Genomic DNA, 54,967 nt, shown 5'->3' on the forward strand with positions numbered 1-54,967 from the left:
GGTGGCGATCACCCACCTCGCCCTCCCGTGGGCGGCGGTCGGCGTCGGGACACTCGCTGCCGTCGTCCTCTATGGCGTCCATCGGTACGCACTCCTTCGGCTCGGTCTCCTGGAGGGATCCTCGTGAGCGAAGCATCGACCGACACCGACGGCCCCGCTCAGGACGACCGAACGCTGGCCGCCGAACTCGAAGTCCTTCGCGAGGAGAACAGACGGCTTCGTCGCGAGTATTCCCGGGCGAGGCAGGCGGAATATACGCAGATGGCAGCGATACTCGCGGGGCTCGGTGTGGTCGGTTTCCTCGGCGGTGTGGTATATCCGTCCGCCCAGACGGTCCTGTTCGCCTTCGGCGGGACGGGGGTGTTTCTGGCGTCGTTGCTGTATTTTCTGACGCCGGAGCGGTTCGTCCCGGCGACGCTCGGGGCGGACATATACGCGACCCTGTCCCAGAGCGAAGCGGAGATCGTCGCCGGGCTCGGCCTGACTGACACCCGTGTCTACGTCCCGACCGACGACGACTCGGTTCGGCTGTTCGTTCCACAGCGAGCCGACTACCGGCTCCCGGACGAGACTCACCGGGGGGATCCTTTCGTCGTCACCGAGGAGCCGGCCGAACGCGGGATCACCTTCCCCGCAACCGGTGACCCGCTCTATGAAACCTATACCGATGTCTCTACAACAGGCGGGGCAGGGATCGAGACGACGGTCGAACGACTGGCCGATGCGCTCCTCGAGCAGTTCGAGCTCGTCGACACCGTGGAGACTGACGTCGCCGAGGGGCGAGCGTCCCTCGGCGTCACCGGAAGCCTCTATGGACGTCTCGACCGGGTCGACCATCCCGTGGTGTCGTTTCTTGCGGTCGGGATCGTCCGTGATCGCGATCGTCCCGTGACGGTCGCGGTCGAGACGCCCGACAACGACCGGGTCGAGTATCTCGTGACCTGCACCTGGCCAGCGGAGTGAGTCCCGGTTGCAGCCAGTAGGACGGACTCCGGATGGAGGGTGGCCGTCTCAATCGACGCTCGCCGCGGGTTCGTCCTCGACGACGAGCTCCCGGCTCGGTGGCTCGATCGAGTCGATGATCTCTTCGACGACTGCCCCGGTTTCGAGGTCGCTCAACTCCGCGTCGGTACTCAACACCAGCCGGTGAGAGAGGATCGGTTCGGCGAGGGACTTGACGTCGCTGGGGATCACGTACGCCCGATCCTGGATCGCGGCCCTGGCTTTGGCAGTGTTAAGAAACGCGATCGATGCCCGGGGCGAGGCCCCGTACTCGACGTGTGACGATGTCCGGGTTGCCTCGACCAGGTCCAGGATGTACTCCTGGACTGCTTGGGCGACGTAGGTGTCGGCCACCCGTTCCTGGGCCTCGCGGATCTCCTCGGCAGTCACGACGCGTTCAGCCCGGGACGGTCCGAGATCGGGGTCCGCGTCGAACCGCCGGAGGAGTTCCGTTTCGTCGTCACGGTCCGGGAGCCCGGCGATGAGCTTCATCTGGAATCGGTCACGCTGGGCTTCGGGGAGTTCGAACGTCCCCTCCATTTCGATCGGGTTCTGCGTGGCGACGACGATGAACGGATCCGGGAGTTCGAGGGTCTCCCCCTCTATCGTGACGTGGCGTTCCTGCATCGCTTCCAGCAACGCCGACTGCGTCTTCGGCGTCGCCCGGTTGATCTCGTCCGCGACGACCACGTTTGCGAACACCGGGCCACGCTGGAGTTCGAACTGGCCGGTCCCTTCCCGGTAGATCGAGGTCCCGGTGATGTCCGCGGGGAGGATGTCAGGCGTCATCTGGATGCGATTGGACTCCAGTCCAGTCGCCCGCGCGAAGAGGTCTGCAAGCGTCGTCTTCGCGACGCCAGGGACCCCTTCGAGTAGCACGTGGCCGTCGGTGAGCAGGGCGATCGTCAGCCGTTCGACGAGATCCTCGTTGCCGATGAGCACGGACCCGACTTCCGCCTGGACGGCGTCGTGGATCTCGGCGGGGTCACTCATTGCCTCTCCGTTGGCGTCGCCGTCGTATAATGGCTTTCGTCACACGTGAGACCTGCTCGTCGTCCCAGTCCGGATGGCGATCCCGGATGAACGCATCCAGGTCTTCCGCGTCGAGGTCGATCCGGGGCCGGTCTCGGTCGCCACGTCCGACGGATGCGAACAACCGCTCGCGCCAGAATGCCGGTGCGAACAGCCGCGGGAACTGGTACCACATCGAGAAGCCGCCGAACACCGCGAGGCCGACCACCACCTGAAGTAGCGGCGTCTGACGGAGCGAGAGCACGATCAACGGGACGACCGGGAGTGAACGACCCTGGGAGTAATCCAGGATGGCCCGGCCGCTGTCGTCGACGATCCCGCTCACCAACGCTTGATTATCCGTCCGCTCCAGCATGGCGTTCGTAAACATGCTCGCGTCCCCGGAGACGATCACGGTCCCGGCACCGACGGATTCGACCGTCGCGACCGGCCGTCGACCGAGCGTCTCGTCGTCGTCGAGCGTCCCGTTCCCGTTCGCATCGAGGTACGCTGTCGCCCGGGTCGACAGGAGTGGCTGGGCGGCGTTCGGCTCGACCGTCGCCGCGTGGTTGAGGGTCACCCTCTCGACGCCGTCGAGCAAACGGCCCGCTGCCGTCCGCACGTCGTCCGTCGCGTTGTCGTCGATCGTCGCCGGCACGACTACCGGCAGGGCGGACGACCGGTAGTTCGATTGCTCGTCCCGGAGGACGCGAGGGCCGAGTCGGGCGTCCGCATCGATCGACGCGAGAAGGGGGTTGGCCCGTGATCCGTTCTCCGCAGCGACGACCACCGTCCCCCCGTTGGCCAGGAACCGGTTCAGCCGTGCGGTATCGGCGGCTTCGTATGCCGAGATCGGAGCGAGTACGAAGCTGACTGCATCTTTCGCCGACCTGTCTTCGTACGGTGCGGTGTCCAGGGCGATCGACGTGTCGACGCCTTCCGCTTCGATCTGCGATCGGAGATCCGAGACGCCATCCCACCCCTGGTTGTACACCGAATACGGTGCTGCCGAGGTACTCATCGCGACCACGAGCCCGATGTTCGCCCCGAGCAGGACGACGACCAGCGTGAACCGCGGGCCCCAGACCAACACCGTCCGCCAGTTCATAGTCCGGCCCCCATAGCGAGAATCTCCGGGAGCACTCGCTCGACCAGTTCCGACGGCAGCAGTTCGATAGTTCGGCGCAACACGATCAGTCCAAAGACGACGGATCCACCGGCCATGAACCACTTCAGTCGACTGCGCCACGTCGGGGTCGTGGCAACTGGCGTCGTCAATCCGATGATTACGATCAATCCGAACCACGAGACCGAAACATACAGATCCAGCGACAGCGCTCCGAGTGCCGCCAGCGTGAGGAGGGCGCCGAGCATCCACAGCGCCTGGGCGTAGATAAACTGCTGTCGCCGACGCGTAGGCATCGCTACCGTCATTACCACGTAGTCCGGTTAGAATCTAACGACCTTTCGATCGTTCCCGTCTCTAGCGCGGCCACCTACTGTGACCGACGACGCTGGCGATACACTCCCGTGGATCGATGGCTGTTGTTTGCAGCACGGTCACGTCCGCTGGATCTGCGACCTATGGCATCAGATGGTACTCAATGGAACTCAGCGGCAAAGCTTATGTACCTGTAGGCTGTATGTATAGTTGACCGATGACAGACGAGGACGACGGCTTCCCATGGCCGCCGGCGATGTTCACGGAAGCGAGCGAGAAGGCGCTCGAGCAGCAACAGGAGTTCCTCCAGCAGATGACTGGTGGAGGGGCTGCCGGACTGGACATGAACCAGCTCGGGACGATGAGTCAGCTGGCGACGTTCAAGACCCGTGTTCAGAGCGGCGGTCGGCTGTCGATCCCGGACGCCGAGCGTGAGGCGCTGGACATCGAGGAAGGCGACATCGTCCAGGCCGTCGTCCTGCCGGTCAAACGCAACCGGAGTGACTAACCCATGACAGACTACACCACACCCGTCACGACCGCATTCGAAGCACAGCGCGCAACCATCGAGCAGAGTCAAAAGGCCGTCGAGCAGGGCGTCAAACTCCAGCAGCGGATGAACGATGCCGTCCTGGGCAGCCTCGAGAGCCAGGAGTCCGCCCAGCGTCGCGGCGTCGAGTTGAGCCAGACGGCGATCCACACGTACCTCGACACGCTCGAAACGAGCGTCCCCGGCGTCGAGCCGGCCGTCGAGGAGATCCGGTCCACCGTCGACGAGCAGTTCGAATTCCTGCTCGAGAACCACGCCGAAGCCTTCGACGCCGTCGAGGAGGAACTCGGCGAGGGCGTCGACGCCTACGACGAGATGACGGCCGACTCGCTGTCCGCGCTCGACGACCAGCTCTCGATGCTGATCGAGGCCCATGAGGATCTCGAAACCCAGTCGGTCGAAGCCGTCGAAGGCATGGCCGACCAGGTCGAGGACCTCCAGGAGCAGGTCGAGGAAGTCAGCGACCAGATCCAGGACGTGCAGGAACAGGCCGCTGAGGCCGTCGACGCCTGAGGTAGTACGTAGTTTTTTCTTTCAAGCGCACACGTGATAACTCATGAGCGATAAGAACGCGGACGTCGGGGCGGAGTACAGTGAGATGGTCGAGGAGATGAACGAGGCCCTCGCGGAGTCGGTCGAACAGAACATGCAGGCCCAGGCGGCGTTCGTCGAATCGTGGTCCGATGCCCTCTCGGATTCGGTGATGGAAGACGACGATTTCACCGACGGTATTGAGGGGTACAACCAGGCGACGGAAGTCTGGATGGACGCCGCCGAACGGATGTTCGAACGGTCGGCCGACGCCGCACAAGGCGAGGAGGTCGACCCCACCGAGTTCCGTGACATCTGGCTGTCCTCGGCCAACGAGGCCGCAAAGGAGATCATGGGCACGAGCGCGTTTGCTGCCGCCAACGGCCAGCTCATCCAGTCCATGCTGGACATGCGCCAGCAGGCCGACGACTTCAGCCAGGAGACCATCGCCGAGCTCGGTTTCCCCACTCGCGGGGATGTCGAAGAGATCGGTGAACGCCTGGTCGAACTCGAACGCCGCCAGCATGCGGTCGAGGAGAAACTCAACCGGATTCTCGAGGCCGTAGAGGAGTGATCCCCATGGCAGATCCACTCAGCGCCGCACTGGACGTCCAGCGCCGGGCGCTCGAGGAGATGCAGGAGGCCGGCGAGACCGCCGACGTTCTCGACGAGCGCCTCGAAACCATGGCCGACGTCGAAGTCGGGGGGACCCCCGCCGACGTCGTCTACGAGGAGAACAAACTCCAACTCCTCCACTATGATCCCGAAGCGGCGGGTATCGACATTCCCGAGGAGGAACGCGAGGACGTGCCGATCCTCGTCGTCTACGCGCTGATCAACAAACCCTACATTCTCGATCTGCAGCCCGATCGGTCCGTCGTCCGTCGCTTGCTGGAAGCGGGCCACGATGTCTACCTGATCGACTGGAACGAGCCCTCGCGGCTCGACCAGCACCTCACGCTTGAGGATTACGTCGACCGCTATATCGAAAACTGCGTCGACACTGTCCGGGAGCGCTCGGGCCAGGATGCGATCAACATCCTTGGATACTGCATGGGTGGCACGATGAGCGTGATGTACGCCGCGCTTCACCCGGCGAAGGTCAACGCCCTCGGGCTGATGGCGACCGGACTCTACTTCGAGAACTCCGGTGGCGTCCTCGAACAGTGGGGTGCCGAGGAGTACTACGACCCCGCGAAGGTGACCGAGACCTTCGGGAACGTCCCCTCGGAGTTCTTAGACGAAGGGTTCGCGCTGATGGACCCGATCGACAACTACGTCACCAAGTACGTCCGCTTCGTCGAGAACCTCGACAACGAGGACTTCGTGAAGAACTTCGCCCGGATGGAACAGTGGCTCGAAGAGGGCGTCGACGTCGCCGGCACGACCTACACGCAGTTCCTCGAGGACATCTACCAGGGCAACAAGCTCTACGAGAACGAACTGTACCTCGGCGACCAGCACGTCGACATCGACAACATCGACATGCCGATACTGCAGATCGTCGGCGAGTACGATCATCTCGTCCCGCCGGCGGCGAGCAAGCCGTTCAACGACGTGATCGCGAGCGACGACACCGACATCATCGAGTACTCGACGGGCCACGTCGGCATGGCCGTCTCCTCGAGTACCCACGAGGACGTCTGGCCCCAGGTCGCCGAGTGGTTCAGCGAGCGCTCGCAGCTCGACGAGGCGGAGTCAGCCGACGAGGAGTCCGAGGAAACTGAGGAACGCACCGAGGAGACCCCGGAGCCGGCCGAGGATGCCGAGGAGACCCCGGAGCAGGCAAAGGACACCGAAGCGTCCCCCGATGTCGAGACGATCGACGGGATCGGCCCGACCTACGCCGAGCGGCTCGAGGCGGCCGGATTCGAGACGGTCGACGATCTGGCCGAATCCGATCCCGAGACGGTTGCCGAGGCCGCCGAGGCACCGCTCGGCCGCGTCGAGGACTGGTTCGAAGCCATCGAGTGAGGCCATCTCCCCTTTTGAATATCGAGAGCTGACGGTCAGCACACCCCCAGCCGGCGGTCCGTGTTTCGACGGCCCATCCGACATGGCTGACGCCGATGACTGTCAGTGTGGAACGAACCCCTGAACCGTCAGTCACCGATTTCGGAAACGGTGCGTTCGAGTTCTACATCGGGGTGAAACAGGTCTTCGACGGGAACCTCGAAGAACGCTGCCAGTTTGAACACCAGTTCAACCGATGGGTCGTACCGGTTGCCTTCGACGGCATTGATCGTCTGTCGGGTGACCGCGACGTGTTCGGCGAGGGCCCGCTGGCTGAGCCCGGACGCCTCGCGATACTCCGTGAGTGAGTTGTCCACCGTGATCACCTCTGGCTACGGAGCACGACGAGGAACGCGCCGTAGATCAGATAGAGAACGGCGACGAACATGGCGATCGCGGTGCTCCAGGGCTGCCACTCGAATTTGTCCACCCCCCACGCGAAGGTGAGTGTGGGGAACACTAACATGGAGCTTATTCCCAACAGCGATAGCGTCCACTCGGCGGCCTCCCGGGAAATCTGCTCGTCGCGTTCGTCAAACACTGGCCGTTCCGTCCGGTACATAGCGACCATCACACCGGTTATAGCGAGGCCGAATACGGTGACGCCGACCAGTGGCCGTTCCAGCACGGTGAAGCCGGCGAGGGCAACCGCGCCGACGACCGTCAAGCCGGCGACCACACGTCGGATCCGAGACGGTCGTTCGAGGAATCCGCTCATCGTTCCTCCGCGCGGAACCACTCGATGAGTGGCCGAAACGACAGCAGGTTGTTCAGGGTACCCGCGCTAACACCGAACAACCGCCCAGCGCCCATCGATGCGTTCGAATCGTGCGTGTGTTGTGTCGTTGCCATTGTTTTGACCCGTCAAACACTCTTGTCGGAAAGAGTGTTTTACAGTAAAACGGTTTTGACGTAGTAAAATAAGTTTTACGGGTCGTGACTGAATGAAGTCAGTCACCCCGAACTGGATCGATTCGAGCGTTTCGTCGGACGAAACTGTCGTATCGAGGGAGCTGGTAAAATCGCCCTCGCGTCGCGCTGGTCGCTGGTGAGTACTTTCACCCCGGTTTGGGAACCTTCTTGAGGGAGTGCGCACAACAAATGCTACCATAATGGCTCGCGCGGAGAACACGGAGTTCATCGATCTCTTCGAGGAGTTCTATCGCGATTACTACCGCAACGAGATCGGCGAGCTCGCCCAGAAATACCCCAACGACCAGAAGTCGCTGTTCGTCGACTACCAGGACCTCTATCGGTTCGACCCCGACCTGGCGGAGGACTACCGCAACAAACCCGACCAGCTCCAGGAGTACGCCGAGGAAGCCCTCCGGCTGTTCGACCTGCCGATCGACGTGAAGCTCGGCCAGGCTCACGTCCGGATGACCAACCTCCCGGAGTCGACGGATATCCGGGATATTCGAGCCGACCACCGCGGCCAACTCGTCAGCATCCAGGGCATCATCCGGAAGGCCACCGAGGTCAGACCCAAGATCACCGACGCCGCCTTCGAATGCCAGCGCTGTGGCACGCTCACTCGCATCCCCCAATCGACCGGCGACTTCCAGGAACCACACGAGTGTCAGGGCTGTGAACGCCAGGGCCCCTTCCGGATCAACTTCGACCAGTCGGAGTTCATCGACGCCCAGAAGCTCCGGGTGCAGGAATCCCCGGAAGGGCTGCGTGGCGGGGAGACGCCACAGAACATCGACGTCAACATCGAGGACGACATCACCGGCCACGTCACCGCGGGCGATCACGTCCGGGTAACGGGCGTGCTCAAACTCGATCAGCGTGGCAACGACCGCGAGAAGTCGGCCATGTTCGACGTCTACATGAACGGCGTCAGCGTCGAGATCGAGGACGAGGAGTTCGAGGAGATGGACATCGACGAGGACGACAAGAAGGAGATCGTCGCCCTCTCGGAAGAGTCCGACATCTACGAGCAGATGACCGACTCCATCGCCCCCTCGATCTACGGCTACGACCAGGAGAAACTCGCGATCGCCCTCCAACTTTTCTCAGGAGTGACAAAACACTTGCCTGATGAATCGCGGATACGTGGGGATCTGCACGTGCTTCTAATCGGGGACCCTGGTACCGGGAAGTGCCTCGATGCCGACACGAACGTGCAACTCGCCGATGGGACCACGAGCGCGATCGGCGAACTCGTCGAGGCGAACCTCGACGATCCCAAGCCCGTCGACGACGGCGTCTGGGATCACGCGTCGATCCCGCTGCCGACGCTCGCACCCGACGGGTCGCTCACAACGGCCGAGGCGACTAAAGTTTGGAAGCGGGAGGCTCCTGAGCACCTGTATCGGATCCGGACCGAGAGCGGCAAGGAACTCGATGTGACGCCGTCCCATCCGCTGTTCGTCCAGCAGGACGGGACGCCGACGGCGATGGAAGCTGAGAATCTTGAAGAAGGTGAGTTCGTTGCTACGCCGCGATCAGTTCCGACGGCAGGGGACGATCGAATCGAGGCGGACCATCGCGAGTCTCAGTCGCCCAACGCCGTGCGGTTTTCGGCACCCGATACGTGGACACCCTCACTTGCTCGGCTCGTGGGGTACATCGTCGCGGAAGGCCACGTGGTCCATCGGGCGGACAACACTGCTGACCTGCGGATCACGAATGAGGACGAGCCAGTCTTGGAAGATGCCCGGGCGGCCTTCGAGGCGCTTGACTTGCCCTACTCCGAGGATGTGCGAGAAGAATCTGGTGTCACTCGTCTTCGCTGTCACTCAAGCGAATTTGTCAGCTTTCTCGAAGCTATCGAGCCGGCGATTCTCGAAAACTCCGCATACCAACGCGTCCCGGAAAGAATCAAACAAGCGAGCGATTCCATCCGTCGGGCGTTCCTGCGGGCGTATGTCGAAGGGGAAGGCCACGTGGCCGCGTCCGAACGTGAACTCACCGTCGCCTCGATGAGCGAAGCGCTACTCGAAGACGTGCGCTGCCTCCTCACCACGCTCGGTATCGACGCAAGCATCCACGAACGCGTCAACGGGAGCTACCGTCTCCGCATCAGTGGGGACGACTTCGGTCACTATGTTTCGGCAGTTGGCTTCGTCACCGACCGGAAACAGCTCGCTGCGGAGTCCTACGAAGGGACGGCCGGGAATACGAACCGCGATGTCGTTCCTGTCTCTGGAGACACGTTGCGTGAGGTCCGTGAAGCTCTCGCGCTCACACAAACAGATTGCGGCGTTCCAAGAACCACCTACCAGCATTACGAGCGCGGCGATCGAAACCCGAGTCGCGGATCGCTCCGCGCCGTCGTCGACGCGTTCGAGAAGCGACTCGCGTGGCTGAAAGACCAGCGGGAGGGGCTCGCCGCTGAGGACTGGGAGACGATCGTCGAACTGCGGGACGAACTCTCCATCTCACAGCAATCGCTCGCCGACGGGATGGACGTTACCCAGACGGCGATCAGCTACTACGAGCGTAACGAGGTCGCACCCGACGGCGGTGAGACGGTCGCTGCCAGCTCAGTCATCAATGACCGACTCGAAGAAGCGCTTGCCGTCGAATCCACTGTCGACCGATTGGACGACCTCGCCACGAACGACGTTCGCTGGGATCGCATCGCCTCGATCGAAGCGGTCGAACCCGACGACGAGTGGGTGTACGACCTCGAAGTCGAGGGCACTCACAGCTACGTTTCCAACGGTGTCGTCTCGCACAACTCCCAGATCCTCCAGTACATTCGCCACATCGCACCGCGGTCAGTTTTCACGTCGGGGAAGGGGTCCAGCTCGGCAGGGCTCACCGCTGCGGCTGTTAGAGATGACTTCGGCGACGGCCAGCAGTGGACGCTCGAGGCCGGCGCGCTGGTGTTGGCCGACCGCGGGATCGCCGCCGTAGACGAGTTAGACAAGATGCGGTGCGTTACTGGGGATACTCTCGTGCAGGCGGGTGACGGACGACGACGAATCCGCGAACTGGCCGGCGAAACTGCCGAAGCGGGATCAATCGAGGAACTCCCGAACGGGCGCACGATACGGGACGTCGATATCGACGTATGGACGATGACCGATGACGAGACGTTGACGCGACGCCCAGTGACGGCCATCCACGAGTACGACGCACCCGAGACACTCTACGAGGTGACGCTTTCGACCGGCGAAGAAGTGACTGTCACGCCGGATCATCCGTTCTTCATCGAACAGGCCAGCGGGAGAGTCGAGACACCTGCCGAAGACCTGCAACCGGGCGATCTCGTTTTCGTCCCGGAAGGCTCAGCGATGGCAACTGACGGTGGAATAGCCCAAATCGACACCTCATCCGATCGCCTTGGCCCGGCGGAATCCGGACTCGGCGATATCGGGCTTCGAACGATCGAAAACGTCGAGAGCGTCCCGGACCACGACTACGATTCAGTTTACGACCTGACTGTCGAAGGCACCCACAATTTCCTCGCCAACGGAATGGTCGTCCATAATTCCGAGGACCGCTCTGCCATGCATGAAGCCCTCGAACAACAAAGTATTAGCATCTCAAAGGCTGGAATAAACGCCACACTCAAATCCCGCTGTTCGTTGCTCGGGGCGGCAAACCCCAAGTACGGCCGCTTCGATCAGTACGAGCCCATCGGCGAGCAGATCGACCTCGAGCCGGCGTTGATCTCGCGGTTCGACCTCATCTTCACCGTCACCGACCAGCCCGACGAAGAGGAGGACGCCAAACTGGCCGAGCACATCCTCCGGACGAACTACGCGGGTGAACTCAACACCCACCGGGAGCAAAACAGTACCTCGGACTACAGCGCCGAGGAGGTCGCGAACGTCACCGACACGGTCGCCCCGGAGATCGACCCCGAACTCCTCCGGAAGTACGTCGCCTACGCCAAGCGGAGTTGCTTCCCGACGATGACCGAGGAAGCCAAGGCGGCCATTCGAGACTTCTACGTCGAGTTGCGGACGAAGGGCTCGGGCGAGGACGCGCCGGTGCCCGTGACTGCCCGGAAGCTCGAGGCGCTGGTTCGCCTTGCGGAGGCCAGCGCCCGCGTCCGGCTCTCCGATACCGTCGAGGAAGAAGACGCCGAACGCGTCATCGGGATCGTCCGCTCGTCGCTGGAGGACATCGGGATCGACCCCGAGACGGGCGAACTCGACGCCGACGTGGTCGAAACGGGGACCTCCAAATCACAGCGCGATCGGATCAAGAACATCCGCGGGATCATCGCCGACATCGAGGAGGAGTACGACGAGGGCGCACCGGTCGATGTCGTGATCGAGCGCGCCGAAGAAGTCGGGATGGAGGCTTCAAAGGCCGAACACGAGATCGAGAAACTCAAACAGCAGGGCGAGGTGTACGAACCCCGCACCGATCATCTCCGAACGACCTGAGCAACGCCACTGTCACCCTGGCGCGTGCGTTCCCTGTCCGTCCATCACCAGTCGCTTAGGCTTTGCTGTGCACGTCCTGATACGTCGACCTGAGCGTTGCAGGTGCCACCCCAGCGATGTCCGCAACCTCGCGTTGCGTGACATCGACCTTTCGCTCACGGGCCGCCGTATACAGACACGCTGCTGCCACCCCGCTCGGCGCGCGCCCGCCAGCCAGATTCTCCTCGGAGACGAACGCGGCGAGTTCGCGAGCGCGGCGCTCGACGTCCGTCCGGAGGTCCAGCCTGCTGGCGAATCGTGGCAGGTACTCCCGGGGATCGATCGGCCCGGTTTCCAGCCCCAGTTCGCGATTGACGGCAGCGTAGGCGACCGTCAACTCGTCCTCGCTCGCGTGGGCGACCGTCGCGACCTCTTCGACCGTCCGCGAGACGCCGGCGATCCGGCACACGGCGTAGACCGCGGCGGCGGCCATCCCCTCGATGGAGCGGCCGTGTAACAGTCCCTCCCCCTGGGCTGTTTCGAACAGGACGCAGGCGTCGTCACGGAAGCTTCGGGACAGTGACAGTCGACCGACGAGCCGGCGGATCTCCATGATGCCATACATCAGATTCCGCTCGGCTTTCGAAGCCGTCTGTGACCGTCGGTGTTGTCGGCGCAACCGCGCGATGCGTCGTCGGCGTCGCGGCGGTGCGCCACGGTCGCGACCGATCCGAGTCGACAGCCCGTGATCGTGGCGCGACCGCGAGACCGGTGGTCCGGTACGACGACGGTCACTTGTGTCGTCGTCGAACGACCGCCACTCCGGACCCCGGTCGATCCGTGCTTCGGAGACGACCAGCCCACAGTCGTGGCAGATCGTTTCGCGGCCGTCACGCAGCAGTTCCCCCGAACATTCCGGGCATTCCCCCGATGTGCCTGGAGCGTGCACAGCATACCAAACCAGACAACTATGCGTAATTAATCTACTGATTTCACGCTTGGAAGACACCAACTGTCGTCAGATATTGGCGGCGATGTCGGCCACGATCGACTCCCGTTCGGTGTCTCCAATCCGTGGCCGATCGGTGAACAGGGCGTGGACCGGTCCGGCACTGTCGTCCGGAAACCGCGGGATGACGTGGGCGTGGACGTGCGGAACTTCCTGGCCGGCGGGTTCGCCATTGTTGACGGCGACGGTCGTCGCGGGCGCGTCGACGGCCGCCTCGACGGCAGGGACAACCTCGTGAAGCGCAGCGTAGAACCCCTCGGCTTCCTCGGGCGGGACATCGCCGAGTCGCTCGTGGTGCGCTTTCGGAACCACGAGCGTGTGCCCCTTCGCGAGCGGGTTGGCGTCCAGAAACGCCAGCGCGTCATCAGTTTCGTGAACGGTGTCGCTCGGCACGTCGCCCTCGACGATCGCACAGAACACGCAGTCGGTCATACGCCACCGAACGACCGCCCGTATCAAAAACCGCCGGGTCTGGGGACGATCGGTGCCCCGGGAACGCCGCGGGTAGCTTTTTTAGCGCGCTGGCCGTACATCGGACCGATGACGTTCGAATGTGACCCCGCAATCCAGACGACGTGGTTCCACAGTCCGCTCGAGGACTTCGAGGAGGTCTCCGTCGAGACAGAGATCCGGGAGGATCCACTCACCGGCCGCCAGAGCCGGATCGTCTCGGAGAACTTCGTCCGGCCGGAGGGCGACCCCGACATCGAGGGCGTCGTCGGGGACAGCGAGGGCTGTTTCTTCTGTCCCGAGATGGTCACCGACGCGACGCCGACCTACCCAGATTGGGTGGGGTTCGAGCGCGGCGAGTGGGGCGAGGCGACGTCGTTCCCGAACCTCAACCCCTACGGCGATCACTCCAACGTCGTCGTGCTGACTGAGGATCACTACGTTCCGATCGACGAGTTCACCGTCGAGCAGTTCACCGACGGCCTCGCGGCCGCCCTGGAGTTCGTCGGTGCCGCCTTCGAGTCAGACGCCGCCGACGAGTACGCCTCGATCAACATGAACTTCCTGCGGCCGGCCGGCAGCAGCATCATCCATCCCCACATGCAGACGCTGATCGACGAGTGCGGGACGAACCTCCAGGCCGACCGCGCCCAAGCGGCCCGCGCCTACCGAGATGAACACGACGCCTCCTACTGGGAGGACGCGGTCTCGGAGACGACCGAGACCGACCGATACATCGGCTCGACCGGCGCCGTCGAGTGGGTCGCGCCGTACGCGCCCAAACACCACCGCCACGTCCGCGGCGTCGCACCGGGCGTGGACGTCCCCGACCCGACCGATCCGGTCGTCGAGGACCTGGCGGCCGGGATCGTCAACGTTCTCCGGTACTACGGGTCGGCCGGCCACAACAGTTTCAATCTCGCGATCACGTTCCAGGACGGTGACCTCTCGAACCCGCCGGTGATCGACCTGATCGCGCGGGCGGTCTTCGAGGAGTACTACTGGTCGGACTCACCGTTCTTCGCCACGCTCCACGACGAGAGCGTCGTCGACGTGCCGCCAGAGGACTACGCCGCGGAAGCGGCCGCGTTCTTCTGAGCTGGGCTGATTTTGTCTCAACCGTCGCCGTGAGCCAGGCAGCTACTCCGTCAGCGGGAGCACGATGCCGAACACGAGCGGCGCGATCAGACCGATCAACACGCCGAGGATCTCCAGGTCGAGCAGGAGCGTCGATACCCACCCCTCTAACTGACCGACGAGTGCTGGACCGACGATGTGGCCCAACGCGCCGATCGTCAGGAGGCCAACGCCGAGGAGAAAGCTGTTTTTCGTCCACGCTGCGTAGTCCATGTTCCGGGTCGGTGCCATCGATCTCGAATATCTCGGGCCAAAGTATAACGATTTCGTCACGCGTCTCGGAAACCTTCGGCGGCAGTCCACGGAGTTACGAACGTCAACGTTGGATCTCTCCCGGTGATCCACTCACTCGAAGACGAATGCTGCGCCAGCAGCACCGACGACGGCCGTCGTGGCGTCACCGGAGAGGGCCAGTGACGCCCCGAAACCCATTTCCGGTCTGTCATCGCCAGTCGTGAGTACCGTCTTTCGGCTCCAGGAGCTTCCCGACCGAGTGAAAGCCTCGACGGCATTCTTCCGCTCGCCACTCTCTCTGACGATGAGGGCGGTATCGCCGTCACCGGAGAGCGCGACATTCGCGTTACTCCAGGGGTCCTCCGTGGGGCTGGCTTCGAGTGTCGCCGATCGGGTCCACTCGCAGTCCGCCCACTCGAAGACGGCTGCCGGACCGCCGTAGTCCCCGGTGACCGCCGTCGTTCCGTCAGTCGATATGCCGATCACACCGTCGCGCCTCAGGAAGACGTCATCATCGATCGGGAGCGCCGATGCTTCGGTCCAGGATCCGTCAACGCGCTCGAACACGGAAACCGAACTGCGTCCCTGGGAGGCGACGAATGCTTTCGACCCATCAGCCGTGAGTGCGACGGCCGATCCCACGTGGCTCTGTCCCTGCCATTCGCCGGTGGCGAACTTCGCCGTCTGGTGCCACTCGCCGTCGGATCGCTCGAAGACGAACGCCGCCCCCGGTGCCGGGCCGATCGGGTTCCAGACGGACGCAACCAGGTTTTCGAAGTCCGACCCGCCCGACACCGGCGGCGCACCGCTGCTCCCACTGACAGCGTGGAACGGTGCGCCGGCCAGGACTGTCTCGCCGTCGGCCGAGACCGCGACGGATTCACCGAGTGCATCGGTATACGCTGCAGATCTGTCTGCAGGGTCGGCTGCCATGTCCTCGATCAATCTCGCCCGTTGAATCCACTCTCCGTCGACGCGTTCGAAGACGTACACCGCGCCGGATGGGCGTGTCTCGCGTCGCTCGTCGAACGCGCATCCGACGACAGCTGTCCTGCCGTCAGCCGACAGTGCCACACCGAATCCAAACATAGACTTTTCCTCTATCGTTTCGGGAACGAGCTTCCCGTTTTGGGTCCACGATCCGTCTGTTCGTTCGAAGACGTAGGCAGCGCCTGTTTCCGTCCCGTCGGGCGTGTCTGCTCGAGATGCGCCGACGAGTACTGTCGATCCGTCCGCCGATACCGCGACCTCGTGGCCGAAATTGTCGCCAGTGCCGCCGTCGTCAGCTGTGAGTCCCGTTCGGTCTTCGAAGGATTGGCCCGGAGCGGCGATCCCGCTGCAGCCGGCAACTGCCGTGATACTCGCCGAGCCGAGGAGTGCCAGGGCCCGCCGGCGGTAGATGTCCATATCGAAAATGCACAACGATAGAACAAAAATTATGCTGGTGACCGGCACCTGCCGACCCGTGGTTCCGGTCGATCCGGCGCAGTTGGTCCGAGCCCACCGTCGTCTCGACGCCGACGACGGAACGGAAAGAGTCATAATCGCCGGTTCTCGTAGATCCGTGTATGTTAGATGTTGTAGTCGAGCAACTCACTGGCGTCGCGATGGCACTTTTGGCCGGCGTGTTGACGCTCGTCGGATTTCTCGCAGAATCCGCAGGTTTCGAGAGTCTCGCCGCCGGCCAGCAGATGGTCGGCGTCTGGGAAATCGTCGTCGGCGCGCTCCTCTTGATCGCGGGTGCGAAACTGGTGCGGGACGAAGCCCTGCCGCGGATCATGGCCGTCACCGACGACTCGGCCTGACTCACTGCGCCAGCGGCAACGAATAGCTTTTCTCGCGCTCCCGGACGATATCCCAGGTTCGCTCACACTCACACTCGACCTGCGTGAACACGCTCGGGTCCTGCCGGAGGTTGAAGTCCTTGATCGCCGTCTGGACATGATCGTCACACTCTCCGCAGTTATGCGGTCCCCGGTCGCTACCGTGGCCGACGGGATCCGAGACGACGGTCACGTCTTCTTCGGCCGTTTCCCGGAGGACCTCGGCGACGCTCCAGAGCCATGGCGGGCGGTAGCCGCCGTCGAAGTAGAGCTGTTCGACCATCGTGTAGCGCTGGACGTTCGTCGGGTTCATCGAGACGGTGTGACAGCCCTCGACGGCCGCACATCGCTCGACCGAGGAGATCATGTCCTCGATCGCCTCGTTTTCGCTGAGGAACGGCGGCTTCATGAGGAGATAGGCCTTCACGCCGGCGTCGGCGGCGACCGCCTCCGTGCAGGCGTCCTCGAAGTCGGCGAAGTCGAAGTACTTGTTTACGCAGTCGTGGCGAACCCGATCGGTCGCCGTCTCCAGACCGATCGCCACGTCAGTTTCCAGACCCTGCTCGCGGAAGTCCGCGATCTTCTCCCGATCGACGAAATCGGGGAGCGATTCGACGACGATCCGATTCCGATCACCGAAGGCGTCGGCGATGGCTTGCTGGGTCTCGGCCGGGACCTCGCGCTCGTCGAGGAAGCTCCCAGACGTGTAGATCTTGACCTGCCGGCAGGTGCCGTCGTGGGTCTCGCGCTCCTGTTCGAGTGCGGCATCGATCTGGGCGAGGAGGTCCTCGTGGGCGACCGTCCCGCCGTCGACGCTCTCGGCCACGTAGCCACACATCGTACACCCGCCGGCCCGGGCCCACCGACACCCGCCGGTGTTGAGGACGATCGTCAGCGAATCGACGACGCCGTCGGGCGTGTTGTCCCTGTCGATCCAGACCCGGGTGGGCTCGTCGGGTTCGTAGGACGCGTCGTTGCGGGATCGGATCTCCCGCATCACTTTGTTGTGGGCGTCCATGCCCCGTCCCTGCTCGTAGACGTCCGGACTCGGCTGGCTCATTGGAAGCTGATAGCCGGTCAGTGCCTAAAGCCCCTGCGGGACGACCGGACCCTACTCTTTTCGCTCTTCTTCTGCCCACTCCCGACCTGCCTGTTCGACCCGTTCGCGCTGCTCCGCGGAGATGCCCGACTCGCGTGCCTCCTCCAGCTGGGACTCGATGAGCGAATTGAGTTGTGGGCCCCAGACGTCCGGTGGATTCTCCTGGATATAGGTGACCCATCGCTCGATCTCCGCGCGGCGCTGCTCGCGGTTGCGCTCGTGTTTCTCGGCCAGTGGCTCACTCGAGTCGGTCATACTCGTCCTCGACGCCGAGCGCGTCTACCCATCGTTCGAGTTCGGGTACATTGAACTTTTCTCGAATATCATCGGTATGTTTAGTTAGGCGATTCCCGGGTGGGAACAGCCAGAAAGCCCCGAGTGGCTCCGATCGAGGGTAGCGAGGGACCGTAGTACTACATACAAGAGATGAGTATTGGAGAGTGGGAAGCCCACGCCCGCTCGACTCGGGGGACTCGCTCACGGGTCGCTTGCTCACGGGTCACTTCGTTCCCCGTTCGCATTCGAGGCGCTCACGTCCGCTCGCGCCTCGCTCTCCCCGTTCGCGTTTTCGTGGCCTCGCCCTGCTCGGCCACGCACTCGTTGCGCTCCTCACTCACTTCGTTCGTTGCGGTGTCCGCTCACGGGCGCGAAGCGCCCGTTCGCGCGTGCCGAGGCGCTGCGCGCCTTGCGCCTTACTTCGTCCGCCGTCCCCGAGCGGGCACCCCCTTCCATTCCCGCCCGTTTCGGCCGCTCAGTGGGGCGGTTCGGGTGGGACTGAAAGGGGCGAGGCGGTCGGCGACGGCGCGCACGGGCAAGCACTGCTGCGAGGGAGCGCGCGACCGAGCGAAGCGCGCAGCCGGCGCACCGAGCCGACCGCCTCGGGGCTTTCTGGCTGTTGCCAGCGATTCCTGCCAAACTAAACACTACCATATCATCTCACGATCGCCGAAATCCGAGTGCCGCCAGCGCGGCTCGGCCGTAGGCCCACACGGCGACCACCACGACGGCCCCGACCGCGTCCGCGAGGATGTCCCCCACGCCAAAGGAGCGGTAGGGGATCAACAACTGGACGAGTTCGAGCAGGATGCCGTAGGCGACGACGATGATGGGGACGACCGCTGGATGGAGCGTCGGCTCGTCGGGCGTATCCAGCAGTGCGTACACCAGCGTCAGGCTGAAAAAGGCGTAGCCGAAGACGTGCAGCCAGGTCGCCTGTGTGAGCAGGCCGAACGGTCCCGATCGGGCGATATCCGACGAAGGTTCGACGACCGCCGCGACGAAGAGGATCGCCGTGACGACGAGGACGACCAGCCACCGCAGCGATCGATCAGCCTGCCGGGAGCGGGTGCTCATTTTTCTTCGACGTGGCGGACCTCGCTGGCGATCCCGCGCGAACTGTCGACCATCTCCGGCCCGCTCATGTTCGCCCGGCCGACCGCGAACGCCGAGGGCCCTTCGAAGACCACTTCGTCACCGACGCGGATCGAGTCGTCGGCGTCGATGATCCCCGGCGCGAGCACGCTGCCGTGGGGGACGAAATCGTCGATCTCGACGCGCTTCGTGGGGACATCAGCATCGACCCACTGACGAGCGCCGGCGAGCGTCAGCGCGAGGACGCCGTACTCGGGCACCATCGCGGCGAGTTGCTCGCCGTCGTCGTCTCGAACCCGGAGCTTCGGATAGCGACTCTCGACGCTGAAGTCCCCGAAGAGTTCGTTGCCAGCGTCCGCGCCGAACTGGTAGTCGGCGATGGCGCGGATTACGTTGTGCTGGCGCTCACGCTTGCGATACTTTTGCTCGCCCGCGAGCGCTTCCGAGAGGTTCGCGAGCGATTCGTCGGTCGTGGGATGGTCGACGACGGTGTACTCGAACTCCCGATCCAGCCGATCCTCGACGCGCTCGGTGATCGCCCGGTAGTCCTCGGGAACGTGGGCGATCACGCGCGGGTAGTCGTTGGCGGCGAGGTAGGCTTCGAGCACATCCGCGACGAATTCGATCTCCGTCTCGGACCACCGGCCGGTGACGACGGTGTCGTAGTGCTGGGCCGGGTAGGTGAGTTCGAGTTCCTGGGGGACGACGCCGATCGGCGAGGTCATCGAGGCGACGTGCCCGCGGTAGTTGATCGCCTCGCGGAACTGGCCGTGGCTCTGGGAGTCGCTGTAGGGTTTGGTCGCCGAGCACGGCACCAGAACGAGGGGGGCATCGAAGCGGTTGCGGTAGCGGTCGGTGACCCGCTCGGCGAAGCGCTGGATCTCGACCCGCCGGAGGGTGTCGTCGGTCGACGCCGTGATCTCCGCCTTCCGGAGCAGCGGCGTCCGCCCTTCGAGGTAGTCGTACTCGTCGTCCAGCCGACGCATCGTCGCGGTCAGCCACTGCTCGTGGCGGGCCTGGCCCTCGATGTAGTCCCGAAGTTCCCCATTTCGAATCCGGTTGCGGACGGTCCGGAGCTCGGCGTCGAGGACGTTCTCGTTGTGCTCGACGCAGTCCTCGCGGTCGAAGTCCTCGACAGCCTGCTGACACGCCGGGCACGAACACGGGAGTTCGTCGAGGTCGTCGACTCGATACTCGCCGTCGCGGGTGAGATACCAGCCTTGCGTCCCACGGACGACGGCGCGGTCCGTGTCGAAGAGGTCGACCCCGGCGTACGCGAGGGTGGCGACGTTGCCTGGCGAGGCGACGCCTGGAAGGTAGAGCCCGGCGTCCGGCGGGATCGACTCCCGAGTCTCGACGATGGCCTCGACGAACGCCTCGCTGTGGCCGACCAGGCCGGCCCCGCCGGCGAGGACGTACGCGTCGGTGCCGTGATCGGCAGCCGTCTCCGGGGAGATGACGGCGGCGCTGGGATACTCGACGTCCGGGACGGCGGGGTCGAAGGCTGTCTGAACTTCATCGGGCGTCCCGGCCGGGAACCCGCGGTGGGGCAGGACCGTCAACTCGTCGTCGCTGCCATCCGGGACCTGGCGATCTTCCGTCCAGAGGTCACCGGCGTCGACGAGCACGTCGTCGATCAGCGCCGGCGTGGTGATCGACGCGGCCAGCCTGAGGTCGCCGATCCTGGCGGCCCCGTCCCGGTCGATCACTTCGAAATACTCGGTCATGGAACCCATTCGGAGACGCGCTCACAACTATCTTTCCAGTCCCGAACGCTCTCAGTCCGAAACCGATCCGCCGCCCCCTCAACCGTCTGTCTCAGCCCGGCGATACGCTATATATACGATATTTGATCTGATTCGACTATATCCGGCATTTCTTTGCGGCAAGTGAAAACAATCAAAACGAGTATAATTATTTCGAATCGATGGTCTATATCCGCCAATAACCGTTCAAGAGTCGAAATTTGAATATCAAATATCCTTCTAAAATCCGCTACAGAGAACGTTCATATCCCTCACGTTCATCAAATCAAATTGCCTACCATGAGCGACTACGAGCTACCGCCGCTACCGTACGACTACGACGCACTGGAACCGCACATCTCCGAACAGGTACTGCGCTGGCATCACGACACCCACCATCAGGGTTACGTCAACGGCTGGAACGCCGCCGAGGAGACCCTCGCCGAGAACCGCGAGGCCGGTGAGTTCGACTCCTCGGCCGGGGCGATCCGCAACGTCACGCACAACGGCTCCGGCCACGTCCTGCACGACCTCTTCTGGCAGTCGATGAGCCCGGAGGGTGGCGACGAACCCGCGGGCGACCTCCGCGAGCGAATCGAGGAGGACTTCGGCTCCTATGACGCCTGGAAGGGCGAGTTCGAGGCTGCCGCCAGCGGGGCCGGCGGCTGGGCGCTTTTGGTCTACGATTCGTTCAGCAACCAGCTTCGCAACGTCGTCGTCGACAAACACGACCAGGGCGCGCTCTGGGGCAGCCACCCCGTCCTGGCGCTGGACGTCTGGGAGCACTCCTACTACCACGACTACGGTCCAGCCCGCGGTGACTTCGTCGCAAACTTCTTCGAGGTCGTCGACTGGGAGGAACCCGCCGCGCGCTTCGAGCAGGCCGTCGAACTGTTCGAGTAGATACGCGACGTCGTCTCGAACACCCGACAGTGGGTATTTTCGCGGAGCCATTTTCCGGCCGCTGAACTCTCCGTTACTCGATCACGGCCACGGTCGAGCTGACCGTGCCCCGCAATATTATCACGTGACGCCCCAAACGCAGCGTCGCCGACAATCAGGCGTCGTCCGTGGTCTCCGCTGTCGTCCCCCACTCGCCGCGGTGGTATGTGAGCGCTTCAGCCTCGGGGTTCAACAACTCGGCCGCTTCGACCTTCCCGACGTAGACCGTGTGATCGCCCGCCTCGAAGCTATCGTACACCGAACAGTCGACGTACGCGAGGTCGTCGTCGAAGACGGGCGCACCCGTGGCCGGCGCGTCGGTCGCTTCGGCGAGGGGATCGCCATCGTCGGTCATCCCCGCGAAGAACTCGCCGACCTCGCGTTGGTCTCCCGCGAGGATGTTGACGGCGAACCCGTCGTCGTCTCCGTCGGCGAGTCGCCGGTGGGCGTCGGTGTCGTGGTCGAGCGAGATCAACACGAGCGGCGGGTCCATCGACAGACTGGCGAAGGCGCTGACGGTGATGCCGTGGGGCGGCTCACCCGGCAGCGTCACGACGGTCACGCCGGTCGCGAACTGCCCGAGGACGGCCCGGAACTGCTCAGCGTCGACCATCGTTACCGATCCCTCAGCAGGATCGTCCGCGTCGTCCATGTCGTCGATACGATCCGTCCAGTCAGTGACTGCGTCATACACGCTCCGTACGAGGTCGATCGACATTAGCCCTTGCTGCATCCGAATACAGTTGGGTATCTGAGACGTTCGCCATCCGCGCTACTCCGGGAGGCGTTCGACGACTGCAGTGTCGATCACGGAGACGGTTTCGTCGAGCAGGACGCGAAGTTCGTCGCCTGCACAGGGGAGAGTCAGCCGGACACGGAGCGGCTCGTCGTCGACGATCTCCGTTCGCTTGTCACTGACGCACCAGTCGAAGTGCCAGAACGGCTCGGCGTTCAGGTCGACGCCGCGCTTCGAGAAGAACACCAGGACGTCGGCGACATCGAGCATCGTGATGCCGACAGTCGACTCCAGGCGGTAGCCACAGCGCTGACAGACGTGTTCGACGGCGACGTCGAGGGCGTCCTCCTCGGGATCGGTGACGAGATCCGACTCGATCGAGCCGGTACACTCGGGACAGACGCCGTCGGCCGCCAGACAGTAGTGATGGCGGACGTAGTGCTGGAAGGCTTCGAGGACGTCCTCGGTCGAGCGGTCGTCGAGGCCGCCGGCGGGGAACGGGTAGCTGACCTGGATCGTCCCGCAGTCCGTACAGCCGATGGTGAGTTCGTCGTCGACGTACCAGCCGTGTAGCGGCCCCTCGCAATCGTAACACGACCCCTCGACGGGGAAAAAGCCGAGCTGGGCGCGTTCGGTGAGCGTGCCCGTGAAGATCGAACTCACGACCTTCCGGCCGGGATATCTGAACACGTAGCCGTCCTCACGCTGGGCGAGGAAGTGGCCCGTCAGCTGTTCGAGGTGGTAGCTGAAGTTCGCGCTGTCGGCCATGTCGACCTGCTCGAAGATGGCCGTGAAGCTGACCGGCTGCTCGTCCGCACCGAGTTCCAGCATCGCCTGGAGGATCGCCACCCGGGTGTCGTTGCCCAGAATGGAAAAGACCTCCGCCGGCGGGATCCGCGACTCGGTCCGGGCCGGTCCCGGACCGGTCTCGGTCCCTGCCCCCGATTCGTGTCCGGACTCTTTCGTCCGGTCGAACTGACTCATACTGGCGAAACGGCGACCCGACGGGAAAACGCACGGGTGCTGTCAGACCTTACCGGGTTCGGCGATGCCGGCAGTCGATCCAGCCGAGCGATCCGGTGAGCGTCTGTCACTCTTCGACTGTCGTGTCGATGTCCACGCCCTCGGCGAGCAGGTCGAGCGCGCTTGCCGGCCAGCCGTCGTCGACGAGCGTGATCGCGGCGTCACTCGTTTCTGCGAGACGATTCACGCCACGAGCAGCGGCCCGGTAGGCCCGGTCGTCGAGCCGGTCGGGCAGCTCCGCCGTGAGTGGATAGGTCTGATCGAGGCCACGCGGGACCGGCCCGAAGGGAGGCTCGACCGCCCAGACGTCCGCGTCGGCCCCGGCGTGGGCGTCGGGATCGGTCGCGAGCAGGAGGTCCGCGGGCGGTGACAGCCGCGCGAGGCGGTCGTGATGTCGCCGGACCTCCGGGCGGGCTGCGCTCTCCCCTGAGAGGTAGAAGAAGGCGTCCTTCGAGGCGGGGTCGGTGCGTTCGAGCTGTTCGGCGTGGTCGAGCAGTGCCCGGTAGCCGTCGAGCATTGTCGGGTGGGCGCGAGCGCGGGTCTCGACAAGTTCCAGCAGATTCCCCTGCCGGATCGCCTGCTTGATACGGCGCATTTCGCCGAAGGAGACGTGGAGATTGTGCTCGGCCAGCAGCTTGGTGCGCTCGTGAGTCGGGCGGTCGCGCAGCTCCGCCGGGGTACGGGCCGAGCAGACGGGACACTCACACGGGAAGTGTTCGAGTTCGTCCAGGTGTTCGGTCCCGCGGACGGTGAGATACCGGCCGTCCCGGGCGTACAGGGCGTAGGCGGCAGAGTCGAACAGATCACAGCCGGCCGCGACGGCGAGGGCGAACATCATGGGGTGGCCCGCGCCGAAGAGGTGGACCGGGGCGTCCTCGCCGAGGCCGCGCTTTGCCCCGGCGACGGCGTCGACCATCTCCCCGTAGCGGTAGTCGTTCAACAGGGGGACGACCGCGCCGATCGGAAAGACATCGAGCCCCGTCGCGTACGCGTCCCGAGCGGCCTGCTCCCGAAGATCGGGGTAGGTCGCCCCCTGGACTGGCGCGTTGAGCAGCATCTCCCCGGCGTCGAAGTCGGCGGCCGTTTCGAGTCGAGCCTGTGTCGTCTCCATCTCCCGGCCGACCTGCTCGCGGTCGGCGTCGGGCGGCGTCGGGATGTCCACCGGCGTCGCGATGTCCGACCCGATCTCACGCTGGAATTCGAGGATCTCAGTCGTATTGACGTCGATCTCGCCGTACTCGGCGAGCTGAAACGATCCCGAGTCGGTCATGATCGCGCCGTCGAAATCCAGCAGGTCGTGGAGCCCATCTTCAAGCGCCGGCTCTCGGACCTCGTCGCTCCCGTAGATGACGTAGCTGTTCGTGATCAGGATCTCGGCTCCGAACTCCGCCAGCCGTCCGGGATCGATCGTCTCGTGGTGGGGGTTGATGACCGGCAGCAGTGCGGGCGTCTCGACGGTGACGTCCGCTCGCGGGACGGTCAACTCGCCGAGCCGCCCCATGGCGTCGTACGCCTGGAGTTCGAAGTGATCGCGCATAGCCGTCCTGGGTGATCGGCGGGCCTAAGAATTCCGTTTGGTGATCACAGCGCCCGACTGGCGGACAACTCGTCGGCACCACCGTCCTTGATCCCCCGTACTGCTGGCTCGGAAGCTCTGGTCGTCGGTTTATATCCCATAGCGACCAACGGGATGATATGAGTTCGAAAAAGAAACTCGCTGTCGGTGCTGTACTGTTCGCAACCATCGCCGTCGTCGCCGCCAAACTTCGCGGCGACTCGTCGGTTCCCGAGGAACCTGGCCCTGAGTAAGGTCCGACGCCGTTCGATTCAGCGCGCTTATCCGAGTCTTCACGACGCGCGGTCAGTGGAGTGTGCCTTCCCGGACGTGCTCGTCGTAGGCGAACAGCGCGTAGCCGACGTCTGCCGGTGAATGCCCTGTCTCGTCGGCGATTTCGCGGATCGGTTCGATCATCGCCACGTAGTCGGCGGCGTCGAAGTTCTCCTTGCGGCCCTCGAGGTAGTCCAGCCGTTCCAGGGCGGCCCAGACGCGCGTGTCCACTACGGCGTGGCGGTCGGGATCCAGCGCCGTCAGGGCGGCCGAGGCGACGGGGGCCTTGAACCCCGAGAGGCCGGAGAGCAGCTGCACCTGCGAGAAATCGCCCTCGACTGTTCGGACGTTACGGGTCACCTCGATGCACCGGTCCTCTGGATTGGACTCGACGTGATACGCACTCCGTGTTGCGGTCTCGTAGGCCAGTTCGTACAACTGATCGCGGGTCAGGTGGCCCTGCTGGCGGTACTGCTCGCCGAACTCGCTCAGCCGCTCGGGCAGGACACCCTGGGTGTCTCCGTACCGATCAAGGTTCTCGGCGACGAATTGTTCCATGTGGGCTGCTCGGACGGCGACGGTGAAATCGGTACGGGTTCCCGTCGCCCCCGGACGGTCACAGACGGTCGCCCGACCGTCAACTCCCGCCCCGACCCGACGCGCGGTGTTCGCTGATCAGCGTGTCGACCATCTCCGCGGTCCGGGCCTTCTCGCGCTCGCTCGCGTACTCCTTCCACTCTTCGATGGCTTCCTCGACCTCACGTTCGCGGGCGACGGCGAGTTCGTCGACCTCCTGGACGGTGACGCTGTCGGCCGGCGCGACCGGGACGTCCTCCTCGAAGAGCACTTCGTCGGAAACGTCAGAGAGCCCGCCGGTCCGCAGGACGAGCCGTGGGTCGAGATCGGCGAGTCGCTCGGCGGTCGATCGACCCGCACCCGTCGCGTCCCGAAAGAGGATGATGTCGCCCTCGGCGAGGCCGAACCGATCGTCGGCGTCCTCGATCGCCGCGGTCGTGAACTTCTCGACGACCTTCACGGGGACGAGCCCCTCCTTGGTCTCCTCGACCTCGGCGAAATTGGAGTGATCGAGCTTCCAGAGCGCTTTCAGGCGTTCGAGCTTGCCTTCCAGGTCCTCGACTCGCTCGCGTTCGGCGTCGAGTTCGCGTTCGAGGCGGTCGTTCTCGCGTTCGAGGCGGGTCACTTCCCGCCGTTTGCGGGTCTCCGCCCGCTGCTCGCTGCGGGCCGATTCGAGTTTGTCCCGGAGGTCGCTGATCGTCCCGTCTTTCGTTTCGATCGTCTCGTTGAGGTCTTCGACGTGGGATTCCAGGCGCTCGACGCGGTCCTGGAGCCGCTTGATCTGCTTTTCCTCGGCGGTGAGTTCCCGCGGGGTGTGTTCGCTCGTCTCCGCGGGTTCGCCCTCCTCGTCCGCGAGGTCGTCCAGGACGCTCTCGACGCTTTCCTCGCCGGCGACCACGCGAGCCAGCACGGGGCCAACCTCTTCGCGCGGTGGGACTTTCGCGGCGACTCGCTCGAACTGGTCCGCGTGATCGTCGTAGGCTTCGAGGGCGGCCGCCAGCGCGTCGCGCTCGTGATCGTTGTCGGTTGCCGCTTCGCGGGTTCGGTGAAGTTTCTCGTCGACGGGGAGGTCGCTGTCGGGCGTCCAGGCGGCGGCGTCGAAACTACGGCGGAGCTTCTCGACGGTCTCGGGCATCGGCGTGACGTCCGCGGCGACGACGATCGGTCGCCCGCGTTCGATGATCCACTCGATGACTGCGGCGGTGTCCGCAGTCCGGGTCGAGTGGACCTCAAGGACCTCGCCGTCGAGGCCGACGACGGCGACGGCGGTGGTCGTCCCCGGGTCGACGCCGACGACGACGTGATCGCGCCGGTGGGCCAGGGGCTCGAACTCGATGCCCTCTAAGCGCTCACGCTCGATCTCGATCCTGGTGTCGCCCGATCGTTCCCGCGAGACGGGGATGTCTTCCGGTGGGGCCTCGACCTCGAAGACCGCGTTCGAGAAGCCGCCGTACTTTTCGGTTACATCGCGGTCGTATTCGAGATTCGCGTCCTCGAGTTCGCGTTCGACCTCGCGGGCGAGCTTCTTGACCGAACCGTGAATCCGCCGGGTGAAGCGGTCCTCGCTCCAGCCCCCACCGCCGCCGGTCGAGCGGCCGCGGGAGACCTTCACCTCGGTCGTTTCGGAGAACGCTGACACCGCGTAACCGACGTTGCCCGCCGCGAGTCGGGCCGCCGCCTCGGCCTCCTTCATCGGGTCCTTGCCGTAGGCCACACCATGACGGGAGGCGACCCTGGAGAGCGGTTCGGGCTGTTCGTCGCCGGTCACCTGGACGAGGCGCGTTCCGTCGGGCAATTCCCGGAGGAAGTGGACGAGTGCGTCCTTGTCCGCGGCGAGTTCGTACATGTTGTCCGTGGCGACGATCGCCGGCTCGCGGTCGTCGATGAGTCGCCGCAGTTTCCGGCGGCTCACCACGTCCCGGTCGATGCTCTCGCCGTCGAAGATGACCAGCGCGTAGGAGGGCGCATCCCCCCGCACGTCCCCGCTCTGGACGTCCACGCCGAAGATCACGTCGTCCAGGGCAGCCGTCCGTTGCACGGTGGCACCTAGGTGTCTCAGCAGTATAAACCCATGACGCCGAACGACGGTTCCCTCGGTTTCTGTGTCGCAGCACTCAGCGACACATGCGTCCCGTGGTCGTCGATTTAGGATTGACGGTCGGCTGCCTCGTGGAGCGTCGTCACTTCGATCCCGCGCTCGCGGGCGGCCTCGACGGTCCAGATCACGCGTTCCTCGGGGACGGACTCCCAGTCGCTGTGGCCCGCGAGAATCCCCACGCCACCCTGCTCGGCGAGCGTATCGAGGTACGCCGCGAGTTCCGGCCGGGTCTGGTGACCCGTCTGGAGGTAGTACCGCCGCCAGTTCGTCGGAAGCGTACCTGCTGGGTTCGGCAGCGACCTGACTCCGGCGTTCGCGATGGTGTCGTATCCCTCGCTCGCGACGTCCCAAGCTCGCGGGTCAGTGGCGTCATACGGGAAGACAAAGCCCGTCGGATCGAAGCCCAGGTCGTCGAATTCCTCACGGACGCCGACGATTTCGTCCTCGATCGTGTCCATCGTCGGGCGGACGACCGCTTCGCCGGCGGTGTAATCGCCCGAAATCGCCGTCTCGAACTCCATGATCGGTTCGTCGTCGGTGCCCAACTTCTCGGCAAGGGTCAGCATTTCGGCGTCTTCGCCATTGGTGATCTCGTAGGAGTCACCGACGTAGACGCCGTGGACGTCATCGGGGAAGACGTGGTTGTCCAGGGTAACTCGACGGTCGCCAGCCGACGCGTCGGCCGTTACCCGATGGGTTCCCAGGTAGCGGTGACGGCGGCCGTGTGAGAGGACCTCGTGGCCCTCCTCGGCGAGCGTTTCGAGTTCGTCGGCTGTGATGTGGTCCTCGCCGCCGAGCCACCCGGGGACGATCGCCAGCGTCATGGGGGCGTCGAGTTCGGCGAGGGCGGGACGGAGCATGTCGAAGTCGCTGCGATACCCGTCGTCGAAGACGAGCGCGAGGCGCGGATCAGTCATTGGTCTCCCTCCAGCGATGTGACAAACTCGAGGGTGTAGCCGTCGGGGTCTTCGACGAAGGCGGCGTAGGCGTCGGCCGGTTCGACGACGTGTGGGCCGTCGATGACCGAGCCGCCAGCGTCGCGGCTCCGCTCGACAGCCGCCTCGACAGCAGCTTCGTCCTCGACACCCAGCGCGACGTGGTCGGTGTCGGCCCGCGTCGGTGCGATCGGCGTCGTTCGGTCAGGGTCGTGACGCAACTGGAGTTCGCCACCGTCACCGCTGACGTAGACGTTCTCGACCCCGTCGTCGGTGAACGACCACGATCGCTCGAAACCCAGTGCCTCGTAGAAGTCGAGGGATCGGTCGAGGTCGGTCACCCATATCGCGACGTGTGAAAGCTCCATGCCGTTTCATTCCACGCCGGCACAGATGACAGTATCGGCCAGTCACCAGTAGCGTCCCGATTCATTCGCCGTCGATGACCGTGGGATGGTGACGACCGGCGCTATTCGCTGTCGATGACCGTGGACATTGTAACGACCGGCGCTATTCGCCGTCGATGACCCTAGACATTGTAACGACCGGCGCTATTCGCCGTCGGCGACTGGGAGCTTGACAGTGACAATTGTCCCACGGGGCTCCCGGTCGTCGATCGAAATCGCCCCGTCGTAGCGACCAACGAGCATGCCCACGATGTACAGCCCGAGCCCGGATTCGCTGTCTATGTCCGGGGTAGTGTCGACGTTTCGAAGTCGGATCCGTTCCTGTTGGGCGATACCCGGGCCATCGTCCACGATTGAGACGGCGACTGTCCCGCCGTCGCGTTCGACTGACAGCTCGACGTAGGGGTTCGCCCGGTCGTTGTGTTCGACCGCGTTCGAGAGGAGGTTGTGAAAGACAGTCGAGAGGAGTTCGTCAGCGTGGATGGCGACGTCTGGAATCTCGCCCACCTGCGTGACCGTTGCTTCGCGGTACACTTCGCGAGTGTTCTCGATCTGGGTCTCCAGCACTCGCCGGAGTGAGGTCCGGCGCAATTCGGAGGGGTTTTCATCGCCCAGCGACGCCACGAACGCCCGTACCTGTTCAGTCAGCTGAATCGCTTCTTCGGTCGTCCGCTGGATGCGATCGAGATATTCCGCCCCCTCCGCATCGACGTGCCCTTCGAGATGGTCGGACATGCCGCTGATGATCTGGATGTCGTTGCCGATATCGTGGCGGACGATCCGGTTGAGCAGCGCGAGCTTCTGGCGTTCGTCGGCGAGCCGCTCGTGTTCGCGCTCGAGTGCCTGTCGTCGACGCTGGCTCTGTGCGTCGTATCGGCCGACCAGCAGCCCACCGACGCCGCCGATCGACGCGATCCCGCTCAGCACGATCGCCGGGTCGGAGACGCTGACCCCTGACCCGATCTGATAGCCGACGAGACCGAGTGCCGTGAACGTCCCGAACGCGGTCCCGAGGAACCACCAGACTGTGACCGCGGCAGCCAGCGATCCGTCGAGGTCGCTCCGTGCAAGCCAGTAGCCGCCGCCGAGGACAGCAAGACTGAATGATGCTGGCACGAGCGCCCCCACCGCCGGGCCGGACACGCCACCGGGCGTTGCGATCAGACGGACGACTGGGACGAGGATGCCCGCCAGTCCTGCCGCCGCGATCACGCCGCCACAGGCGAGTCGAACGCCCCACGGCGAGATGGTCTCAAACGCCCGAGCGACGGCAGCATCGGCCCGCTGCTTTGCCATTGTCCTAGCCAGTGGATGGCCCGAAGTAACTGTTCCGTGTTGTCTGAGGCCGTGTCACGGGCTCACTCACCCGTCGTCCGGATAGGGGACGTCGATCGACTGCCCGTCCGCAGCGACGAAGGCGGCCTCGCCGAACGCCTCGCGAGCCTCCTCCAGTAGCTGATCCGATCGCCCGGCATATCGCGTCGAGATGTGCGTCAGCGCGAGTCGCTTCGCGCCGGCTTCGGCCGCCAGCGATCCGGCTTCCCGCGCCGTCGAGTGCCCGGTCCGCCGGGCACGCGCTGCCCGGTCGTCGCCGAACGTTCCGTCGTGGATCAACAGGTCGGCGTCCTCGCTGGCCCGGCGGACGGCCTCGACGGGACGGGTGTCGCCCGTGTAGACGACCGTCCGGCCCGGTCGTGGCGGTCCGACCACTTCCTCGGGCTGGATCGTCCGCCCGTCGTGTTCGACCGCCTCGCCAGCGTGGAGTTTCGAGTACTTCGGCCCGGGTTCGATGCCGAGTTCGTTCTCGGCCGTTTCGCGATCGAAGCGCCCCTTTCGGTCGTCCTCGACCAGCGCGTAGCCGAGCGACTGGGTCCGGTGCTCGGTCTCGATGGCTTGAACCTCGTACTCGTTGGCGTCGAGCACCACGTCGCCGGGACCGTTCTGTGTGATCCGCAACGGGTAGGATGGTCGATCGCCGGTCGCGCCGATGAGCGCCTCCAGTTGGGAGCGAGTCCCGTGTGGCGCGTGGATCGCCAGCGGTTCCTCACGCTCGTTGAAATCCATCGTCTGCAGGAGGCCGGGAATCCCCAGCACGTGATCGCCGTGCATGTGCGAGACGAAGATGTGAGCGACATCGAAGCCCGTCCCGAAGTGCATCATCTGACGCTGGGTCCCCTCGCCGCAGTCGAAAAGCAGTCGCTCGCCTTCCCGCCGGACCATCACGGCCGAAGGATTGCGTTCGGTCGTCGGCACCGCGCCGCTCGTCCCGAGAAACGTCACGCGCATTACCTTCCGGTCGCCGGGCGAGCGATAAACCCCCTTCGGAACAGCCCGTCCCTCGCGGGCCGGGGATTGTCCCCCGAGAACCGTCCTAGAAGTGGATCAGCGGCTTGATCATCCCGTCTTCCTTCGTTTCCATCATCTCGAAGGCCTCCTGAATCTCGTCGAACTCGAACTCGTGGGTGGTCATCTTCGTCGGGTCGACCTTGCCCTGATCGAGCAACCGGAGCAGGCGCTGAATGCGCAGGCGGCCGCCGGGACAGAGGTCGTTGACGATGTCGATCTCGCTCATGCCGACGCCCCACTCGGCGCGCGGGATGTGCCGGAACTCGCCGTCGCCGTGGTAGCCGACGTTCGAGACCGTGCCGCCGGGCTTGGTGACTTTGATGCAGTCCTGGAAGGTCTCGTCAGCCCCCAGTGCCTCGATGGCGACGTCGACGCCCTCGCCGTCGGTCAGCTCCATGATCTCCTCGGCGGGATCGACCTCGCCGAAGTCGACAACGTCGGTCGCGCCGTACTCGCGGGCGAGTTCCTTGCGTTCGGGGACGGTCTCGACGGCGATGATCCGGCCGGCTCCTTGTAGCTCGGCCCCTTTCGTCGCCATCAGGCCGACGGGACCCTGCGCGAAGACGGCGACGGTCCCGCCCATCGGGATGTCGCCGCGCTCGGCACCGGCGAAGCCGGTCGAAAGCATGTCCGCGACGTAGGCGGCCTCGTGATCGCTGACGCCCTCGGGGATCTTCGCGAGGTTGCCGTCGGCGTCGTTGATGTGGACATACTCGGCGAAGGTGCCGTCCTTGACGTTGGCGAACTTCCACCCGCCGAGGGCTTGATTCGACTGGGAGGGGTGGCCGTCCTGGGCCGCCAGGGAGTTCCAGTCGGGCGTGATCGCGCCGACGGCGACACGGTCGCCCGCCTCGAAGTGCTCGACTGCGCTGCCGACCTCGTCGACGACGCCGACGACTTCGTGACCGAGTGTGAGGTCCTCACGCTCGCCGATCGCGCCGTGGACGGTGTGACAGTCGGAGGTGCAGATCAGCCCCTCCGTGGGCTTCAAGATCGCGTCCTGGGGACCGGGTTCGGGGCGCTCTTTTTCGATGATGGCCGTCTCGCCGATGTCGCGCATGACAAATGCTTTCATTGTACGAACAGTCAGACAAACGGCCGCATTCGTTATAAAGGTGAGTTCCAGTCCAGCGATTTGGGAATCCAACAACCGGTCCGTCGCAGTCGAGGTGGGCGTCGTGGTGCCGTTCGTTTCGGTCGTCGGTTGCGTGGTGTCGGCGTCGCCGGCCCCGTCAGTCGTCGTGCTATCACCGCTCCTGCTGGCACGTAGCCTGCCGGTTCCGGCCGCCAGACTGTATTCAAATCTCTCCGTTGACGATGTCCGCGACCCGCTGGCGGTCGAACAACTCGTCGTCCCCGGTTACGTCGCCGAACGTCTCGGGATAGAGCTGTTTGGCGGCACGCTCCGTCAGGAAGAGGTTCTGGATCGGGCCCTGATAGAGGAAGCCGCCGCGGTAGACCTGCCCGTTCTGGACGGCCGTCAGTTCGCTCCCGACGGGGTGGTCTTCCATGTACGCGAGCACCGTGTCGCGGAACTCCTGGGCCGATTTGCGCTCGTGGCCCCGGACCAAGAGTACGTCCGGGTCGACCGTGAGCAGGTTCTCGTAGTCGAGTTCGCCCCGATCGGTCGTGCTGAGCCCCTCGATACCGGTGCCGGAGAGGGCGTCGGCGACTCCCAGGTCCCGCCACTGCTTTTTGCTCGTCCCACGGTCGTTGAGCCGGTACGGCGAGAACGTCTCGGGCTCGTCCGTCCCCTCGAAGGTGAGCATGACGTTCGGCCGCTCGCTCGCGGGCGGCATCCTCGCCTGGACGTCCGCGAGGAACTCCTCGTGGAGTGTCTCGAACGCCTGGAAGCGCTCCTCCCGCTGGAAGAGCTCCGCCAGCTTCTCGAAGGCCTGGTACAGCGTGTAGTAGCGGTAGTCGTGCCAGGCGTCCTCGCGCCGGAAGATCAGGTTCGCGAACAAGGGCGCGACGTTCTCGCGGATCTCACTGACGTCTGCCGGCCCCCAGTCGAACCAGTTGATCAGCATCTGAGGGTCGTACAGGAAGACGTCGCTGTCCAGCGCGTAGAACTGTTCTTTGGTCCGCACCTCGGGGTCTTCCTCGATCTGCTCACGATCGACGCTGACACCGGGTAGTTCGTCGTAGACGTACGAGTAATACCGGTCGGCGAACCCGATTCCCTGGATGCCGTCGCCCTTGCCCAGCGCGACCGCCATGTCGGCGTAGTCGCCGCTGTACGGCGTAAACGTCTCGGGTACCTCTTCGAAGCTGACCTCCCCGACAGGTGCCATCTCGACGGTGTAGGGGGTGTCGGCTGTCGTTTCCGTCGCCGTTTCGGTGGTCGTCTCCGCCTCCGTTTCGGTGGTCGTCTCCGTCTCCGTCGCCGTCTCGGTGGGTGTTGCGGTCGCCGTTTCCTGGTCGGCCGGTTGGGCCGTCTCGGTACGTTCCCCACCGCTACAGCCCGCGAGCAGGCCGCCGGTCCCGACCGCCAGGCCGTACTTCAGGTACTCACGTCGTGTCGGTGTCGTCCTCGAACCCGCGTCGTCACTCATCTCAGATGTCTCCGTTGATGACGGCCGCGACGCGCTCGCGGTCGAACAGCTGTTCCCCGGCCGGAATCTCGGGATAGGGGCCCTCGGTGTAGCGTGGCCACTCGCCGAACTGGTCGGGGTAGAGCTGCTTGGCCGTCATCTCCAGCTGGAAGAGGTTGAGAATGGGACCCTGATACCGGGCGCCCTGCGGGTAGACCCGCTCGCTCTGGACAGCGGTGATCTCACTCGCGACCGGATCGGACTGGAACTCCTCGCGACGCGCGGCCAGATCGGTGTTCGGTTCGAACCCACCCAGATGCAGGATCACGTCCGGGTCGGCCTCCAGCAACGCCTCGTAATCGATGACTGAGGCAGACTCGACCTCGCCGTCGAAGGCGTCTCTGGCACCGAACGGGCGGGTGTGTGCGGTCAGGAATCCGGGTTCGTCGAGCGTGTAGGCGTAGATCTCGTCGAGGTCCTGGGCGGCGATCATCACGACAGAGGGCCGCTCGGATTCGTCGGGGAGGCGCTCTTCGATAGTTCCCAGTAGGTCCGCGTGGATCGCCGCGAGTTCCTCATACCGCGCCTGTTCGCCGAACAGTTGCGCGACGCGTTCGAACTGCTCCCACAGCGTGTAGTACTCGTAGCCGTCCGCATAGGCGTCCGGCGGCTCCTGGTGGGTGTCACTCAGCGAGTTGCCGAACCAGGGCGAGACACCGCTTTCGATCTCCTCGATGTCGGCAGGGTCCCAGTTGTCCTGTACCGTGATCCAGGCCGGGTCAGCGAGGTGGATGTCGCTGTCGAGTTCGTAGAGTTTCTCCTTGGTGGGTTGCCACGAGGAGTACAGCCCCTCCCAGTCCAGCGTGACGCCAGGTAGTCGTTCGATGAACTGGTTCCACAGCCGGTCGTAGTACGCCGGCGCGTGCATCGCGGTGATGGTGTCACCGCGACCCAGAGCGAACGCCATGTCGGCATGATGCGTGAGCCGGGTGAAGACGGTCTCAGGCGGTTCTTCCAGGCTGACCCGCCCCATCGGGGCGATCGATGCGCTGTACGTGTCGGACTCGGTTTCCGTCGTCGTCTCCGTATCCTCCGAGGTGGTAGCTGTCTCAGTCGGATCCGACGGCGTCGCCGTTTCAGTCCGTACCGACGTGGTCGCCGTCTCACTGTCGGGGTCGCCCTCGTCGTCCGTGGCACTACTCGAACAGCCGGCCAACAGGCCGCCCACGAGCGCCGCGCCGCCGTACTTGATCGCCTCTCGGCGGGTCGGTGTTTCGGGTGCTACTGACTCCCCGCTCGTCGAACTCGAATCGTCTCCCATAGATTTTAGGCAAGCCTAAACCAATAAAAGGCCACCGATTTTAGGCGAGCCAAAAATAGGGGTGCTGACAGACAACCCGTCGTATCCGTGCCTGCCAGCGGTCGGAGTGCTTGCCCACCATCCCGGTCGGGCACGTCGTTGCGATGCGAGAGCGGGAGTCGGCCGAGCCGTGGGGGCAGTCGTCCCCGGCGCTCACGACTGCTTGTCCGGGTCGCCCTCGTGGCGGGGGTGGAGCGGTTCGATCCGTGGCCCGCGGGGCGTCCGCTCGACCGCGGCGTCGATCTCGAAGACGTCCGCCAGGAGCCTTTCGGTGATGACCGCCTCGGGCGGCCCTCGCGCCCGGATCTCGCCGTCCTTCAGTGCGATCATCCGATCGGCGTGCCGAGCGGCTTGCTGGATGTCGTGCAGGACGACGACGACCGTCATGTCGCTGTCGTCCCGGAGCGTCCGGACGATCTCCATCACTTCGAGCTGGTGGTGGAGATCCAGGAACGTCGTCGGCTCGTCGAGCAACAGGACGTCGGTGTCCTGGGCGAGCACCATCGCGATCCAGACCAGTTGCTTCTGGCCGCCGCTCAACTGGCCGACCTCGCGCTCGCGCAGGTGCTCAACGCCCGCCAGTTCGATCGATCGGTCGATTTCCCCGCGGTCGGCGTCGGTGAGGCCGTCGAAAAAGCCCCGGTGGGGGTAGCGGCCGTGTTCGACCAGCTGTTCGACCGTGATGCTATCGGGGGCGACGTTCTCCTGGGAGAGCAGGCCGAGCTTTCGCGCGAGTTCTTTGGTCTCCATGTCGTGAATATCGGTGCCGTCCAGCCGGACGACGCCGGAGTCGAGTGCCAGCTGGTCGGCCACCCCTTTCAGGAGTGTGCTCTTGCCGCTGCCGTTCGGTCCGACCAGAGCGGTCACTTCGCCGGGCGCGACCTCGATCGACGCGCCGTCGATGACCGGCTGGTCGCTCGACGGGTAGCTGATGACGAGGTCGTCGCCGCGGAACTCGCTCGCTGCCGTCTCGCCGTCGGCGCGTCCGTCCTCGGGCTGCTCGCCGTCGGCCGGCGTCTCGCCGTTCTCCCGTGATACGGGCTCCTCGATCACTTGGCTGACACCGCCGTCCGGTTCGGGCGTTTTCCCGGGCATCAGATCTCACCCATCGTGTCCTGTTTGCGCATCAGGTAGAGGAAGTATGGGCCGCCGAGCAGCCCGGTGACGATGCCGACGGGCATCTGCTGGCTGCTGCCCGCAAGCACCATGAGGCCCAGCCTGGCGCCGACGTCGGCGGCGACCATCAGCGCCGGGCCGGCGAACAGACAGCCGACGACCAGATGCTTGTAGTCGCTCCCGACGATGTTGCGGACCATGTGCGGGACGATCAGGCCGACGAAGCCGACGATGCCCGCGACGGCGATGGCTGCCGCGGCGGCCACCACCGCGACGGTCGAGAGGGCAAAGCGCATTCGCTCGACGTTCATGCCGAGCGAGGAGGCCGTCCGCTCGCCCAACAACAGCACGTTCAGCTGTCTCGCACTGATGACCGAGAGCGCGACGACGGGGATCGTCCAGGGGAGTGCCATCCGGACCTGCTCCCAGTCGACCCCAGTGAGCGACCCCGTCGTCCAGGCGATGGCCGACTGGACGACGCCGATGTCGCTCGCGAAGAAGAACAGCCCCGTTTGGAGACTCTGGAAGACGGTGCCGACGATGACGCCCGCCAGAACGAGGCGAACCGGCGACGTCCCGTTCTTCCAGGCGATCGCGTAGACGAGCAGGAACGCGCCGATCCCGCCAAGCGCGGCGATGATCGGGAGCAACGAGGAGATGTCAAGCGCCACCGAGCCGACGACGTAGGGTATCACGAGCGTCGCGCCCGAGAGGGCCACGAGGACGAGGAGGATCATCAGCCCCGCCCCCGAGGAGACGCCCAGGATGAACGGACTCGCGAGTTCGTTGCGGGTCACCGCCTGGAAGATCGCCCCGGAGACCGCCAGGTTCATGCCCACCAGGATCGCGACGAGGACTCTGGGAAACCGGATGTTCCAGACGATGAGGCTCCGTCGGTTCATCTCGGGCAGTTCGGCACCGAGCACCGGAAACTCGGCCCCGAAGACGAAGTATCGCCAGGCCTGTAGGTTGAAGATGACGTCCGGATTGAACAGGGCCTGCCAGGCTTCGATCGGCGTCGTCGAGAACGAGCCGAAGCTCACCTGTATCAGGGTGCCACCCACGATGACGAGGAGACTGCCGAGGACGACCGTCCACAACGAGCCTGACAGCCAGTCGAACGCGCGACGATGCCGGGAGACCGAGTCCGTGGCGGTGGCTGATTCGCCCGCCATGCTCAGTCACTCGCCTCCGTTACCTCACGCTCGGTGTCGGCGTCACGGGCGGCCTCGATCTCCCTGGCGCGGGCGAGGACCCGCTCGTCGTCGAGCTGTTCGAGCAGGCGGTCCTGGCCCCGCTCGCGGCGGCTCGCGATCGCATCCTCGTCGATGTAGCTAGCGAGGATGCGGTCGATCTCGCGCTCCCTGGTCGCTTCGGTCAACTCTTCGCCCGCCACGCGATCGTCCAGATACTCGCGCCACCGCTCCCGGTCGTGCCACTCCGCGTCCAGCTCCGCCCACCGACGGACCCAGTCGTAGTGGTCGGCCACTTCTTCGGGGAGTCCCGACGCGCGGCGGTGGTCCCGGAGGAGCGTGCGAGCCGTCGCCGCCCCGCGGCCGGCGGCGATGATCGCCTGCTCGTCAGCGGGAGAGGGCGTGGCGACGTAGAGACCCTCGATCGGTGTCGAGCCGTCGGCGTCGGGATAGTCACGGTCGAAGTGGTCGGTTTCCTCGCTATCGCCTGCACTGGTGGTGACCATCTCATCGTCGGCGTCGAGGGGCCAGAGGTATGCCCCGTCGTAGCGCGTCGCCGCGATCACCCGACGGGCCGTGACCGCCCCTCCCTCCTGTGGGGTGACGACGAAGCCTCCCGCCACGGGGGTCTCGAGGGCCTCGACGGATTCGACGAGGTCCTCCCTTAGGGCACAGCCGGCCGCACGGACGTGGTCGTGGAGTAACTCGCAGTAGGTCTCGATGTCGATGCCAGCCGGGAAGCCGGGATAGTTTTCGAGATGTGCACACCGCCGGATCGAGGACCGACCGCGGTCGAACACCAGCGTGTCGAGGCCGTACCGGGCGGTGAAAATCCCCGCCGAGCAACCGGCCGGGCCGCCGCCGATGACGACCACGTCGTGGTCGTATGCACTCGTCGCTTCGCCGTCAGGATCAGTCATGCGTCGAACTCACCAGTGACGATGGCAGCGCTACGCTGCCGGTCGACCAACCCTTCCTCGTCGTGATCCTCCGGTCACGTTCCTCGTCCATGGTTTTAGGCTAGCCTAAAGAATATAAATGCGTTCCGGATTTCAGGCTAGCCAAATCCACTCGGCACCGGGACTGACGTTCGTTCCGGGCCGGGCAATATACATATGATCGCCCCGCGTGTGTCCGGACGATGGTGGCGCATGGACGTGATCGACAGTGGTGACCGACGCCTTCGTCGACCTCGTCGGGACCAACCGTCTCATCCAGGCACTGGTCGGCGGGATCGTCATTGCCACGCTCAACCTGCTCGGGGCGTCGCTCGTACTCGTCTGGCGCGACCCGAGTGAGCGTGCTTTGGACGGGGCGCTGGGCTTTGCGGCCGGCGTGATGATGGCCGCGGCCTTTACCAGTCTGATCGTGCCAGGGATCGAGGCCACCGAGATCATCGTTCCGGGGCTGGCAGCCGACGGACTCCTCAGGCCCCTGCCCGTCTTGATCGGGATCGCACTGGGGGTTCTCGTGCTCGATCGCGGTGACGCACTCGTTCCCCACGCCCACATTCTGCTCACGGGTCGGAAACGCGCCGACGCCGCCGGCCAGTCCGAACAGCTCCCGATCGACGACCCGCGGATCGCCTCCGTGGTGTTGTTCATCCTGGCGATCACGCTGCACAACGTCCCCGAGGGGCTCGCGGTGGGCGTCGGCTTCGGCTCCGGTGACGTCGGCGGGGCGCTGGCACTGATGCTCGCGATCGGTATCCAGAACATCCCGGAGGGGCTGGCGGTTTCGATCGCGGCGATCAACGCCGGCCTCGATCGCCGACTCTACGCCGCGGTCGCCGGGATCCGGGCTGGCGTCGTCGAGATTCCCCTGGCCGTGATCGGCGCGCTGGCCGTGACGGTCGCCACCCCACTGCTGCCCTACGCGATGGGGTTCGCCGCGGGCGCGATGCTGTTCGTCATCAGTGACGAGATCGTCCCCGAGACCCACACCCGCGGCCACGAACGCATTGCCACGCTGGGCACGATGGCCGGCGTGCTCGTCATGCTGTACCTTGACGTCGCACTCGCGTGATCCGGTCGCAATCGCCCGCCGTCGGTCACCTGCCGAGAGTGGTCGGCCGCTTGCAGGCCGCCTCGAGTGGCGCCTCGTGCTCGATCCCCGGGAGTCGCATCGTCGCGACGGTCCCCGGCGGGTCGCCATCGCCCGACCGGAGCTGGAAGGAACCGCCGTAGCGGGTGACGATCCAGTTGACCAGCCAGAGGCCAAGCCCGCGCCCGTGGGCCAGCGGCGTCTCTTCGCCGCTCGCGATCACGTCCGTCTCCAGGTCGGGCACCCCCGGGCCGTCATCGGCGACCGTCAGCTCGATCCACTCGCCGTCGTCCCGGGCGGTGATCGTGACCTGCGTCGGCGGATCGTCGTCGTGTTCGAGGGCGTTCTCGACGAGTTCCGCGACGGCGATCCGGGTCTCGGCGCCCGCACAGATCTCCCGGTCGGTGGCGATCTCGTGAGTGAGTGTGGCTTCTGGGTGCCGATCCAGCGGGTCAGCGACGGCCTCGGCGACGACCGTCGCCGGGTCGAGGCGTTCGGGTTCCCAGGGCTGGCGCGCGAGGCGTTCGAGTCGACGGGCTCCCTCGGCCAACTCGAGGACGTCACCGACGATCGACTCGAGTTCGTCAGCCACCGCCGCGCCCGCCTCGCTCCCCCGGAGGCGATCGCTCTGACCCAGCAGCACCGTCATGTCGTTACGGAGGTTATGTCTGAGGACGCGGTTGAGCCGTTCGAGGAGCTTCTCGCCCCGCTTGCGATCGGTCACGTCGTCGTGAAAGCCAAGGACGTGGGTGACTGCCCCGGTCGCGTCGGTGATCGGCGTGGCCGTCATCCGGTTCCAGAACGGCCGACCGTCGCTCGTGTACGTGATCATTTCGACAGTGACAGTCTCGCCGCGCTCGACGTGCTCGCCGATCCGCTCGACGGTCTTCGGGTCGGTCGCCGGGCCGTGCAGGAAGCGGAACTCGGCGTCGTCGGCCTGGCTCGCGTCGTAGCCCGTCAGCCGCTCGAAGGCGTCGTTGACGTAGGTGATCGACGCGCCCGCCCCGTTGACGGTGGTGATCGTGATACCGATCTCCGCCTCGTCCATGGCCCGGGTCCGGATACGGAGCGCCTCCTCGCGGGCCTGCCGGTCGGTCACGTCGCGTGCGACACCCTGAACACCGGTCACGGTGCCGTCCTCCGTGATCGGCCGGGCGTTGATCTCGAGGGTGACCGGATCGTCGGCCGCGTCGTGGAACTGCACCTCCTGCAGCTCGACGGTCTCGCCGTCCATGAGCCGCCGGTGGAGTCGCGCCACGGTCTCGACCGCCTCGGGGGCGATAAACCGGTCGAGGGGGACCCCGACGACGCTCGCCCGATCGTAGCCCAGCACGCGCTCGATGGCCGCGGAGACGTACGTGACCGTCATGTCGCGGTCGAGCCGGAACAGGGCGTCGAAGCTCGTCTCGGCGATGCCGCGGAACCGCTCGCGCTCGGCGTCCAGGCGCTCGTTGCGCGCCGCCAGTTCCCGCGCGTGGCGACGCCGCTCCAGGGCCTGGCCGGTCAGGCGCGCGAGCAACTCCACGAACAGCTCCTCGGCCTCGGAGAACGCCGCCTCGCGAGGCTCCTTGTCGCCGAAACAGACCGTCCCGTACACCTCGTCGTCGACGACGATCTTGCACCCGATGTAGGCCCCGAGGTCGAATGTCTCGTAGGCATTCTCGCTGATCGCCGTCGAGACCGCCGCATCCTGGACGCTCAACAGTCCGTCGAGCTCGACAGTCCGCCGGCAGTAGGCTGCCTCGATCGGACAGGTCTCGCCGGGCTGCAACAGCGGGTGCTCCCCGATCGACCTGACGATCACCTGTTCGCCGTCGTCGATGCGCGAGAAGAACCCGATCGACAACCCGAGCCGTTCAGTGCCGACGACGAGGCCGTCCGCCACCGCCGACTCGACGTTCTGATCGCGGTCGGTGAACGTCTCGTAGATTCGTTCGCGCGCTGTTGCCCCATCAATCTGTGGATCGTTTCTCATCGGGCTTCCGTCTCATATGTCACTTGGACTGCCGGCCTCATAACGGTTTCAGCGGATCGGTCCGTCTACATCTGCCTGTCGAGGTACTCGGGGTGAGAGGGATGCCAGTGGCGTACCCACCGTTTCCCGGGAAGTAAAGTAGACGGTCGTCGTTACTTCGCGTGATGACCGATCGGACAGTCGGTTCGATGGACGGCAAGATCTCCCGGCGAACCTTCCTTGCGGTCGCCGGCAGCGGGGCGCTCGCAGGACTGGCAGGCTGTTTAGCGGAGGGGGGCCCAGCAACGACCGAGACGACACTCACTCTGACCGACCCGGAGACCGGCGAGACGGCCACGCCAGTCGACACCGAGGAAGTCAATATCGGTCGCATCGAGTTTTACTACTTTGAATTCTCCCTCGATGGGCCCACCGAGGTGACCTACCAGGTCGACGTCGTTCGTGGCGAGCCCGTTGACGTCTACGTCGTGACGCCCGAGGCGTACGAGATCCTGGCCGAGGAGGAGTCGGGGTTCGAGGCTATCGAGGGCAGTGTCGTCGAGGAGACGTACTCGGGGAACGAAACGGTCTCGCTGGACAGCGGCGACTACCGGTTGATCATTGCGAACGTGAACGCGGATGTCACGCCGGAAAACGCGTAAATCGGCCGGTTTCTCGGGTCGTCAGTCGTCTTCGATCAGGAACGCCCTAGCCGAACTTATACGAGACGCCGCTGCCGTTCTCGGGGTACTCCCAGACGACGTTGCCATGTGAGCAGGCCCACCGGCAACTGCCACATTCCAGGCAGTTCTCGTAGGCGATCGTCGGGACGCCCTCGTCGTCTTCGTCACGCCAGACGTTGGCGGGACAGACGGAGACGCAGTCCTGAGTGACGCACTTCTCCTCGCAGATCCCTGGCAGTTCCACATCGAGGTGGGACTCGCCGGGGTCCTCGTACTTGACGGTGTAGAGGCGGTCTTCGATCGATGGCTGTTCGACGTCGGGGGTTCCGGGTTGTGCACTCATTGGTCTAGATGAACATCTTGCGGTATTTCCAGGCTTTCTTCGCCGCACCGAGATAGCCGCCCATCGCGCCGACGAGGCGCTTGCGGGCGGATTTCGTGTGGCGGGTCTTCGGTTCGTCGTTCATCCGGAAGTAGTCGGTCTCGGCGTCGGCGATGGCCCGCGGCAGGTCGTCGAAGAGGAACTCCTTGTCCTCCGCGGCGGCGTCTAAGAACCACCCGTAGTGGTTCAGGTTGTCCATCACCCACGAGTCGGTGAGGTCGTCCTCGTAGTCGGCGAGGGCCGCGGCGTCCGTCCGGCCGGACGCCACTGCATCGGCGACCGCCTTCCCGGCGTGATACCCACTCTCGACGGCCATGTTCGTCCCTTCGAGGTGCAGGCCGTTGTTGAGCACCAGTCCGGCGGCGTCGCCGGTGATCACCGCGCCGTCGTGGACGAGGTCGGGCATTGCCTCGGGGCCACCCTCGGGGATCGCGTGAGCGGAATATTCCACCATCCGGCCGCCCTTGACCAGCGGTGCAACCGCCGGGTGGGACTTGAAGTCATCGAGCACGTCGTCGGGGGTCCGGTCGTCGTGGACGGCGTCCTCGATCGAGTAGACGACGCCGATGGCGAGCGTGCGCTTGTTCGTGTAGATGAACCCGCCGCCGACGGCATCGCCGACCGCGCCGTCGCCGAAGTAATGCATTGCCGCACCCTCCTCGTCGGTGAGGTGGAAGCGATCCTCAATCTTCTCGCGGTCGTACTTGCGGACTTCCTTCGCGGAGACCGCGACGTCTTTCCGATCTTGGGGCTTGGACAGTCCGGCCCCCTCGCTGACCAGCGAGTTAGCCCCCTCGGCGAGGACGACCGTCGGCGCGTGTAGCCGTCCGTCCGGGCGGTCGGTCTCGACGCCCGCGATGGTTCCGTCCTCGCGGACGAGATCAGTGACGGTCGTCTCGGTGAGCAGCGTCGCACCCGCCTCGACGGCCTGCTCGGCGAACCACTCGTCGAAGTCACCCCGGAGCACCATCCAGGAGTCGTTGTGCGGTTCCTCTTTCCAGGCCGCCGGCTGCATCGAGACTTCGGTCGCGTCGCCCTCCTCGCTAAGCATCGAGAAGGTCTTTTCGGCGACGAACCGTTCTTTGGGCGCGTCGTCGAAGTCCGTCAGCTCGCGGATGCGCGGGGTGAACATGATCCCGCCGAAGACGTTTTTCGTCCCGGGGGAGTTTCCCCGCTCCAGCATGATCACGTCCAGGCCCTCCTCGGCCATCGTCAGCGCGGCGGCACTCCCCGCGAGTCCCGCGCCGACGACGATCGCGTCGAACTCGCCGTCGTAGCTGGGCGTCTCGCTGGTCGGCTGGGGCATCGGCGGCCCCTCGCTCTCCTTGGGTTCGGGTTCAACGCCGGCGTCCTCGCCTGACTGAGCGTCGGTACTCATGCTGACACCTCCTGGCTATCTCCGAGTCGCTCACGGAGCAGGTCGATCAGTTCGGGCAAGACATCGGCGTAGTCGGCGACGATGCCGTAATCGGCGTTCTCGAAGATCGGCGCGTTGCCGTCGTTGTTGATGGCGATCACCGTTTCGGAGTCGTCCATCCCCTCGACGTGCTGGATTGCTCCACTGATTCCGACGGCGATGTAGAGCTTCGGGCGAACGGTCTTGCCGGTCTGGCCGACCTGGCGGGCGGGTTCGATCCAGCCCTCCTCGACGGCCTCCCGCGTGGCGGCGACCTCCCCGCCGAGCAGGTCGGCGAGTTCCCAGAGGGGATCGAAATCCCCCTCCAGCCCCATCCCGCCGGCGACGACGACTTCGGCGTCGGTGATGTCGGCCACGTCGCCGACCTCGCGTTCGAGCACTTCGGTGAGGGTTTCGTCCTCGCCGACGACGGTCTCGACGTCCTCGACCTCCCCTTCCCGGCTTTCGTCGGGCTCGGGCGTGTCGAAGACGCCGGGGCGAACGGTGGACATCTGTGGACGGTGGTTCGGGCAGATGATCGTCGCCAGGGCGTCCCCGCCGAAGGCGGGGCGGCGCATCTCGTAGCGCTCGTCGGTGATCTCCAGTTCCGTCGTGTCGGCGGTCAGGCCGGCATGAGTCGGGACGGCGACCCGACCGGCGAAGTCCCGGCCGGTGTGGGTCCCGCCGATCAGCGCGATGTCCGGCTTGCGGATCTCGACGAGGTGACGGAACTGCTCGCCGTAGGGATCGGCGCGATAGGGTTCGAAGATCGGATCGTCGGCCACGAGCACGCGGTCCGCGCCCCGGGCGATGGCTTCCTCCGGGATGTCCGTCTCCCGAATGTCCTCGCCCATGACGAGCGCGACCAGGTCCTCGTCCTTCTGGTCAGCGAGCTCCCGCCCCTTCGCGAGCAACTCCCAGGCGACCTTCGCGACCTCGCCGTCGTGCTGTTCGACGAACACCCAGACGTCGCTGTGGGCGTCGATGTCCGCGGCGTTCTCCGATTGGGCACCGGCCGCCATCTCAGAGCACCTCCGCGATGCGATCGGCGATCTCTTCGACGTCCTCGACCGTCTCCTGCTCGCGCGGAACCGGCTCGGCGGTCGCCATCCCGCCGACCTGCGTCGGCGAGACGGCCAGCCCGACCTCGTCCTCGACGCCGATGTCGGCGGCAGACCACTCGACCGGCTCGAAGTCGGTTTCGGCGTAGATCTTCCGGTGGAGCCCCGCCGTCCGGGGCTGGTTCTCGCCGAACTCCATGGCGACGACGACGGGCAACTCGGCGGCGACCCGCTCGTAGCCACCTTCGACGTCGCGTTTCGCGACCAGCTGGTCCTCGTCGGGTCGTGGTTCGAGGTCCTCGACGTAGGTGAGTTGGGCCCAGTCGTTGTGGGCGGCGATCCCCGGCGGGACCTGTCCCGTCGAGGAGTCGGTGGTTTCCTCGCCGCCGAAGACCACGTCGGCGTCGAGTTCATCGGCTGCCCGGGCCAGCGCGAGACTCGTCGGCCAGGTGTCGCTGCCGCCGAAGGCCCGATCGGTCAGCAACACGGCGTCGTCGGCACCCATCGCGACAGCCCCACGAAGGACTTCGTGGGCACTTGCCGGCCCCATTGTGAGGGCCGTGACCGTGCCGCCGACTTCGTCACGGACCTCCAGGGCCGCCTCGACGGCGTTGTAGTCCGGCGCGTTCATGACTGCCTCGGCGTCAGCCCGGTTGAGGATCCCCGTGTCGGGATCGATCGATACCTCCGCGGCATCAGGCACTTGCTTGACACAGACGACGATGTTCCAGCCGTCGGTCATCGTTGCTTTGACCCCCTATATAGTGGGCTTGCGATTCGGTTCACACCGGGAGAAGGGATCCTAACGATAGTAAATGACAGCGCTATTCCCAGCTCTTGGGAACAGTATTGCCCGAAATCGGTATGCATAACGCTTCTATTGGCCCCCTGATATCTGGGGTCGTCTCCAGGGCGAACCGGTTCGGATCAGTTATGTGTGACCGGGGATCTACGAGAGATCCGTGACGATGGATTCGAACTCGTCGTCGCTGAACGCCCGGAGTGTTTCTGTCCGGACGTTCCCTGCTTTCCCGAGGATGAGGGCATACTCGGCGGCGGTCTCGTCGTCCGGGAACGCGGCGATGGCGATCCCGTCGTATTGGCCCATCGTGAGGTAGAAGTCTTTGAACTCCCCACCGAGGTCCGCGACGAGGTCCTTGTGGGACTCGAGGCGGTCCGGGCTGGATTCGACTGTCGAGATTCCTTGCTCCGTATAGCGTAGCAGTGTCAGGTACGTTGGCATTGGTGATCACGCTCTTGTCGGGGCCCCCAACCAGTCTCGGTGGACAGCGGCTTGGCACTGGGCACACCCGAACTGTTGGCAAGCCACAATCGTGAACTACCCCGTCCTACTGCGCTCGGTCTGACGACCTCGCTCGTTGAGGGCGGGGCTTCCCCGTTCGATGACGCGACTTGCAGATACCACACGGGTATCCGTAGCGGTCGCAGTCTCCAGGGGCGCGGATTCGGCCTGTCCCATGCCTAATTCAGAAAAAGCACGCTGAAGGATGTTCTTCGCGGCGTTGGCGTCCCTATCGTCTTCGTATCCGCACGACGGACATGAGTGCTCGCGCACCCACAGGGGTTTCTCGGTTTCAACGCCACAGTTGCTACACTCCTTGGTAGTTCCACGTGGGTTGACTTCAACGAGGTGCGTACCGGCGCTCTCAGCCTTGTATCGCAGTATCTCGATGAAGGTTCGCCACGCGGAATGTGCTGTGTTTCGACTGTTTCGGTCTTGCTCCATCATGCCGCGAACGTTCAGGTCCTCGACGGCCACCACGTCGTAGGTCTCGACGTAGTAGTGGGCGAGCTTGTGCAGGAAGTCGCGGCGTTTGTTCGCAATCTGGTCGTGCCAGCGGGCGACGACCATCCGTTGTTTTTCGTAGTTGTTCGACCTCTTCTCTTTTCGCGAGAGCTTCCGCTGTTCTCGTCGTAGGCGCTCACGTTCGTCCGAGAGGTCCAACGATTCCACGGCGGTCCCGTCGGTGTCGTGAGCGTACTTCAGGATACCCACGTCGATACCGACAGCATCTTCGGGGTCGATGGTTTCGGGGGCGGGTTTTTCGGGTTGTTCGTCGATCTCAATGCCGAACGTCGCGTACCATTTCCCCGAAGCGTTCCGTTTGATGCAGACCTGCTTGATGGTCGCGTTCTCGGGAATCTCGCGGTGGTACGCGATTGGTATCTCACCGATCTTGCTCAGTCGAAGCCGATCCCGTCGGGTGTCGGTTCCAATGAGCTTGAACCCGCTTTGGCTGTAGGTGAACGACTTGTACCACCCCGCGCCCTTCCAACGAAGCGCACCGACGTTGTACCCGTTCTCCTTTTGCCCTGAGAGTGTACGAAGGTTGTTGTAGAGCCGTTCTACGACGACCTGAAGCACCTTCGAATGGATCTGCTTCAGGTCGGACCATTCGCGTTTCAGGTCAGGGAGTGTGTTCTTTTGGGCGTATTCCGAAGGCACGTCGTCGGCTTCGTTGAGCCGGTTCAGGAAGTGGTTGTAGACCTGTCTACAGGTATCGAGCGTCCACGCTAACGCCTCCCGTTGGTCGTCCGTCGGATAGAGCCGATACCTGTAGTTGTAGTTCATCGGTCGTTAGGGGGGTCCGTGCGCTGGCTATCGACGTATTCGATGAGAACATCAAGCGACGCTTGCCCGGTGGAAATGAGACAGTATGAGTCTGTCCAGAACGAATCACCCCAGAGCTTGTGCTTGATTTCGTCGTGGAACTCGTTTCGAATCCGTCGCGCGGTGCTTCCCTTGAGCGTGTTGATGAATTTGGTTAGGTCGGTACTCGGCTTGGCCTTGAACAGGATGTGTACGTGGTCGCCATCTGCTTCGAGGCGTTCGATTTCGACGCCGTAGTTGTCTACGAACCCCTCAATGGCTCCGCGCATGAAGTTCTTCATGTCCTCCGTGAACACGTCTCTCCTGTATTTGACTACCAAAACGAGGTGGTAGTGCAAGGTGTACACGGAGTGCGAACTTTTGTCGAGGTCGTACACCATTGGCCTTTGCCTACACTCTAATCTCCTCACCCAAATGGAATTATTGTTTCGTTTGGATACCCTGTCTCGCACGACACCCTAAGACGATCAGAGCTTACGGCGCGTATCCCCTCCCTACTCGCTCGCTTCGCTCGCTCCTGGAGGAAGGGGTATTGCGCCTGTTAAAAGATAAATGTAGTCCACGTAACACTCCGCCAGAAGGATTATACGGAGACCTGTATTACCCTTCGTAATCAGGTGGTTTGTCCTGTCATCAGCCACGCCAGCGATGATCGGCGTACCGGTCGTGGCCTATCACGGGCCGGACGTCGAGACGCTGGTCGACCGGTGGACGGAGTGCGACCGGCCGTTCACCCTCCGGTCCTGGGAGACAGTTCGTTCGACGGCTGGAGCCGACAGTCGATCGGTCGACTGCGTCGTCGTCGAATCTGACGCCGAGGCCGACGTCAGTGCGTGGATCGACGAGATTCACGAACACGTCGGGTCAGTTCCGATCATCGTCGTCACTGTCGGGCAGATAACTGACCTCGAGTCGGCGGTTCCCGACGGGGTGACGAGTCACTTTACCGTGTCACCGGACGTCGATCGTGTCGAGTTACTTTCGAAGCTCGCGTCGCTGGTTGAGGAACACGTCACTGCCCGTGACGCGCGGTCGATGCTCGACTCATTGCTGACGAACGTGCCGTTCTCGATGTACGCCAAGGACCGCCGGGGGCGACACGTCGCTGTCAGCGACGTGGTGCCCTCCATGATTGGTGCCCCGTACATCGAGAACCCGGAGGGCAAACGTCATCACCATCCGACCGACATTCTCGGCAAGACCGACTTCGATCTGTACTCGGCTGCCCTCGCGACCGAGAGCCTCGCGGACGATCAGTCCGTTGTCGAGACCGGCGAACCCATCGAGCAGCGGATCGAGGAATCCCACGCCGAGAGCGGACTCGGGACGAAACTCATGACGACGAAATTCCCGTGGGATGGCCCGGACGGGAGTGTCGTCGGCTCCATCGGTGTGACCTGGGACATCAGCAAGCGCAAACAGTACGAACACCAGCTCAAGCGCCAGAACGATCGAGTCAGGCGACTCGCGACCATGGTGAGCCACGACATCAGAAACCCACTGTCGGTGGCAGTCGGTCGGCTGGAGGTTGCTCAGACGACCGGTGATCCCGATCAATTCGATGCCATCGGGCGTGCCCTCGATCGCATCGACGCCCTCGTCGCCGATATCATCACCGTGATGCGACAGGGCGAACCCGCGACGGATCTCGACCCAGTGGCACTTGGAGATATTGCCCACGATGTCTGGGAGAACTGTGCGTTCGAGGGGGCCGTCCTCCGGGTGTCGACGACGGTGAGTGTCTACGCCGATCCCGGTCGCCTCCGGCTGTTGCTCGACCATCTGTTCACGAACGCCGTCGAACACGGGCGTGACGGGACCGACGATATCACGATCACGGTCGGCGAGTTGCCAGACGACGGCGGGTTTTTCGTGGCTGACGATGGCGTGGGCATCCCGACTGACAAGCACGAACAGGTGTTCCAGCCGGGTCTCTCGGGGTCGGACACGTCGACGCTTGGCCTCCCGCTCGTCGCGACCATCGCCGACGCCCACAACTGGACGATCCGACTCACCCAAAGCGACGACGGGGGCGCACGCTTCGAGTTTCACGGCGTTCGTCAGTTCGACGCCTAGTCATCGGCGGCGCTGCCGGGACCGGTGGCTGACGTGACGTGTTCCCGATAGCTTCGCGTGCAGTCACCCCCTGCCAGCACAAGGATCGCCAGACTGCGTCCGCAGAACACACACCCGACTTATACACCGAGCAGCTTCCACGCCCGAGCGTGGTCGCCGTCCATCCGCGAGAGGATCGACCGCGCACGCTCGCTGGTCTCCGTATCGACGGCGACGTGGACCATCCCCTCGCCGGGTTGCCCATAGACGACGCTGGCACCCGGCGGCGCGACCACCATCGCGGGCAACGTTGCGAGGTCCTCCTCGCCGTCGACGACGACGATGGTCGAGGGCTCGTCGCGATCGAGTGCCTCGACAAGTGCGCCAAGAAGGGCTGCCGTCACCGTCCCGGCCGGATTGTCGACCTGCACGCGGTACTCGAACCACCCCTCGTCCTCGACGATCCGCTCTCTGATTCCAGCGTCGACCGCGCTCCGCTCGGTTCGCTCGTCGATCAGCGAGACGTCCGGCGGCCGACCCGCTTCCAGCAGGTGGTACGTGACGATATCGCCCACGGCGATCAGGGGATCGCCCGCTTCGGCCAGTAGCGAGTCGGCGTCCGTACGGACGGGGCCGAAGGGCTCTTTCAGCGCACTCCGGAGGGACTCGGGGAGGGATAGCACGATCTCACGCTCCGGGTCGGCTGTCCCACTCTCGACCGGCGTCGATGGTTCTTCCGACACGGTCTATCGAACCTTCAGCGCGTACTTGCCGGGTTCGGTGACTTCCATCTCGGTGGCGATCTCGCTCTCCTCGGGATGGGTGATGATGACGTAGCCGGCCCAGTCCTCGGTGAGCGAACTCGACCCGCAGGCCTGGCAGACGTCAGCTTCCGGGTTGTCCTGCACCCGGTGGCACTCCCGACAGACGTACCGATCGGCCATCAGTTCTCACCCGCTTCGGCGCGCGCCTTGCGCTCCTCGTCGAGCCAGCCGTGCTTGCCCAGCCCGACCTGTTTGGCCGTCAGGCCGATCTTTGAGTCCCGGGGGTTGCGCTCGTCGATGGACTTGGTGACGATCCGGGCGCGCACCGAGTCCCCGACGGTCAGCGTCCGATTCGAGTCCCGGGAGGCGAGTTGCTGGTTCTCGCCGTCGTATGCCAGGTATTCGTCGGAGATCTGGGAGACGTGGAGGAGTCCGTCGACAGGGCCGATCCCGACGAACGCGCCGAAGTTGACGACCTCGACGACCTCACCGTCGACGACCTCCTGCATCTGCGGATCGAAGGTGAGGGCGTCGAACTCGGCCACGTAGTAGACGCCGGGCTCGTTGGGGACGACTGCCCCCTCGCCGATGTCGTGGACCTCCGTCACGCTCACGACGCTGCCGACGTCTTCGTCCATGCGGCCTTCGAGTTTCTCCTGTAGCAGTCGTTTCACGAGCCCCGGCGTCACGTCTGCCAGATGCTCGGGCGGTACCTCGACCGTGTCGCGCAATCGAACCCGTTTGTACATGTTATGGTTGAGTGATCGCGAGTTTGTTCCGGCCCCTTAAACCAATTACTGGAACGTCCGCAGCGAGGAGGGCTTGGCGGAGCGGCCCATCGTTGGTGACCGCGTAAGCCTCTAATTCGCGGGCGAGTTCCAGCACCGCATCGTCGGCATTGGTCGCGTCGTGATCGACGACCCGACACCGCTCGACGAGGTCGCGACCGACGCTCGCCGCCGTCGCCTCCTCGCCGCCACCGTCGGACAACCGATCGAGTTCCGCCACGACCGCCTCGGGAACGACCAGGTCCGTCTCGCCGATCACCCGATCGAGTTCCTCGAAGACGCGGACGTTACATTCGACCGGCATCATCAGTGCGTTGGTATCAAGCACCGCAGTCATTCACGGAGCGTCCCGACGCCGATCAGCCGCCAGCGTGCGCCGATCCGGCGATTGATCGCGATCTTCGCCCCTTCGCGGGCACACACCGGCCGTTTCAGCGCCACTTCGGCCTCGCCGTCGCGGGCGCTCGTGACCGACCCGACGGTCGTCGCCGTCCCGATCGTGAGCATGAGCGGCTCGCCCGTCGAGATCTCCTCGACCTCGTCGGTGTCCTCGGCGACGATCCGGTCGAGCAACTGGATGTCCATCGTGAACTCCTCCTGGACTGGGGGGAGCGTGCCGGGCGGGCCGGCGATCTGGCCCGCCAGCGCGTCACCCTTCGTCAGCGAGGGATCGAGTCCCGTCCCGACGCCCAATAGCCCGCCGGGCGTCACCTCGTCGACGCCCTCGCCGCCGGCCTGCAGCGACCGGACCGTCGTCGTGACCGGTCGCCACTCCGTCTGGCCGCCTTCCTCGACTTCGCGGCCGGGTCGGAGTTCGATCTCGTCGTCGGCTTCGAGGCTGCCCTGGGCGAGACTCCCGCCCAGCACGCCGCCCGACAGCGAGTCCCAGGTCGTCCCCGGGCGATTGATGTCGAAACTCCGGGCGACGAGCATCTCGGCGTCGGCGTCGAGGTCGCGGTCCTCCGTCGGGATCTCCTCCTCGACGGCCTCGATGAGCAGGTCCATGTTGACGTTCTGGCCCGCACTGATCGGGACGATCGGCGCGTCCTCGGCGACGGTGCCTTCGATGAAGTCCTGAATCTGCTCGTAGTTCCGTCGCGCTTGGTCGGCGTCGACCAGATCGACCTTGTTCTGGGCGACGACGATGTTGTCGATCCCGATGATGTCAAGCGCCATCAGGTGTTCCTCGGTCTGTGCCTGCGGAACGTCCTCGGTCGCCGAGATGACCAGGACGGCCCCGTCCATGATAGCCGCGCCGGCGAGCATCGTCGCCATCAGCGTCTCGTGGCCGGGCGCGTCGACGAACGAGACGGTCCGCAAAACGTCAGTCTCGACGTCGTGTTCGGGACACTCCTCGGCGACGGTGTATCCCGCCGCGTCCTCGCCCTCCGGACAGCGCCGGAACGTCGCGTCGGCGTACCCCAGTCGGATCGAGATTCCGCGTTTCATCTCCTCAGAGTGCTGATCCGTCCACTCCCCGCTGAGAGCTTCGACGAGCGTCGTCTTGCCGTGGTCGACGTGCCCGACGAGTCCGATGTTCACCTCCGGGTGTCCGTGTGTTCCTGTCATCTCCAGAGTAATCGTGACCGAACGTTCCCGCCTGGCAGTCATAAAGGTACTGTTCTCGGCCCGCTGGTGTCTCCCTAGCGGGGAATCGGTCGGTTCAGGATCGGCATCGCGAAGCGCCCGATGGCGGCCCCTTACTCCTCGTCCGGACCGGATCGATACGTCCAGCCGGACTCGACGTTGCGGTTGGCGAGGACGACCAGCCCGTCGTCGGTCCGGAGCCGACTCTTCCGGAGGCCGATGTCCGTGACAGTTCCCGTCGTCGAGGCGGTCGTCACGGTGTCGCCCTTGTTGAAGTCCGGGTCCTTGAGCAGGTAGACGCCGGCGACGGTGTCGGCGATCATGTTAGAGAGGGCGTACGAGACGCCCAACCCGATGAAGCCGGCGGCAGTCCCGAGACTCGCCGCGACGTTTCCCAGGCCGAGGACGTTGAGCAGCGCCAGCCCGGCCCCGAACCACAGAAACGTCCCCACGACGAGCAGGAGGAAGTCGACGATGAGACGCTGATCGGTGGGATACACCCGTTCGAGGACCGACCGGACGACTGTCGTGACGAGTTTGATCCCGACATACGCGACCGTGAGAAACACCAGTCCGGAAAGCGCACGCGGTACCGCGGCGACGACGTCCGCCTGGAACGATTCGATCACTGTCTCGATCACGCCGACAGCGAGGACTTCGGTCATGGGAGAGGGATCGGAGCCGTGCGGTAAAACGCTACTGCCGGTGGGCCGGACCGACGGCAGTCACCACTGGCGTGGTCGCCGTCCCATCCGCGAGGCGGTGGCCGAGACGCTCTTGTGCCTCGCCATCCGAGAGCCGTCCGTGCGGGAGTACGGCTTCGAGCTCGCGCTGTGTGGAGCCCTGGAGGACAGCGAGCGGCTGCTCGCCCGTCAGCTCGGCGCGCACGTCCACGGCCGGCGGATCGCGGATATCGTGGCCATCGACCCAGGTCCCGAGTTCGACCAGCGAGCCGCGATCACCGACGAGACCATCCCGCCGGCGGCCATCGACGCGCCGGTCGGCCCCGGTCAGGCCAGGCCGCTCCGGGATGTCTTGCCCGACCGCCGGCCCGACGAGCGCCATCGGATCGCCGACCGGGCGGTCGAGATCGGCTTCTTCGAGTCCGAGCGCCGGAACGGGGATCGGTACGTCCGGCAGGTCGCTCGCTATCCCGACGCGTGGTTCGACCGCCTTCTCGGCATCGAGAACAAACCCGACCTCGGCCGGCCGGGCGACCTCCAGACCCAGCTCCGGATCGACGTTTCGCTCGGCCTCTTCGACGAAGTCATTCTGGCGACGGCCTCCCATGTCACCGGCGCACACCGCAACCGGCTCCCCGAGGCAGTCGGGATCTGGCGGTTCGACCCCGACACCGGTGAGCGCGAGGTGCTCAAGGAACCGACGTCTCTCCCGACCGACGAGTGGGGCCTCGAGTTGATCGAACGCGAGGCCGGCCAGGCCGCCGTGCGGCCGGTCGATCCCGCGGCGAAGGCCCGCGCTCGCCGACGGCTCGCCGAGCGGGCCTACGGCAAGGGCTGGCGGACGTTCACCTGGCCGGCGTGTGCCCGGTGTGACCCCGACGGTGCCGAGCCGGCCGCCACGGTGCCGTACTGCACCTATCACGACCGGATCGTCAACCCTGTCGAGGACTGCGGGGAGTCCTGCCCGGGCTACGAGTCCGCCGATCCGCCGGCGGTCGACGTCGAAGCCGTCCGCGATTCGCGGTCGCCCTGGGTCCGCGATCCGGCCGGCCGACAGCGTCGGCAGGTCGGTCTCGACCGCTTCGAGTAGGGCTTCGCT

57 protein-coding genes (1 of these 57 only partly in view) are annotated in these 54,967 nt (G+C 64.8%); 14 read left to right on the top strand and 43 right to left on the bottom strand.

The features are described from left to right. Both HUTA_RS10540 and HUTA_RS10545 read left to right on the top strand, forming a co-directional pair. Window positions 1-127 carry the 3' portion of a hypothetical protein gene (locus HUTA_RS10540; protein WP_015789893.1) on the top strand. It extends 251 nt beyond the left edge of the window, so only the last 127 of its 378 coding nucleotides appear in the window; its start codon lies beyond the left edge, outside the window; the stop codon is at window positions 125-127. Next, window positions 124-963: a hypothetical protein gene (locus tag HUTA_RS10545; protein WP_015789894.1), complete on the top strand. Its 840-nt coding sequence runs from the start codon at window positions 124-126 to the stop codon at window positions 961-963. Before HUTA_RS10540 ends, HUTA_RS10545 begins: the two co-directional genes overlap by 4 nt. A 48-nt stretch (window positions 964-1,011) precedes the next feature. Here the strand turns inward: HUTA_RS10545 and HUTA_RS10550 are convergent, their stop codons facing one another. From HUTA_RS10550 to HUTA_RS10560, 3 genes are read right to left on the bottom strand one after another with little or no spacing between them, the layout of a single operon-like run. Next, window positions 1,012-1,995, bottom strand: a complete 984-nt coding sequence (locus tag HUTA_RS10550; protein WP_015789895.1) for an AAA family ATPase — start codon at window positions 1,993-1,995, stop codon at window positions 1,012-1,014. Next, complete coding sequence (locus tag HUTA_RS10555) at window positions 1,988-3,121, bottom strand: DUF4350 domain-containing protein (protein WP_015789896.1); 1,134 nt, start codon at window positions 3,119-3,121, stop codon at window positions 1,988-1,990. The genes HUTA_RS10550 and HUTA_RS10555 overlap by 8 nt, the downstream gene beginning before the upstream one ends. Next, on the bottom strand, window positions 3,118-3,435 hold the full coding sequence (locus HUTA_RS10560; protein WP_049941321.1) for a hypothetical protein: 318 nt from the start codon (window positions 3,433-3,435) through the stop codon (window positions 3,118-3,120). The genes HUTA_RS10555 and HUTA_RS10560 overlap by 4 nt, the downstream gene beginning before the upstream one ends. Before the next feature lie 236 nt (window positions 3,436-3,671). On the opposite strand from HUTA_RS10560, the gene HUTA_RS10565 reads away from it, so the two are divergent. Genes HUTA_RS10565 through phaC form a run of 4 tightly spaced genes read left to right on the top strand, consistent with a single transcriptional unit; the run spans window position 3,672 to window position 6,509 of the window. Next, the gene (locus tag HUTA_RS10565) at window positions 3,672-3,962 is read left to right on the top strand and encodes an AbrB/MazE/SpoVT family DNA-binding domain-containing protein (protein WP_015789898.1); all 291 of its coding nucleotides are present in this window, start codon (window positions 3,672-3,674) and stop codon (window positions 3,960-3,962) included. A gap of 3 nt (window positions 3,963-3,965) precedes the next feature. Next, on the top strand, window positions 3,966-4,517 hold the full coding sequence (locus HUTA_RS10570; protein WP_015789899.1) for a hypothetical protein: 552 nt from the start codon (window positions 3,966-3,968) through the stop codon (window positions 4,515-4,517). A gap of 43 nt (window positions 4,518-4,560) precedes the next feature. Then, window positions 4,561-5,109 carry a poly(R)-hydroxyalkanoic acid synthase subunit PhaE gene (locus HUTA_RS10575; RefSeq protein WP_015789900.1) on the top strand — a complete coding sequence of 183 codons (549 nt, stop codon included), beginning with the start codon at window positions 4,561-4,563 and terminating at the stop codon, window positions 5,107-5,109. A gap of 5 nt (window positions 5,110-5,114) precedes the next feature. Beyond that, entirely contained in the window at window positions 5,115-6,509 is a 1,395-nt protein-coding gene (gene phaC / locus HUTA_RS10580; protein WP_015789901.1) for a class III poly(R)-hydroxyalkanoic acid synthase subunit PhaC, read from the top strand. A gap of 128 nt (window positions 6,510-6,637) precedes the next feature. Here phaC and HUTA_RS10585 read toward each other — a convergent pair whose 3' ends face one another. Genes HUTA_RS10585 through HUTA_RS15635 form a run of 3 tightly spaced genes read right to left on the bottom strand, consistent with a single transcriptional unit; the run spans window position 6,638 to window position 7,400 of the window. Further along, window positions 6,638-6,865 (bottom strand): helix-turn-helix transcriptional regulator, encoded by a 228-nt coding sequence (locus HUTA_RS10585; protein WP_015789902.1) that lies wholly within the window; start codon window positions 6,863-6,865, stop codon window positions 6,638-6,640. A gap of 5 nt (window positions 6,866-6,870) precedes the next feature. Continuing rightward, on the bottom strand, window positions 6,871-7,266 hold the full coding sequence (locus HUTA_RS10590; protein WP_015789903.1) for a DUF2178 domain-containing protein: 396 nt from the start codon (window positions 7,264-7,266) through the stop codon (window positions 6,871-6,873). Beyond that, window positions 7,263-7,400 (bottom strand): hypothetical protein, encoded by a 138-nt coding sequence (locus HUTA_RS15635; RefSeq protein WP_015789904.1) that lies wholly within the window; start codon window positions 7,398-7,400, stop codon window positions 7,263-7,265. The genes HUTA_RS10590 and HUTA_RS15635 overlap by 4 nt, the downstream gene beginning before the upstream one ends. A gap of 260 nt (window positions 7,401-7,660) precedes the next feature. On the opposite strand from HUTA_RS15635, the gene HUTA_RS10595 reads away from it, so the two are divergent. Beyond that, a complete protein-coding gene (locus HUTA_RS10595) occupies window positions 7,661-11,899 on the top strand; it encodes an LAGLIDADG family homing endonuclease (protein ID WP_015789905.1) in 4,239 nt (1,412 codons plus the stop codon). A gap of 55 nt (window positions 11,900-11,954) precedes the next feature. On the opposite strand, the gene HUTA_RS10600 is transcribed toward HUTA_RS10595, so the two are convergent. After that, window positions 11,955-12,827 carry a transcription initiation factor IIB gene (locus HUTA_RS10600; protein WP_015789906.1) on the bottom strand — a complete coding sequence of 291 codons (873 nt, stop codon included), beginning with the start codon at window positions 12,825-12,827 and terminating at the stop codon, window positions 11,955-11,957. 69 nt (window positions 12,828-12,896) lie between these two features. Continuing rightward, a complete protein-coding gene (locus tag HUTA_RS10605) occupies window positions 12,897-13,319 on the bottom strand; it encodes an HIT family protein (protein WP_015789907.1) in 423 nt (140 codons plus the stop codon). Between the two features lie 108 nt (window positions 13,320-13,427). Here HUTA_RS10605 and HUTA_RS10610 point away from each other — a divergent pair, with 108 nt between their 5' ends. After that, complete coding sequence (locus tag HUTA_RS10610) at window positions 13,428-14,435, top strand: hypothetical protein (RefSeq protein WP_015789908.1); 1,008 nt, start codon at window positions 13,428-13,430, stop codon at window positions 14,433-14,435. Window positions 14,436-14,477: 42 nt separating this feature from the next. Here HUTA_RS10610 and HUTA_RS10615 read toward each other — a convergent pair whose 3' ends face one another. Then, window positions 14,478-14,705 carry a DUF7860 family protein gene (locus tag HUTA_RS10615; RefSeq protein ID WP_015789909.1) on the bottom strand — a complete coding sequence of 76 codons (228 nt, stop codon included), beginning with the start codon at window positions 14,703-14,705 and terminating at the stop codon, window positions 14,478-14,480. Between the two features lie 114 nt (window positions 14,706-14,819). Then, on the bottom strand, window positions 14,820-16,115 hold the full coding sequence (locus HUTA_RS10620; protein WP_015789910.1) for an FG-GAP repeat protein: 1,296 nt from the start codon (window positions 16,113-16,115) through the stop codon (window positions 14,820-14,822). A 161-nt stretch (window positions 16,116-16,276) separates the two neighbouring features. Between HUTA_RS10620 and HUTA_RS10625 the strand changes: the two genes are divergently transcribed. Further along, window positions 16,277-16,513 (top strand): hypothetical protein, encoded by a 237-nt coding sequence (locus tag HUTA_RS10625; RefSeq protein WP_015789911.1) that lies wholly within the window; start codon window positions 16,277-16,279, stop codon window positions 16,511-16,513. A 1-nt stretch (window position 16,514) separates the two neighbouring features. Here HUTA_RS10625 and HUTA_RS10630 read toward each other — a convergent pair whose 3' ends face one another. The 4 genes from HUTA_RS10630 to arcS form a co-directional block, all read right to left on the bottom strand. Then, window positions 16,515-17,591 carry an archaeosine biosynthesis radical SAM protein RaSEA gene (locus HUTA_RS10630; protein WP_015789912.1) on the bottom strand — a complete coding sequence of 359 codons (1,077 nt, stop codon included), beginning with the start codon at window positions 17,589-17,591 and terminating at the stop codon, window positions 16,515-16,517. Window positions 17,592-17,642: 51 nt separating this feature from the next. After that, the gene (locus HUTA_RS10635; RefSeq protein WP_015789913.1) at window positions 17,643-17,885 is read right to left on the bottom strand and encodes a hypothetical protein; all 243 of its coding nucleotides are present in this window, start codon (window positions 17,883-17,885) and stop codon (window positions 17,643-17,645) included. 681 nt (window positions 17,886-18,566) lie between these two features. Next, window positions 18,567-18,983 carry a VanZ family protein gene (locus tag HUTA_RS10640; RefSeq protein WP_015789914.1) on the bottom strand — a complete coding sequence of 139 codons (417 nt, stop codon included), beginning with the start codon at window positions 18,981-18,983 and terminating at the stop codon, window positions 18,567-18,569. Further along, window positions 18,980-20,728 (bottom strand): archaeosine synthase subunit alpha, encoded by a 1,749-nt coding sequence (arcS, locus tag HUTA_RS10645; RefSeq protein ID WP_015789915.1) that lies wholly within the window; start codon window positions 20,726-20,728, stop codon window positions 18,980-18,982. Before arcS ends, HUTA_RS10640 begins: the two co-directional genes overlap by 4 nt. A gap of 318 nt (window positions 20,729-21,046) precedes the next feature. On the opposite strand from arcS, the gene sod reads away from it, so the two are divergent. After that, window positions 21,047-21,649 carry a superoxide dismutase gene (gene sod, locus HUTA_RS10650; RefSeq protein ID WP_015789916.1) on the top strand — a complete coding sequence of 201 codons (603 nt, stop codon included), beginning with the start codon at window positions 21,047-21,049 and terminating at the stop codon, window positions 21,647-21,649. Window positions 21,650-21,803: 154 nt separating this feature from the next. Here the strand turns inward: sod and HUTA_RS10655 are convergent, their stop codons facing one another. From HUTA_RS10655 to HUTA_RS10725, 15 genes are all read right to left on the bottom strand, one after another. Further along, window positions 21,804-22,406, bottom strand: coding sequence for a flavin reductase family protein (locus tag HUTA_RS10655; protein WP_245529096.1), 603 nt, complete (start codon window positions 22,404-22,406; stop codon window positions 21,804-21,806). Between the two features lie 54 nt (window positions 22,407-22,460). Further along, window positions 22,461-23,408 (bottom strand): winged helix-turn-helix domain-containing protein, encoded by a 948-nt coding sequence (locus tag HUTA_RS10660; protein ID WP_015789918.1) that lies wholly within the window; start codon window positions 23,406-23,408, stop codon window positions 22,461-22,463. A gap of 106 nt (window positions 23,409-23,514) precedes the next feature. Beyond that, window positions 23,515-24,984: a tRNA guanosine(15) transglycosylase TgtA gene (tgtA, locus tag HUTA_RS10665; protein ID WP_015789919.1), complete on the bottom strand. Its 1,470-nt coding sequence runs from the start codon at window positions 24,982-24,984 to the stop codon at window positions 23,515-23,517. Window positions 24,985-25,308: 324 nt separating this feature from the next. Then, window positions 25,309-25,833 carry a hypothetical protein gene (locus HUTA_RS10670; RefSeq protein ID WP_015789920.1) on the bottom strand — a complete coding sequence of 175 codons (525 nt, stop codon included), beginning with the start codon at window positions 25,831-25,833 and terminating at the stop codon, window positions 25,309-25,311. 79 nt (window positions 25,834-25,912) lie between these two features. Beyond that, entirely contained in the window at window positions 25,913-27,889 is a 1,977-nt protein-coding gene (locus tag HUTA_RS10675; RefSeq protein ID WP_015789921.1) for a DUF460 domain-containing protein, read from the bottom strand. A gap of 107 nt (window positions 27,890-27,996) precedes the next feature. Beyond that, window positions 27,997-28,866 carry a polysaccharide deacetylase family protein gene (locus HUTA_RS10680; protein WP_015789922.1) on the bottom strand — a complete coding sequence of 290 codons (870 nt, stop codon included), beginning with the start codon at window positions 28,864-28,866 and terminating at the stop codon, window positions 27,997-27,999. Next, entirely contained in the window at window positions 28,863-29,252 is a 390-nt protein-coding gene (locus tag HUTA_RS10685; protein ID WP_015789923.1) for a VOC family protein, read from the bottom strand. Before HUTA_RS10685 ends, HUTA_RS10680 begins: the two co-directional genes overlap by 4 nt. 183 nt (window positions 29,253-29,435) lie before the next feature. Next, on the bottom strand, window positions 29,436-30,587 hold the full coding sequence (locus HUTA_RS10690) for a sensor histidine kinase (RefSeq protein WP_015789924.1): 1,152 nt from the start codon (window positions 30,585-30,587) through the stop codon (window positions 29,436-29,438). 66 nt (window positions 30,588-30,653) lie between these two features. Then, complete coding sequence (gene rnz / locus HUTA_RS10695) at window positions 30,654-31,577, bottom strand: ribonuclease Z (RefSeq protein ID WP_015789925.1); 924 nt, start codon at window positions 31,575-31,577, stop codon at window positions 30,654-30,656. Between the two features lie 85 nt (window positions 31,578-31,662). Continuing rightward, complete coding sequence (locus HUTA_RS10700; RefSeq protein ID WP_015789926.1) at window positions 31,663-32,712, bottom strand: zinc-binding dehydrogenase; 1,050 nt, start codon at window positions 32,710-32,712, stop codon at window positions 31,663-31,665. Between the two features lie 223 nt (window positions 32,713-32,935). Continuing rightward, window positions 32,936-34,192 (bottom strand): ABC transporter substrate-binding protein, encoded by a 1,257-nt coding sequence (locus tag HUTA_RS10705; RefSeq protein WP_015789927.1) that lies wholly within the window; start codon window positions 34,190-34,192, stop codon window positions 32,936-32,938. Window position 34,193: 1 nt separating this feature from the next. Beyond that, window positions 34,194-35,492, bottom strand: a complete 1,299-nt coding sequence (locus tag HUTA_RS10710) for an ABC transporter substrate-binding protein (RefSeq protein WP_015789928.1) — start codon at window positions 35,490-35,492, stop codon at window positions 34,194-34,196. 192 nt (window positions 35,493-35,684) lie between these two features. Continuing rightward, complete coding sequence (locus tag HUTA_RS10715) at window positions 35,685-36,626, bottom strand: ABC transporter ATP-binding protein (protein WP_015789929.1); 942 nt, start codon at window positions 36,624-36,626, stop codon at window positions 35,685-35,687. Continuing rightward, entirely contained in the window at window positions 36,626-37,822 is a 1,197-nt protein-coding gene (locus tag HUTA_RS10720) for a FecCD family ABC transporter permease (RefSeq protein WP_015789930.1), read from the bottom strand. Before HUTA_RS10720 ends, HUTA_RS10715 begins: the two co-directional genes overlap by 1 nt. A gap of 2 nt (window positions 37,823-37,824) precedes the next feature. Continuing rightward, complete coding sequence (locus HUTA_RS10725) at window positions 37,825-38,760, bottom strand: NAD(P)/FAD-dependent oxidoreductase (protein WP_015789931.1); 936 nt, start codon at window positions 38,758-38,760, stop codon at window positions 37,825-37,827. A 247-nt stretch (window positions 38,761-39,007) separates the two neighbouring features. Here HUTA_RS10725 and HUTA_RS10730 point away from each other — a divergent pair, with 247 nt between their 5' ends. Beyond that, a complete protein-coding gene (locus tag HUTA_RS10730; RefSeq protein WP_015789932.1) occupies window positions 39,008-39,865 on the top strand; it encodes a ZIP family metal transporter in 858 nt (285 codons plus the stop codon). Window positions 39,866-39,890: 25 nt separating this feature from the next. Here HUTA_RS10730 and HUTA_RS10735 read toward each other — a convergent pair whose 3' ends face one another. Next, entirely contained in the window at window positions 39,891-41,858 is a 1,968-nt protein-coding gene (locus tag HUTA_RS10735) for a PAS domain S-box protein (RefSeq protein ID WP_015789933.1), read from the bottom strand. 164 nt (window positions 41,859-42,022) lie between these two features. Between HUTA_RS10735 and HUTA_RS10740 the strand changes: the two genes are divergently transcribed. Further along, window positions 42,023-42,499 carry a twin-arginine translocation signal domain-containing protein gene (locus HUTA_RS10740; protein WP_015789934.1) on the top strand — a complete coding sequence of 159 codons (477 nt, stop codon included), beginning with the start codon at window positions 42,023-42,025 and terminating at the stop codon, window positions 42,497-42,499. Window positions 42,500-42,545: 46 nt separating this feature from the next. On the opposite strand, the gene HUTA_RS10745 is transcribed toward HUTA_RS10740, so the two are convergent. The 7 genes from HUTA_RS10745 to tnpA form a co-directional block, all read right to left on the bottom strand. Beyond that, entirely contained in the window at window positions 42,546-42,863 is a 318-nt protein-coding gene (locus HUTA_RS10745) for a ferredoxin family protein (RefSeq protein ID WP_015789935.1), read from the bottom strand. A gap of 4 nt (window positions 42,864-42,867) precedes the next feature. Further along, a complete protein-coding gene (locus HUTA_RS10750) occupies window positions 42,868-44,208 on the bottom strand; it encodes an FAD-dependent oxidoreductase (RefSeq protein ID WP_015789936.1) in 1,341 nt (446 codons plus the stop codon). A 68-nt stretch (window positions 44,209-44,276) separates the two neighbouring features. Then, window positions 44,277-45,320, bottom strand: coding sequence for an electron transfer flavoprotein subunit alpha/FixB family protein (locus HUTA_RS10755; protein WP_015789937.1), 1,044 nt, complete (start codon window positions 45,318-45,320; stop codon window positions 44,277-44,279). 1 nt (window position 45,321) lies between these two features. After that, a complete protein-coding gene (locus tag HUTA_RS10760) occupies window positions 45,322-46,101 on the bottom strand; it encodes an electron transfer flavoprotein subunit beta/FixA family protein (RefSeq protein WP_015789938.1) in 780 nt (259 codons plus the stop codon). A 207-nt stretch (window positions 46,102-46,308) separates the two neighbouring features. Next, the gene (locus tag HUTA_RS10765; RefSeq protein WP_015789939.1) at window positions 46,309-46,602 is read right to left on the bottom strand and encodes a GYD domain-containing protein; all 294 of its coding nucleotides are present in this window, start codon (window positions 46,600-46,602) and stop codon (window positions 46,309-46,311) included. A 96-nt stretch (window positions 46,603-46,698) separates the two neighbouring features. Beyond that, window positions 46,699-47,952, bottom strand: a complete 1,254-nt coding sequence (locus tag HUTA_RS10770; protein WP_015789940.1) for an RNA-guided endonuclease InsQ/TnpB family protein — start codon at window positions 47,950-47,952, stop codon at window positions 46,699-46,701. Next, on the bottom strand, window positions 47,949-48,371 hold the full coding sequence (tnpA, locus tag HUTA_RS10775; RefSeq protein WP_015789941.1) for an IS200/IS605 family transposase: 423 nt from the start codon (window positions 48,369-48,371) through the stop codon (window positions 47,949-47,951). Before tnpA ends, HUTA_RS10770 begins: the two co-directional genes overlap by 4 nt. A 268-nt stretch (window positions 48,372-48,639) precedes the next feature. Here tnpA and HUTA_RS10780 point away from each other — a divergent pair, with 268 nt between their 5' ends. Beyond that, window positions 48,640-50,067 (top strand): ATP-binding protein, encoded by a 1,428-nt coding sequence (locus tag HUTA_RS10780; protein ID WP_015789942.1) that lies wholly within the window; start codon window positions 48,640-48,642, stop codon window positions 50,065-50,067. 119 nt (window positions 50,068-50,186) lie between these two features. Here HUTA_RS10780 and HUTA_RS10785 read toward each other — a convergent pair whose 3' ends face one another. From HUTA_RS10785 to HUTA_RS10810, 6 genes are all read right to left on the bottom strand, one after another. Beyond that, complete coding sequence (locus HUTA_RS10785) at window positions 50,187-50,789, bottom strand: GTP-dependent dephospho-CoA kinase family protein (RefSeq protein WP_049941324.1); 603 nt, start codon at window positions 50,787-50,789, stop codon at window positions 50,187-50,189. Between the two features lie 3 nt (window positions 50,790-50,792). Next, a complete protein-coding gene (gene spt4, locus HUTA_RS10790; RefSeq protein ID WP_044950789.1) occupies window positions 50,793-50,993 on the bottom strand; it encodes a transcription elongation factor subunit Spt4 in 201 nt (66 codons plus the stop codon). After that, window positions 50,990-51,559, bottom strand: coding sequence for a DNA-directed RNA polymerase (locus HUTA_RS10795; protein WP_015789944.1), 570 nt, complete (start codon window positions 51,557-51,559; stop codon window positions 50,990-50,992). Before HUTA_RS10795 ends, spt4 begins: the two co-directional genes overlap by 4 nt. 1 nt (window position 51,560) lies before the next feature. Further along, the gene (locus tag HUTA_RS10800; protein WP_015789945.1) at window positions 51,561-51,935 is read right to left on the bottom strand and encodes a PIN domain-containing protein; all 375 of its coding nucleotides are present in this window, start codon (window positions 51,933-51,935) and stop codon (window positions 51,561-51,563) included. Then, window positions 51,932-53,167, bottom strand: coding sequence for a translation initiation factor IF-2 subunit gamma (locus tag HUTA_RS10805; RefSeq protein WP_015789946.1), 1,236 nt, complete (start codon window positions 53,165-53,167; stop codon window positions 51,932-51,934). The genes HUTA_RS10800 and HUTA_RS10805 overlap by 4 nt, the downstream gene beginning before the upstream one ends. Before the next feature lie 131 nt (window positions 53,168-53,298). After that, window positions 53,299-53,850 (bottom strand): mechanosensitive ion channel domain-containing protein, encoded by a 552-nt coding sequence (locus HUTA_RS10810; RefSeq protein WP_015789947.1) that lies wholly within the window; start codon window positions 53,848-53,850, stop codon window positions 53,299-53,301. A gap of 139 nt (window positions 53,851-53,989) precedes the next feature. On the opposite strand from HUTA_RS10810, the gene HUTA_RS10815 reads away from it, so the two are divergent. After that, window positions 53,990-54,958: a DUF5787 family protein gene (locus HUTA_RS10815; RefSeq protein WP_049941452.1), complete on the top strand. Its 969-nt coding sequence runs from the start codon at window positions 53,990-53,992 to the stop codon at window positions 54,956-54,958. The last annotated feature ends 9 nt before the right edge of the window (window positions 54,959-54,967 follow it).

The sequence above is a fragment of the Halorhabdus utahensis DSM 12940 genome (assembly GCF_000023945.1).
Classification (GTDB): Archaea; Halobacteriota; Halobacteria; order Halobacteriales; family Haloarculaceae; genus Halorhabdus; species Halorhabdus utahensis.

What these genes read in the sequence shown, in the direction of transcription:
- HUTA_RS10550 (WP_015789895.1), bottom strand. Translation starts at nt 1,995, where the DNA reads ATGAGTGACCCCGCCGAGATCCACGACGCCGTCCAGGCGGAAGTCGGG.
- HUTA_RS10555 (WP_015789896.1), bottom strand. Translation starts at nt 3,121, where the DNA reads ATGAACTGGCGGACGGTGTTGGTCTGGGGCCCGCGGTTCACGCTGGTC.
- HUTA_RS10560 (WP_049941321.1), bottom strand. Translation starts at nt 3,435, where the DNA reads ATGCCTACGCGTCGGCGACAGCAGTTTATCTACGCCCAGGCGCTGTGG.
- HUTA_RS10565 (WP_015789898.1), top strand. Translation starts at nt 3,672, where the DNA reads ATGACAGACGAGGACGACGGCTTCCCATGGCCGCCGGCGATGTTCACG.
- HUTA_RS10570 (WP_015789899.1), top strand. Translation starts at nt 3,966, where the DNA reads ATGACAGACTACACCACACCCGTCACGACCGCATTCGAAGCACAGCGC.
- HUTA_RS10575 (WP_015789900.1), top strand. Translation starts at nt 4,561, where the DNA reads ATGAGCGATAAGAACGCGGACGTCGGGGCGGAGTACAGTGAGATGGTC.
- phaC (WP_015789901.1), top strand. Translation starts at nt 5,115, where the DNA reads ATGGCAGATCCACTCAGCGCCGCACTGGACGTCCAGCGCCGGGCGCTC.
- HUTA_RS10590 (WP_015789903.1), bottom strand. Translation starts at nt 7,266, where the DNA reads ATGAGCGGATTCCTCGAACGACCGTCTCGGATCCGACGTGTGGTCGCC.
- HUTA_RS15635 (WP_015789904.1), bottom strand. Translation starts at nt 7,400, where the DNA reads ATGGCAACGACACAACACACGCACGATTCGAACGCATCGATGGGCGCT.
- HUTA_RS10595 (WP_015789905.1), top strand. Translation starts at nt 7,661, where the DNA reads ATGGCTCGCGCGGAGAACACGGAGTTCATCGATCTCTTCGAGGAGTTC.
- HUTA_RS10605 (WP_015789907.1), bottom strand. Translation starts at nt 13,319, where the DNA reads ATGACCGACTGCGTGTTCTGTGCGATCGTCGAGGGCGACGTGCCGAGC.
- HUTA_RS10610 (WP_015789908.1), top strand. Translation starts at nt 13,428, where the DNA reads ATGACGTTCGAATGTGACCCCGCAATCCAGACGACGTGGTTCCACAGT.
- HUTA_RS10615 (WP_015789909.1), bottom strand. Translation starts at nt 14,705, where the DNA reads ATGGCACCGACCCGGAACATGGACTACGCAGCGTGGACGAAAAACAGC.
- HUTA_RS10620 (WP_015789910.1), bottom strand. Translation starts at nt 16,115, where the DNA reads ATGGACATCTACCGCCGGCGGGCCCTGGCACTCCTCGGCTCGGCGAGT.
- HUTA_RS10625 (WP_015789911.1), top strand. Translation starts at nt 16,277, where the DNA reads ATGTTAGATGTTGTAGTCGAGCAACTCACTGGCGTCGCGATGGCACTT.
- HUTA_RS10630 (WP_015789912.1), bottom strand. Translation starts at nt 17,591, where the DNA reads ATGAGCCAGCCGAGTCCGGACGTCTACGAGCAGGGACGGGGCATGGAC.
- HUTA_RS10635 (WP_015789913.1), bottom strand. Translation starts at nt 17,885, where the DNA reads ATGACCGACTCGAGTGAGCCACTGGCCGAGAAACACGAGCGCAACCGC.
- HUTA_RS10640 (WP_015789914.1), bottom strand. Translation starts at nt 18,983, where the DNA reads ATGAGCACCCGCTCCCGGCAGGCTGATCGATCGCTGCGGTGGCTGGTC.
- arcS (WP_015789915.1), bottom strand. Translation starts at nt 20,728, where the DNA reads ATGACCGAGTATTTCGAAGTGATCGACCGGGACGGGGCCGCCAGGATC.
- sod (WP_015789916.1), top strand. Translation starts at nt 21,047, where the DNA reads ATGAGCGACTACGAGCTACCGCCGCTACCGTACGACTACGACGCACTG.
- HUTA_RS10655 (WP_245529096.1), bottom strand. Translation starts at nt 22,406, where the DNA reads ATGTCGATCGACCTCGTACGGAGCGTGTATGACGCAGTCACTGACTGG.
- HUTA_RS10660 (WP_015789918.1), bottom strand. Translation starts at nt 23,408, where the DNA reads ATGAGTCAGTTCGACCGGACGAAAGAGTCCGGACACGAATCGGGGGCA.
- tgtA (WP_015789919.1), bottom strand. Translation starts at nt 24,984, where the DNA reads ATGCGCGATCACTTCGAACTCCAGGCGTACGACGCCATGGGGCGGCTC.
- HUTA_RS10670 (WP_015789920.1), bottom strand. Translation starts at nt 25,833, where the DNA reads ATGGAACAATTCGTCGCCGAGAACCTTGATCGGTACGGAGACACCCAG.
- HUTA_RS10680 (WP_015789922.1), bottom strand. Translation starts at nt 28,866, where the DNA reads ATGACTGATCCGCGCCTCGCGCTCGTCTTCGACGACGGGTATCGCAGC.
- HUTA_RS10685 (WP_015789923.1), bottom strand. Translation starts at nt 29,252, where the DNA reads ATGGAGCTTTCACACGTCGCGATATGGGTGACCGACCTCGACCGATCC.
- HUTA_RS10690 (WP_015789924.1), bottom strand. Translation starts at nt 30,587, where the DNA reads ATGGCAAAGCAGCGGGCCGATGCTGCCGTCGCTCGGGCGTTTGAGACC.
- rnz (WP_015789925.1), bottom strand. Translation starts at nt 31,577, where the DNA reads ATGCGCGTGACGTTTCTCGGGACGAGCGGCGCGGTGCCGACGACCGAA.
- HUTA_RS10700 (WP_015789926.1), bottom strand. Translation starts at nt 32,712, where the DNA reads ATGAAAGCATTTGTCATGCGCGACATCGGCGAGACGGCCATCATCGAA.
- HUTA_RS10705 (WP_015789927.1), bottom strand. Translation starts at nt 34,192, where the DNA reads ATGAGTGACGACGCGGGTTCGAGGACGACACCGACACGACGTGAGTAC.
- HUTA_RS10710 (WP_015789928.1), bottom strand. Translation starts at nt 35,492, where the DNA reads ATGGGAGACGATTCGAGTTCGACGAGCGGGGAGTCAGTAGCACCCGAA.
- HUTA_RS10715 (WP_015789929.1), bottom strand. Translation starts at nt 36,626, where the DNA reads ATGCCCGGGAAAACGCCCGAACCGGACGGCGGTGTCAGCCAAGTGATC.
- HUTA_RS10720 (WP_015789930.1), bottom strand. Translation starts at nt 37,822, where the DNA reads ATGGCGGGCGAATCAGCCACCGCCACGGACTCGGTCTCCCGGCATCGT.
- HUTA_RS10725 (WP_015789931.1), bottom strand. Translation starts at nt 38,760, where the DNA reads ATGACTGATCCTGACGGCGAAGCGACGAGTGCATACGACCACGACGTG.
- HUTA_RS10735 (WP_015789933.1), bottom strand. Translation starts at nt 41,858, where the DNA reads ATGAGAAACGATCCACAGATTGATGGGGCAACAGCGCGCGAACGAATC.
- HUTA_RS10740 (WP_015789934.1), top strand. Translation starts at nt 42,023, where the DNA reads ATGACCGATCGGACAGTCGGTTCGATGGACGGCAAGATCTCCCGGCGA.
- HUTA_RS10745 (WP_015789935.1), bottom strand. Translation starts at nt 42,863, where the DNA reads ATGAGTGCACAACCCGGAACCCCCGACGTCGAACAGCCATCGATCGAA.
- HUTA_RS10750 (WP_015789936.1), bottom strand. Translation starts at nt 44,208, where the DNA reads ATGCCCCAGCCGACCAGCGAGACGCCCAGCTACGACGGCGAGTTCGAC.
- HUTA_RS10755 (WP_015789937.1), bottom strand. Translation starts at nt 45,320, where the DNA reads ATGGCGGCCGGTGCCCAATCGGAGAACGCCGCGGACATCGACGCCCAC.
- HUTA_RS10760 (WP_015789938.1), bottom strand. Translation starts at nt 46,101, where the DNA reads ATGACCGACGGCTGGAACATCGTCGTCTGTGTCAAGCAAGTGCCTGAT.
- HUTA_RS10765 (WP_015789939.1), bottom strand. Translation starts at nt 46,602, where the DNA reads ATGCCAACGTACCTGACACTGCTACGCTATACGGAGCAAGGAATCTCG.
- HUTA_RS10770 (WP_015789940.1), bottom strand. Translation starts at nt 47,952, where the DNA reads ATGAACTACAACTACAGGTATCGGCTCTATCCGACGGACGACCAACGG.
- tnpA (WP_015789941.1), bottom strand. Translation starts at nt 48,371, where the DNA reads ATGGTGTACGACCTCGACAAAAGTTCGCACTCCGTGTACACCTTGCAC.
- HUTA_RS10780 (WP_015789942.1), top strand. Translation starts at nt 48,640, where the DNA reads ATGATCGGCGTACCGGTCGTGGCCTATCACGGGCCGGACGTCGAGACG.
- HUTA_RS10795 (WP_015789944.1), bottom strand. Translation starts at nt 51,559, where the DNA reads ATGTACAAACGGGTTCGATTGCGCGACACGGTCGAGGTACCGCCCGAG.
- HUTA_RS10800 (WP_015789945.1), bottom strand. Translation starts at nt 51,935, where the DNA reads ATGACTGCGGTGCTTGATACCAACGCACTGATGATGCCGGTCGAATGT.
- HUTA_RS10805 (WP_015789946.1), bottom strand. Translation starts at nt 53,167, where the DNA reads ATGACAGGAACACACGGACACCCGGAGGTGAACATCGGACTCGTCGGG.
- HUTA_RS10810 (WP_015789947.1), bottom strand. Translation starts at nt 53,850, where the DNA reads ATGACCGAAGTCCTCGCTGTCGGCGTGATCGAGACAGTGATCGAATCG.